Genomic DNA, 57,671 nt, shown 5'->3' on the forward strand with positions numbered 1-57,671 from the left:
GCAGAGCAAATATGGCTGGCTCTAACCCATAATTCAAGCGGGACGCCTAACGGCGCCCCTTAATTCAAACGTTAGGCCCACACAAACAACCGCTTAGCTATTCGAATACAAGCGAGTACCAGCCACACATCATGGCCCGAAACATTGAAATCAAAGCGCATATCGAAAGCGTTGAGTCGTTGTTGCCTAAGGTTGCAGCGATTGCAAACGAAGGCCCAATCGAGATAATTCAAGACGACACGTTCTTCACTTGCGAGAACGGAAGAATGAAGTTGCGCGCCTTCTCAGAAGAGAAAGGTGAGCTCATTTTCTATCGGCGAGCGAACCAACAAGGACCCAAAGAGTCGTTCTATGTTCTTTCGCCAACATCGTCTCCCGGAACACTTCGCGAAGCTCTATCGCATGCCTATGGGCAAGTGGGGCGAGTAGGGAAGGTCCGTACATTATTCATAATCGGTCGCACACGAGTGCACCTCGATCAAGTAAAGCATTTGGGCCACTTTCTTGAGCTGGAAGTTATTCTCCAAGATGATGAGTCGCCAGAAATTGGCATTCAAGAGGCTCACGATCTTATGGCCAAGCTAGGTGTCAAGCCATCCCAGCTCATCGAGGGCGCCTATGTTGATTTGCTATCGCAACGAGGTTTATAGGTTCAAAATACCGGTGAAATACATGCAAAACCCCATTCGCACACACCGCTGGCCTAACTGGTTGTTCAAGCTGACGCCAACCTTGCGGTTGGTTCCCTCCAGTCGCTGCGCTCCTTACGGCGCAGCTTAACGAGGGCGTTAGGCCTCTGGCTGGCGCATCTATCTAGGCCCATTGCGCGTAGCTCCAGGTCGGGTGTAGTGGCTCAAGCCGCAGCACAAGCAGCCCGCAGTCATGGCGTTGCCATCACTGCTTGGCTTCTGGCAAACTCTCTGGCAATGCAATAACAAGGGTGGGGTGCTTCAATGCCAAGCATCTGTCTAGCAAACATGGTTTGTGGCGGCTCCACGCTCTTCCACTGCGCGCCGCAGCCTAACTGTGCGGTCAAGCGGACGCCAACACTGGCCATGGCCAGTGTTGGTGCCCTACGCACCTTCGGTGCTCCGGCGCCGCTTACCTTGAGCGTTAGCCTATTGTCATGCTTAACAAGAATCCCCGCAAATTTGAGCGTGTATGGTATTTGTTAAACATGCTGGCTTTTATTGCATATTTTATTTTGCTTTATCTTTAGAACCTGCGGATAGAGCCACGCCTGTATCCGGTGCAAATGCGGTTTATCTCGCCACATTGGTTTTTTCTTTTTTAGGGTTATTTATTTACTCTGAGCGAATCCCAAGAAGATACAAGTCTGGATATATTACGAGAGAGGAATATCCCTACGGGTATTGGTTTTTATTAATAGTACTATTTTCGGTAGGCTTTAGTTTGCTATTACGCTATTAGTAATAGTGGGCTAACCCAGCAGTCAAGCGGGACTGGCGATAAGATTCTTTTATGAGAAAATTATTAATAACGAGGGTTGAGCCACCATTGTCGCCAGCCCCTTACTTCAAACGTTAGAGCTTATGAGAAAAATAATTACGCTAACCTTGCTATTAAGTTTTTCGCTATCAGCATTTGCAGATGATCCTAATTTTGCATCTGATAAGGGCACAATTACTGCATCCGATATTCCAAAAGATGCTCCAAAATTTGAAGATTATTTAGTTAAAGAAATCTTTCAAGGCAAACCTGCTTTACCAAAAGTGAATACAAGCCCTGAATTTAGAAATATGAGAACCAAAATCAGGGAAGGAGCAAAAGCAGGAGTAAATTTTGCGGGGCACTACAACCTGATCTTTGTTGGCTGCGGTGCTGGTGCCGTTTGTTTGTCTGCGATTGCCGACGTAAAAACAGGTGATTTATATAGCTCTGATCTATTAGGGTCTATTGAGAATTTCAATATCGCACCAGATGTTGAAGAGCATTTAATTGAATATCGAAAAGATAGTCGGTTAATAAGAGTAATTGGTTTAATTAACGAAGACCAAAACTTAAGAGGTGTGTCATATTTTGTTTGGGAAAATAACAAATTTAAGAGGGTTAAGTTTGTTCACCATCCAAGTGAACATGCTAAGCTCTAACCCATCATTCAAGCGGGACACGCTAAAGCGTGCCCCTTAATTCAAACTACAAAGGCTTCCCCATTTTAAGCAATAGCTATCTGCAATGTTTTTGTGTGTTTTAAGTTTTTCAACGCATAAGTACCTTTTGCTGTAGCCAGTGTTAAGCGAGAAGGTGAAGGACTGCGGTACTACAACCGGTCATATTGGGCATGATTGGCCCGGACCCTGGTGAAAGACGCGCGTCGGGGCCTCATTCGTTAGTCGGGAATTATCATGCTCCCCTAGAATTAATCAGGCTCCCCGGCGCGAGCTCAACCCGCTACACATCAAGGCCTGGCAGTTCAGCTGCGATTCTGAACAGCTTCCCGTTTGCTCTATTAATTAAAAATTAGTAAAGTCTCTTACAATCACTTGTGAAACCAACACAACAATTATTGAGCACCTAAATATGAATCTGCCCGTAAAAACAAAACAATATATCGCCTTTGTCTCATTTTCTTTTTGGATACTGGCAATTCCAGGTTGCACTTCCCAGTCGTGGTATGAAGGGGTAAAGCGCGGCGCTGAGAATAATTGCCGCAATCAGCCGCCGAGTGAGGTTGACCGTTGTTTAGAGAATTTGAACAAGAAAACCTATGAAGAGTATGAAAAAGAGCGCTCTAATCAAAAATAGCTGGCTTGTCGCAGCGCTCCGGTTAGGTTCTGTCTAAGGGCGCCGTGGGTACACTTTAGAGTCCAGACTTCTTTCCAAGACGTTATGCAGCTGTTCGTCAATTTGATGCGCCGTTTGGTAATGTGGCCGTTTCGGAGGAGAGATTTTTCAGCCATTGCCAATATCGGGCCTCAAGAGTTTGACTGTGTTTTGCCCCAGCTTGAGCAGACGGGCTGGAAAATTTATGCGCGTTACGGAGGCTTTGATGCGGGCATTGATTACGACTGCATCCGCTTAAAACGGGCTGGCATAAAGCTAAAATGTGAGTGGGATCCTTATGATGAATGGCGCATTGAGGGGCCGGTAGAGGTCATTGAAGCAATTGCAATTCAGTTTGATCTTCTCGCAATATCTGAGTGAGGCGGGGCAATATGAAATCGGGTTGCGGAAAAAGTCATCAACTAGTGGCTGCGGATCGCGCCAGAGTATAAGGGGCGTATGGCGGTTTCAACATTTCAAGCGATCAAGTTGGCGATTGTGAGTGTCACGGGCCTTTCAAAAGACGCATTGCATATCTACGTTGGGTTGATGGTATTTTTTGCTGCGATGTGCATTTTTCGCAGGCAGGTGCATCGTTTTATGCCCTTACTCGCTGTGTTTATCGTGGCCTGGTGTGGTGAAGTGCTAGATATGCGGGATGACCTACATAGCTTGGGATATTGGCGCTGGGACGCCAGTTTGCATGATGTGATCAATACGCTCTTTTGGCCGTTTGTAATTGCGCTGTTAATGCGCAAAGGTTGGTTATTTAAACCGCAACCTTAGTTAGAAACTTACGCGGGTTTGATCGTGAGTTCGAAAAATCCCTGCTGGACGCGTGCAAGTATAGCCTTTACCATGAGCATCAATGTATTGCGTTAAGGCAGAAAGGATACACGTGGCCATTCAGTTTTTACCCATTCTTAAAGCCGTTGCGCCTTACTTGGCACAGGTGGCAACGGCTGCCATTCCGGCGTTTACTGCCAAGCCTGAGGCGGAAAAGGTTGATCCTGTATTGACCAAGCAGATTGAGGAGTTACAGACAGCAACGGTGCAGAATGCCGAGTCTATTCACTTGCTGGCAGAAAAAATGCAGCAGGCCATCCTCGCTCTGGAAGACGCCGCTGAGGAGGCCAGAACACAGGTGGCGACATACAAGACCATGTTGTTTTTGTCGTTGGGGTTATCTGCGACAACAACGATCGCGATGATCTATTTACTGGTTAGATAGCGAAAGGGGCTGAAATGTCAACTCTCCAGGTCACTGAAATCAAGGCGTTTGTGCCTAGCAAAGACTTTGCGTTATCCAAGCAGTTTTATCTTGATTTAGGCTTCAAGATGGCTTCTGAGGGTGGCGGAGTAGCTTATTTTCACTTTGAGCATGTGAGTTTTTTGTTGCAGGATTTTTGTGCAGAAAATCTGGCAGAAAACTTTATGATGCATTTGCTGGTCCCGGATGTGGATGCCTGGTGGCAGCAGATTGAGCAAACGGGCATCGTGCAAAAATATGGCATCAAGCTCTGGCCGATACAGTTGCAGCCATGGGGGATGCGCGATTTTTGTCTGACAGATCCTTCCGGCGTGTTGTGGCGCATCGGCCAGAATGTGGATTAAGTCGCTTTAAGTTTATATAGGACGGGGAGGGCGTCAATGACGGGGGATTGGTTTTTCTGGGCAGCGCTGTCAGCCTGTTTTGCCGCCTTGACGGCGATTTTTGCCAAGGTCGGTATTCAGGGCATAGACTCAGACTTTGCAACGTTGATTCGTACCGTGCTGATTACGCTGGTGCTGGCGCCCTTTGTCTGGCTGGCCGGAAAGTGGAGTAACCCCTTGAGTTTGCCGGGCCGTGCCTGGCTATTTTTGAGCTTGTCAGCACTGGCGACGGGCGCTTCCTGGCTGTGTTACTTCCGTGCCCTGCAATTGGGTGATGCGTCGAAAGTGGCACCGGTGGATAAATTCAGTCTGGTGCTGGTTGCACTATTTGCCTGTCTGTTTTTGGGTGAGCGCTTGTCTTTGCGCGAGTGGTTGGGCTTAGCACTGGTTGCCGCAGGCGTGTTGCTGCTAGCCCTGAAGCGTTAGTTGTACCCAGGGCTGATAGCCCCAAATGGCTATTGCTTGCGCTGTGAATTTATTGATAAATGCATGCGGTGATCACGGCGAATGAAGCTTTTTATGCTTGATGACGTGATGCCTAGCCAACAAACCAGCGTTGAAAGTATTCAGCATGCCATCTTCACTGTCCTTTTACCGTGCTTTTGCCGTCACCCTGGCCTTAGGGTTGGCTGGATGTTGTACGCCTAAGCCGACCAGCATTACCCAGCCTATCCCCCTCAAATCTGCCGCGGAATCCAGTGTGGCTTTGCATGTGGTTGGTGTTTACCAAGGCACATTGCCGCCAGAGGCAGACCAGCGACCTTGGTGGGCGCAATGTCAGGCAGCCAGGGCGGCAGCGGGCAAGTTGGGGCCACTTGTGCCAGGCGAATGCGATGCGTTTTTACTGGCGGGTCGTGATCAGCGCATAGTCACTGTAAATATCACTGACGATAGCAAACCCATGATTCTGGGTCTGATGGCTTATGAGCCTGTCACCTGGCATATTCAGCTGGCGCCGGGTGTGGTGATTCAGAAAGTCATCCTGGGGGCTTATCACACGCAACGTATCGTCGGGCTGGATGAGGTGCAGGTGGACGTATACAGCTATGACAATATTGCTTGCCCGCGCTGCATTCAAAAAGGGCACGCGCTTTATTCCTACGAACATGTCCCGCTGGAAATGGAGTTAGTGGCAGGCATGCGGGCGACTTCGTTTCAGGGCAATTATATGGGCGGCACTTACCAGATTTTTAAAGGCATGCAGTAGTCTATCCGTGCAGCCCACTTTACAATGCTGGCTTTAAGTATTTGGGATTGGGTGACGCTGTGTTGCGAGGTTTAATTTACGGGTTAACCATTTTGCATTTAGGTCCAGGCTTTGCCTTTGCCGTGGTTGCATTTGGGTGCGATGCGTCTTTTGCCGCCTTGCAGGGGGTTTGCCAGCAGGACGCATTTGCCGCCTTTATTCAGCTCACCTTGATCGCTTGGGGCGTACTGATCGCCGGACTATTGCTTAAAATTTATATCACAAATTACTTTAATAAAAATAAATAACACATTGTTTAAAAGTAACTTTTAATTTTATTTTTAAACTTTTTTAGCAAAGGCTACTCGAAAAAATAAACTAATAGGGAGCCTTCATTGCATTATTCACTCAAAAGCGCGTGCCGTGCCTCGCGCGTATCTTTGATTCATTTTTTCTTTGTTTTGTTAGTGTCGGGTTGGTTGGGCCAGGTGCAGGCAGACGATGCGACAGTGCCCAAGTTATTGCTCTCTGGCAGTGATGCTGCCCAAGCAGATAAAGAGGCAAAGCAGGAGCCGGAGACACCAAAGATTGTGTCCGTGTTTGGGACGCAAGCCCTCAAAGAGTATAAATTACCGTTTGAGGATCAGTACCCGACGGGCCCGTTTGAGCGCCTGGATAAAAAACTATTCCTGTTTATCAGCAAGTGTGGCGAGGTTTATTTTGTTCGCCAGAATGAAACCATGGAGCTGGTGAAGCCGGGCAAGCCGCTGGCGAAGTTTATTCCGGGTGAAGAAACTTCTGCCGATGAAAGTAGCAGTAAATCGCTGGTGTATTGCCGTGAACTGTCGGGTGTCAAGGATTCATTACTGGTGGGTAAGACACTGTATGTGGCTTATACCGCCTGGGATCAGGCCAATAACGGCGTACGACTGGCTGTCAGCGAATTTGAGGTCGACGTAGAGAACAGCGAAGTCAGTTTTAACCGCGAAATTTATATTAGCCGGCCGGCGATGAAAGAGCCAATACTCGGGCATCAGGTGGGTGGCAAACTGGCGCTGGGCGAAAACGAGCGGACCTTGTACCTGAGCATAGGCGATTTTTCCAAACCCGACCGTGTGCAAGACAAGACCACCTCGGTTGGCAAGGTGATTCGTATAGACTTGCAGCGCTTGAATGCAGAGGTGTATGCCAGTGGTTTCCGCTCCCCCTCTGGCGGCTTGTATTTTGACCGCGACAGCAATGAGTTATGGTTGACGGATCATGGCCCCAGGGGCGGCGACGAAATCAACCTGATCAAACGCGGCAAAAATTATGGCTGGCCGATTGTCAGTTATGGCACTATTTACGAGCGCGACGGTATGAGTGGCTATTATGGCAACAAGTTTAATAGCCACGAAGGCTACGAAAAACCGGCCATGACGTTTGTGCCTTCCATAGGCATCGGCCCGCTAGTGAAGTATCCGGCCACTGGCCGCAATGATTTTTGGGACCATGATTTGTTTGTGGCTGGCATGGGTAATACTACGCTGTATCGCGTGCGCAAAGAGGGCACGACTCTGGTGTATGCCGAACCTGTGTTAAGTGGTTACCGGATTCGTGCCATCCAAATTGACCAGAATGGGACGTTTTATCTTAAAACCGACCACAATCAATTACTGATTTCCGAGCAGGAGCCGCCTGAGTCCAAATAGCACGGACCAGGGAAACCAGGAGGGGCGAAAATGATAGCGGTGACGAGCTATAAACATCGTGGGTGCTATGCAGTGGATGGTGAGGTGAGCGCATGTTCAAATCAGCGCTCATGATTACGGCCATGATAGGTGCCCTGTTGGCAGTTGGCTTTGAGCTATATGCTGCGCGCGGATTTGCTTTTTTGGAAAGCGCGAGCGGTTTGCTGATCACTTTATGGACGATAATCCCTTATCTGACGCTGCATGCAGGCTATTATTTTTTTGAGCATCCGCGCATACAAAAACAATGGTTGAGCTTTAGCGTGATTGAAGTGGCTGTCGTCGCCTGGCTATATTTCCAGACTGTGGTCATGTATCCCGATGCGCAGGGCGGCCTGATTTTCCTGTTTTTGCCCGTCTGGCAGGGGACACTAAATATGCTGGTTGGCATGCTGCTGTACTGGCGTCAATCGCGCTTAAATCGGCTGCCTTAACCCGGTATCTTTTCATTCAGTGCGCAATTTCCTGCCCTATGCCTAAATTTATCGTGGATTGTTTGCGCTATCTGTGGGCCGCACCTAATACCGTACTTGGATTGCTCTTTGCCAGCCTGCTCATGCTGACGGGCGCGCGAATGCAACAAGTGGCGGGCGTGCTGGAAGTCTCTGGCGGTTGGCTGGCCAGCCGCTTGGCCCGGTATAGCGGCTTTGCTGCGATAACATTCGGTCACGTGGTGCTTGGCTATTCCGCGCATGCTTTGCAGCAGTTGCGCGTACATGAGCATACGCATGTGCGGCAAGCTGAATGCTGGGGCCTGTTTTTTATTCCGGCCTATTTGTTGGCTGGACTGTGGCAGCTTTTACGTGGGCGCCATGTCTATCACGATCATCCGTTTGAAAAGGCAGCTGTGGCCGCTGAATGCCGTCACTTTAAGCGCTTGCCGCAGGCAGTCATCACGAATGGGCAATAAAAAAACGCCAGCAGACTGGCGTTTTTTAGGGGATGGAAGGCGCTTAATACAAGCTTTCCCAGAATTTCCACCAGACTTTTTCTTCTTCCTGAACCTTACCGGCAATCATAGGATTATCAGGATAGTTGGTTTTTAAAACACGCAGCGCTTCATTTTTCAGGTCTGTCATGTCCATGGCATCGTAAGCACTGATTTCCATGACCAGCGCATCTTCGATGGAGCTGGAATTGGGATAGGTCTCAAGCACATAGCGAGCACGGTTGAGTGCGGCCACATAGGCTTTGCGTTGCATGTAATAACGCGCGACATGCATTTCGTGCAGTGCCAGTGTGTTGACCAGGTAAATCATGCGCTGAGTGGCGTCGTTTTTATAGCGGCTGGTAGGGAACCGTTCAACCAGTTCTTTAAAAGCGTTAAACGAAATACGCAGAGTTTTGGGGTCGCGGTCGTTAATTTCTTGCTTGGTATATTTTTCAATGACGCCGCGCTCGTTAAAGGTGGCCAGGCCCTTGAGATAGTAGGCGTAATCGAGGTTGGGGTGATTAGGGTGGAGCTTGATAAAGCGGTCTATCGCAGACAGGCAAAGAATCGGTTCTGATTTTTTGTAGTAGGCATAAGCAACTTCGAGTTGGGACTGTGTCGCATACGCACCATGCGGATAACGTGCCTCCAGCTTCTGGAAGTACTCAATCGCCTTGTCATAGTTACGGTCAACCATTTTTTCCTGGCCCGTGGCATAAAGGCGTTGTTCGCTCCAGCCTTTGGTTTCGTCAGGGGGATTCGGATTGCCGAAAATGGCACAGGCACTCAAGGCCAGCGCGCCAATCAAAATAAAAGCACGCGTGAACAGGGTGTTAAGCGGTAAAATGCGAAGCATGTTGATTTATGTTGTTTTATCAAGGGAACTCAAAGCATTATAACTGATGCTGTTTGAAAATATGAAAGAAAGCACCTCCTTACAGCTGGTCGTCCCTAGCAACCTTGGCGGGCAGCGCCTGGACCTGGCCTTGCAGCAGATGTTGCCAGACCATTCTCGCAGCCGCCTGCAAGCCTGGATTAAAGAAGGTCTGGTCTTGCTCGATGGTAAGGCGCCCACGGCCAAAACCAAGGTGTGGGGGGGCGAGCGACTGGTGGTGACTCCCCCTAAAAATGCGCAGGACAATGCGTTTGAGCCAGAAGACATTGCACTGGATGTCGTATACGAAGACGATGCACTGATCATTATTAACAAGCCTGCTGGTCTGGTAGTGCATCCGGCGGCCGGCAACTGGAGTGGCACCTTGCTCAATGCCTTGCTGTTTCACTGGCCGGCGCTCAAAGAGGTGCCACGTGCCGGTATTGTGCACCGGCTGGACAAGGATACCAGCGGTTTGCTGGTGGTTGCCAAAACGCTGGAAGCACAGACCAGCCTGGTGCGTCAGTTGCAGGCGCGCACGGTTAAACGTGAGTACCGGGCCATCGTTTGGGGCCAGTTGTGGCGTAATGGTAAGGTGGATCAGCCGATAGGGCGCCATCCGCACCACAGAACCAAAATGGCGGTGGTGCGACGAGGTAAAACCGCCATCACGCATTACGAGATCCTTGAGCGGTTTGGCACCAATACCTATTTGCGCTGTAACCTGGAAACCGGTCGTACCCACCAGATCCGCGTGCATTTGCAGCATCTGAAAGCGCCTATGGTCGGTGATCCGCTGTATGGCATAGGCAATATTATTCCGCACAAGATGATGACGCCGGAATTGCGTGAGGTCATCGGCAATTTCAAGCGTCAGGCCTTGCATGCGATCAAGCTCGGCTTGATTCACCCGGTGACGAATGCGCCCATGGAATGGCAGATTGAGCTTGCGGATGACATGCGTGAACTGCTGGACGCTATGCGCACGACCGACTTGCCCGATGAGCCGCTGGCGCCTGTCGATTTCAATGTGGATGAAAACGGCTTGTTCATTGGTGAAGATGACGAAGACTGGGGCGATGAAGATTTTGACGAGGATCTCGATGCTGAGCTGGATGAGGATGCCTGGGATGAAGAAGGCGAAGAGGGCGAGGCATAATGGCTGATTTGCCTGTTATTTTGCCTGATTGGCCCGCGCCTGCTTGCGTGAAGGCTTTGCAAACCACGCGTCTTGGCGGTGTTAGTCAGGGCATTTATGCCAGCCTGAACCTGGGGGATCATGTCAAGGACTTGCCTCAGCATGTGGCGGCCAACAGACAATTACTGAGTCCCTATTTGCCGAGTGAGCCGGTGTGGCTTAACCAGGTGCATGGGGTACGTGTGATAGATGCGGCGTTATCCTCATGTCTGGAAAGCGCAGATGCCAGTTTTAGCACCCGCAAACAGGTGGTCTGCGTCACCATGACCGCCGATTGCCTGCCAGTATTACTCTGTGATCAGGCGGGGAGCATGGTGGCGGCTGTGCATGCAGGCTGGCGCAGTTTGTGTGACGGGGTGATAGAAGCGACGGTAAAAGCCATGCCGGTTGAGCCCGCCAGGCTCATGGCCTGGTTAGGTCCGGCCATTGGCCCGCAAGCGTTTGAAGTGGGGAGTGAAGTGCGCGCGCAATTTATGGCGCAAGATGCGCAGGCAGAACATGCATTTCAGGCGCAAGGCGAAAAATGGCTGGGAGACTTGTATATGATTGCGCGACAACGGCTTTCCAGGCTAGGAGTAACGCAGGTATATGGCGGTGGACGCTGTACTTATCGTGAAGCAGAGACGTTTTTCAGCTTTAGGCGTGATGGCGATACCGGGCGTATGGCCAGCTTGATTTGGCTGGAGTAGTGTATTTCGCCATAGTGGATGCAGCGTCAGGCACGAACGTATTGGATCCTCACGGGGATTGATACGCTTGAGTATGACAATACTGCGCTATTGCAAGCTGGTTTAAAGAGATCGATCTCTGAGTGCTCTCTGGCTCAACCCAATATATTATTTAAATAATGAAAAAACATCTGATTTTTGACCTCGATGGCACGCTCATCGATTCCGCACCCAGTATTCTGCATTGTTTTGAGTTGGCTTTTCGTTCAACCAATACGTCACTCAGGATGGCGTTGGGCAATGAGGTGATTGGCCCGCCGCTCATGGAGACGCTTAAACGGCTGTCTGGCAGCGAGGATGCGGCTGTGTTGACTACTTTGGCTGCAGCTTTCAAGCAGCATTATGACAGCACGGGTTATCAGCAGTCGGTGGTGTTTGATGGTGTTCCGGCCATGCTGCAGCAACTCAAGGCAGAGGGCTATACACTGTATATTGCGACCAATAAACGCTTTGATCCGACTGAAAAAATCATGGCCTATCTGGGCTGGCAGGATTTTTTTGCGGGCGTCTATGCACTGGATTATTTCAGCCCGGCATTAAAGTCTAAAGAGCAGATGATAGGGCGCGTGGTCGCCGAGCATGATTTAAAAATCCAGGATTGCCTGTATATCGGTGACCGTCTTGAAGATGGCCAGTCGGCCGAGGCCAACCTGATGGACTTCGTGCTGGTGACCTGGGGCTATGCCGGCGATGTGGCCTTGCGTCAACCGCATTGGCAGTGCTGCGACGCTGTGCCTGACTTGCCTGCCCTGGTGGCCGGGCTATGCGTGGATAGTGTCTTATGATGAAAAGATTGCGCGCCAGACGGCACCCGGCAAATACACCGGGGGAGGTGAGCGCTACGCGTAGTACATTGCGCGCCTGGCCACAAATGGTATTGTTCGCGGTGGCTTTGCTTTGCTTGTTTTTACTGGGGCAGCATTTCCATTGGGATACGCGGGTACTGGCGGCGGTCACACTGTTGTTCGGCCTGTTGTCGGGGTTGCTGGTGTGGCTGGTCGGCGTGATCGGCCTGGTGCCATTGATTGGCCCCATCATTGTCAAGGTGCTCAGCTTTGGCTTTATCTGGCTGCTCAATGCCGTAGGTTACCTGATGTCTTACATTGCCATTCGTCGTGGTTACTCACGGGATGTGTTGACCTACCGCGGATTAACCATGGCCTTGCTGATCGGCATTGTGATTGGCTACATCATTGCGCAGTTTATTTGAGCCAGGTGACCTGGCATCTGCACGCGTTAACTAATTGTTTATGCTTTGTTTTTTTGATAACTCACGTATAATGCGCGGCTTCCTTTAATCACTCGGCATGCTTGCTTTGATCCCTTTGTTGACTGATATTTCGCCTTTTACCGGCATGATGCTGGCCTGTTTGTTAGGGGGCGTGCTCAGTGTGTGTGTCGCAGCCCTGTTTGCGCTCAATGCTCAAAAGCATTGGGTGCCTTTGCTGGTGAGTTATGCGATTGGCGCCTTGCTGGCCGCGGTGTTTCTTGAGATTTTGCCGCACGCGATTGAAAGCAGCCCCAATATCGAGGCGATGACCGGTACCATGCTGTTTGGTGTGCTACTGTTTTTTACGCTGGAAAAACTGGTGCTGTGGCGGCATTGTCATGGCGAGCACTGTGAAATACATGCCATGCATGACGAGGCCCATTGCCCCGAGTTACATCCAGGCCAGCCTGTTACCAAAAAGCCGCAAGGCGCAATCAAGTTCAGATTGCCCGCGGCGCAGCCTAGCCAGATGATAGGGCATCCTCATTTACATGGTCACGCGCACGGCCATGATGGTGGCCGCAGTGGTTTGATGATCATGGTAGGCGATACCTTTCACAATTTTGTTGATGGCATCCTGATCTGCGCGGCATTTATGGTGGATATGCAGGTGGGCGTGGTGACTGCACTGGCGATTATCGCCCATGAGATTCCGCAGGAAGTCGGCGACTTTCTGATTTTGTTACATTCCGGCTACAGTAAACAAAAAGCCTTTTTGTTCAATATTGGCTCCAGCCTGGCCACCGTGCTTGGCGGTATCATTGCGTATTTTGCGCTGCATGCGGTGCAGCACTGGGTGCCCTATATCTTGAGTCTTGCCGCAGCCAGCATGCTCTATGTGGCGGTGGCGGATCTGATTCCAGGCTTGCACAAGCGTACTGCATTGCGCGATACCATGAATCAGTTATTGTTAATTGTGTTGGGGGTGGCTTCAGTTGCCCTGACCAAATGGTTGGTAGAAGGTTAAGAGGGAAGCATCATGCAAAGTTCACCTAAAGTTGGTTTCGTCTCATTGGGTTGCCCCAAAGCAGGCTCCGATTCCGAGCGTATCCTGACCCAATTGCGGGCCGAAGGCTATGAAATCAGCAACAGTTACGAGCAGTCTGACCTGGTGGTGGTGAATACCTGTGGTTTTATTGACTCTGCGGTGCAAGAGTCACTGGATGCGATTGGCGAGGCGCTCAACAAAAATGGCAAGGTGATTGTGACCGGTTGCCTGGGCGCGAAAAAAGACGTGGTCACGGACGCACACCCCAGCGTGTTGGCCGTGACTGGCCCGCATGCCCTGGAAGAGGTGATGGGGCATGTACATACACACCTGCCCAAACCGCACGATCCCTACACCGACCTGGTGCCGCCGCAAGGCATCCGTCTCACGCCCAAGCACTATGCTTACCTTAAAATTTCAGAAGGTTGTAACCACCGTTGCAGCTTCTGCATTATCCCCAGCATGCGCGGCGATTTGGTCAGCCGTCCGATTGGTGACGTGCTCAATGAGGCTGAGAGCTTGGTGAATGCCGGCGTTTCCGAAATTTTGGTCATTTCGCAGGATACCTCTGCCTATGGCGTGGACATGAAATTCCGCAAAGGCTTCTGGAACGGCAGGCCAGTTAGAACGCATATGACCGAACTCAGTAAAGCCTTGGGCGAGCTGGGCGTTTGGGTGCGCTTGCACTATGTGTATCCCTACCCACATGTTGATGACGTGATCCCATTGATGGCAGACGGGGCGATTTTGCCGTACCTGGATGTGCCGTTCCAACATGCCAGCCCGGCGGTGCTTAAAGCCATGAAGCGTCCGGCCAGCAGTGAAAACAATCTGGCCCGGATCAAGGCCTGGCGTGAGATTTGCCCGGAAATCGCTATCCGTAGTACCTTTATTGTCGGCTTCCCCGGCGAGACTGAAGATGACTTTAAAATGCTGCTCGACTTTATGGAAGAAGCGCAGCTGGACCGCGTCGGCTGCTTTGCCTATTCGGCAGTGGATGGGGCTACGGCCAACCATTTGCCTAATCCGGTGGCTGAAGAAATCAAACAGGAGCGCCTGAGCCGCTTTATGGAAGTGCAAGAGCGCATCAGTGCCGCCAAGGTGGCGGCTAAAATCGGCAGCCTGCAAACCGTGCTAGTGGATGAACTCACTGAAGATGACGATGGAAACATCATCGGTATTGCCCGCACCAAGGCAGATGCGCCCGAAATTGATGGCATTGTTTATCTGCAAGATGCAGATGGCTTGAACCCGGGTGATTTTGTGGATGTACAGATTATCGATGCGCAAGGCCATGATTTGATCGGGGCGCCACCGGAGTTTTAGGGCTGCTGGGCCAAGGCGTTGATTCAGGCCCGCTTAAATCAGGCAGGTTTTTTTAAGCAGATCGCTGTCGTAGTGTTCAATCAGTGTTGAGATAAAAGGTTGACGCGTTTCAGCTTGGGCAGGCAACGGCCTTGCCTAGCGTCTTTTTAAATGGCGAGCTGTGGCCGTTCGCTATCCGCGCGTTCAGCAAAAATATCGGTGGTAAACGGACAGCGTGTGAGCTTGGTGGCTGCATTTTTTTTACGTTTGTTGGCTTGTTGCAAGTTGACGTAGGGTGTTTGACTCAGGCGGATGTAGCCGGATTGCAGTAGCTTGCTTGCTGTGGTCTCAAACTGACTGAGCGGATTGTCCATATTTTGCAAGGTGATGCCCTGTTTGTGAACAGCCAGCACGTGATACAAGACGGCAATGTGGCCATCGGCGTCTGGCTTGCCATAGAGCTCGCCTACATGAATTTCCAAGTTTGTATCTAATGGAGAAGTTTGCATACGCGCATCTTAGCGTGATTTTAAACCAGCTTCAATGCGTCCTCTGCGCCCACGGCTTCAATCTTAACCAGACTAAACACGGTGTTGACAGGCGGCATGTTAAAATGCACGCCTGTTTTAATTTCAAGAGTCATCATGCAAGCTGTTAAAACCCGTTTTGCCCCCAGTCCTACCGGTTATCTGCATATTGGCGGTGCGCGTACCGCCTTGTTCTCATGGGCGTATGCCAAGCGCCATGGCGGCAAGTTTATTTTGCGTATTGAAGATACGGATGTTGCACGCTCCACGCCGGAAGCCGTGCAGGCCATTCTGGATGGCATGGCCTGGTTGCAGCTGGATCATGACGAAGGTCCGTTTTACCAGATGCAGCGCATGGAGACTTACAAAAAAATGATCCAGCAGATGCTGGATGCTGGCCATGCTTATTATTGCTATTGCAGCAAAGAAGAGCTGGATGCCTTGCGTGAAAGCCAGATGCAGCAGGGATTGAAGCCGCGCTACGATGGCCGCTGGCGGCCTGAGCCCGGTAAAGTGTTGCCTGAGCCGCCTAAGGATGTGCCACCGGTCGTGCGTTTCAAGAACCCGACCGAAGGCGTGGTGGCCTGGGAGGATATGGTCAAGGGTCGCATTGAGATTGCCAATGCCGAGCTGGATGACTTGATTATTGCGCGGGCTGACGGTACACCAACCTATAACTTCTGTGTGGTGGTGGATGACTGGGAAATGGGAGTCACGCAAGTAATTCGCGGCGATGACCATGTCAACAACACTCCGCGCCAGATCAACATGCTCCAGGCACTGGGTGCACAGGTGCCGCAGTATGCGCACTTGTCCATGATTTTGGGCGATGATGGTCAGAAGCTGTCCAAACGCCATGGTGCCGTGAGCGTCATGCAATACCATGAAGACGGTTATTTGCGTGAGGCGGTACTCAACTACCTGGCGCGCCTGGGCTGGTCGCATGGCGATGATGAAGTGTTCAGCATGGCGCAGTTCTGTGAGTGGTTTGATCTGGACCATATCACGCCGTCCGCCGCACAGTTCAATACTGAAAAACTCAATTGGCTCAATGCGCATTACATTAAAACCTTGCCCTTGGAGCGGATTGCCGATGAAGTCAAACCCCGTTTGGCTGCATTAGGCGTCACAGAAACACAGTCGTCAGATTTGCTGGCGGTATTGAATTTATACCGTGAGCGTGCCAATAACCTCAATCAACTGGCTAGGGAAATTGCCTTCTTCTACCAGATGCCTGAGGTCAATGAGGCGGATAAAACCAAACATGTGTTACCGGAAACCGCCGGCTATATCGAACTTTTTTTAGAAAAAACTCAAGATTCTGACTGGACTGCCGATATGCTTCACGATGCGCTAAATCAGGTGGTCACTGAGCAGCAGATCAAGTTCCCCAAGCTGGCGATGCCTTTGCGGGTGGCTTTGATCGGCATAGCACAGTCGCCTAGCATTGATCAGGTGATGTCAATTCTGGGTAAAGAGGCTTGTCTGCAGCGCATCCGCGCTTTATTTCCAAAAAAGTAAAGCGCGGGGATTGAAAAAGGAACAAATTAGTACAATCATAGTCACTATGAGGGATTGGTGTTCAAGATAATAAAACTCCAATACGATTAAAACAAACAAGGAGCAATTCCATGAATAATAAAGGCCAAATGCTGCAAGATCCGTTTTTGAATGCACTCAGAAAAGAGCACGTTCAAGTGTCCATTTACCTGGTAAACGGCATTAAATTGCAAGGGCAGGTCGATTCTTTTGATCAATATGTCATTTTGTTAAAAAACACCGTGACACAAATGGTGTACAAGCACGCCATTTCCACCATCGTTCCTGCACGTCCAGTCAGCCTCGGATCGCACGACGCCGCTCAAGAATCTTAATGCATGTTTGATAGACCAAGCGGCGGAGATGCCGTCGTTCTGGTCAGCGTCAACTTTGGTGATGCTGACTACGCAGAAAGTTTGCAAGAACTCCGCCACCTGGCCGGGACTGCTGGCCTCAATATCTCAGCGACGCTGGAAGGCAAGCGTCATGCGCCTGATCCCAAATACTTTATCGGTTCTGGCAAGGCAGATGAGTTAAAGGCCTTGATGTCCGCCTATGACAGCAAAGTCGCGGCTTTCAATCACGACTTGAGCCCTTCGCAACAGCGCAACCTTGAAAAGTTGCTTGAAGCACGTGTGGTAGACCGCACCGGCCTGATTCTGGATATCTTTGCCCAACGTGCGCAATCGCACGAAGGTAAGCTGCAAGTCGAGCTTGCCCAACTGGAGCATTTGTCTACGCGGTTGGTGCGTGGCTGGACCCACCTTGAACGACAAAAGGGCGGGATTGGCGTGCGAGGCGGCCCTGGTGAAACCCAGCTCGAGCTGGACCGACGCATGCTGCGCGTGCGCGTCAAGCAGTTGCGTGAAAAACTGGATAAACTCAAGCAGCAACGTGGCATGCAACGCCGTGCGCGCAAACGCTCCAACCTGATGACCGTTTCTCTGGTCGGCTATACCAACGCGGGTAAATCCACCTTGTTTAATCGCCTGACACACTCGGGTGTCTATGCGGCGGATCAGCTGTTTGCCACACTGGATACCACCTCTCGTAAAATGCACCTGCCGGAAGGTTATCCGGTGGTGTTGTCAGATACGGTCGGCTTTATCAAGCATTTGCCTACGACTTTGATTGAAGCCTTTGGTGCGACGCTTGAAGAGGCCGCGCAGGCCGATTTATTACTGCATGTGGTTGATGTGGCCAGTCCGAACCGCGATGCGCAAATCGAACAAGTCAATATCGTATTGAACGAGATTGGTGCTGCCAGGGTCCCACAGATTCTGGTGCTCAACCAGATTGACCGCATGGGCATGCCGCCCGGAATCGACCGCGACGAGTATGGTAATATCCGAACTGTTCGTGTGTCAGCCAGGGATGGCATAGGCATAGAGGATTTACGCCAGGCGCTGTTAGAGCATCAGCAATACCTGAAAAAACTCAGCACCGAAGAAAGTGCTTACGTTTAAAAAGATCAAAACATACGGAGTACACGCATGAAAAAATTTCCAGGCTTTTGGAATAAAAACAATGAAGGCCCGCCCGATCTGGACGAGGTGTTCAAGGATTTGAATCAAAAGCTGAACCGGTTATTTGGCAACAATAAAGGCGGGCAGGGTGGTCCGCGTGGATCAGCACCTGCGCCACAGTCCTTGCCAGTGGCCCCGATTTTAGGGTTGGTGGCGCTGATCTGGCTGGGCTCTGGCTTTTATATTGTTGACCAGGGCTCTCGCGGTGTGGTGTTACGTTTTGGCAAGCATGTGGAAACCACCATGCCTGGCCCGCGCTGGCATTTGCCATTTCCGATTGAGACCGTGGAAAACGTGAACCTCGAGCAGGTGCGTACCATTGAAATGGGCTACCGCTCTTATGAGGGCGAATCTGGCCGTAGCAAAGAGCTGAAAGAGTCTTTAATGTTGACCGATGATGAAAACATTATTGATTTGCAGGTGGCTGTGCAATACAACTTGAAGTCGGTGGAAGATTATCAGTTTAGCAACCGCTCCACCGAAGAAAGTGTGCGTGGTGTGGCAGAAACAGCCATCCGCGAAGTGGTAGGCAAGAGCAAGATGGACTTCGTGCTGTATGAAGGCCGGGATGATGTGGCTGCCAAAGCGAAAAAACTCATGCAGGACATGCTGGACAGATATCAATCCGGCGTCAATATTGTTAACGTCACCATGCAGAATGCACAGCCCCCAGAACAGGTACAGGCGGCATTTGATGATGCAGTCAAGGCCAAGCAGGATCTGGAACGCCAGAAAAATGAAGGTCAGGCCTATGCCAATGATGTGATTCCTAAAGCACGCGGTACGGCGTCGCGGTTGGCAGAAGAGGCTGCGGGTTACAAGCTGCGGGTGGAGAACGAAGCCAAGGGTAATGCAGACCGTTTCGAGCAGATTCTGGCGCAGTACAACAAGGCGCCTGAAGTGACCCGCCAGCGTTTGTATCTAGATACGCAGGAACATATTCTGGCCAATACCAGCAAAGTGCTGGTTGATCAGAAAAATGGCAACAGCATGCTGTATTTGCCACTGGATAAACTCATGAGCATGAGTGGTGCAGGCAGTAATGCCGCAGCTGGGTCTGCCGTCTCGGCGGATAAGCCAGCCATAGAGCCACCGGCTGACGCGAGTGTGCTAGACCGCTCCAGGGATGCCATGCGTAGTCGTGATCGCGAATATCGCTAGTCTGCCCCTCAAGGAAAATACATGATGAGAAATATTGGAAGTTTGTTAATTGGGGTGTTTGTCTTGCTGGTCTTGGTGACATCATCAGCATATACGGTCGATCAGCGTGAATATGCGCTGGTCTTCCGTCTGGGCGAAATTGTCTCGGTGAAAAAAGACCCTGGTCTTTATTTCAAGATGCCTATGGTGGAGAACATCCGCTATTACGACAAGCGTATTCTGACGCTGAACTGGGAAGAGCCAGACCGCTTTATCACCAGTGAAAAGAAAAACGTACTGGTGGATTCGTTTGTGAAATGGCGGATTATCGACCCGGCCAAATACTACGTTTCTGTGCGTGGCGATGAAGTGCAGGCCGAGCGTCGTTTGTCGCAGATGGTCAATGACGGCTTGCGCGCGGAATTTGGTAAACACACCATCCACGATGTCGTCTCTGGCGAGCGTTCGCAGATCATGGAAATCCTGCGTCAGCGTGCAGACAAGGAAAGCCGTCAAATGGGCATCCAGATTATGGACGTGCGCTTGCGCCGCGTAGACTTGCCGAAAGAAGTCAGCGAATCCGTGTATCAACGCATGGAGGCCGAGCGTAAATCGGTGGCCAATGAGTTGCGCTCACAAGGTGCAGCGGCGGCAGAAAAAATTCGTGCCGATGCTGACAAGCAGCGTGAAGTGATTATTGCTGAAGCCTATCGCGATGCGCAGAAAATTAAAGGCGAGGGCGATGCCAAGGCCTCAGAAGTCTATGCCCAGGCGTTTGGTAAAAATCCTGAGTTTTATGCCTTCTACCGCAGCCAGGAAGCTTACAAAAACAGCTTCAAGAGCAAGTCTGACGTGATGGTGATTGACCAAAGTTCAGACTTCTTTAAATACATGCGTAGCAGCGGTAAAAAGTAATACTTGCGCCATGAACTGGTGGTGGAGTGTGCTGGGCGGCGTGTTGCTGATTGAAGGCTTGATGCCGCTGTTATTAACCAAAGCCTGGCGCAATACTTTTGAGCGAATGCTACAACTGCGGGATGGTCAAATCCGTTTCATTGGTTTTATGTCCATGCTGTTTGGTTTGTTCATTCTCTGGTTAAATCGTTAACGGGTGAATGCCACCAAGCTGATATGGTTAAGCGTTTTAAAAAAAGCACACCTTGCGTGTGCTTTTTTGTTTGGATTTTAACGGAGTGCAAGGCTGACGCGACTTGCTGGCAGGTTGCTAAAGCCGTGCTTTCGGCAGGGGTTTGCAGGTATAATGGCGGGATGCATAATTGGTTACTCCCTGAATATATTGAAGATGTGCTGCCTGCTGAAGCAGCACGGCTTGAGTCCTACCGTCGGCAACTGCTGGATTTGTTCCGTGTCCATGGCTACCAGTATGTCATGCCGCCGATGATGGAATATGTTGAATCCCTGCTCACCGGGACCGGTCACGATCTGGATATCGCCACCTTTAAAGTGGTGGATCAACTGACCGGGCGCTTGATGGGCTTGCGCGCTGATACGACGCCACAGGCTGCGCGCATTGATGCGCATATGCTCAATCATGCCGGTGTCTCGCGCTTGTGTTATGCCGGGACCGTTTTGAGAACCAAGCCGGATGGCCTGGCGCGCACTCGTGAGCCTTTGCAACTCGGGGCAGAATTGTATGGTCATGCCGGTATTGCCAGCGATATTGAAGTGCAGCGGCTGATGGTCAAAGCCTTGCAGTTGTTAGGCATGCAAACCTTGTTTGTGGACCTGAGTCATGCAGCGATTTTCGCCAGCCTGTCGCATACCGCGCAATTAGGCCTGCCGCAAGAACAAGCCCTGCAAGCGGCTTTGCAAGCTAAAGACATTTCATTGGTAGAGCAACTGGTGGTGAATTTGCCCGAAAAATCCAGGCAAGCTTTTATTGCCCTGGCCCAACTCAATGGTGGCATTGAGGTGTTGGATCAGGCGCGTGAAGTATTGCCTGACTCAGAAGGGATTGAACAGGCTTTGCTTGAGTTGGAGGCAGTCGCGAAAGCGCTGGGTGATCGTAATGTGACGGTGACCATTGATTTAAGTGAGTTGCGTGGATATCACTACCATAGCGGCATCGTCTTCGCCGCCTATGCCAAAGGCTATGCTGGCCCCATTGCACTGGGTGGCCGCTATGATGAGGTGGGGGCTGCCTTTGGTCGGGCACGTCCGGCGACAGGCTTTAGCCTGGATCTGCGTGGTGCCTTACTCGCCTTGGGCCCTGCGACCATGGACAAAGGGATTTTGGCGCCTGCAACGCAGGATGCTGACTTGTTAGCCCTGATAGAGACCTTACGCGCGCAAGGTCAGGTGGTGGTTGAAGCCTTGCCTGATGCGCAGGTGGATTATTCTGAATTGGCCTGTGACCGTCTGTTGCAAAAGGTGGATGGTCGCTGGCAAGTGGTGGCTGTGTAATACGCCGCCTCTTTAAATTTGTATAGACAAGATATTGATTGAACATGACACAATTTAAGCAAGCAAAGAACGTCGTTGTGATTGGCACCCAATGGGGCGACGAAGGTAAAGGTAAAATTGTTGACTGGCTGACCGACCATGCGCAAGGCGTGGTGCGTTTTCAGGGTGGTCACAATGCGGGTCACACCCTGGTCGTCGGCCAAGGGGATGCGCAAAAAGTCTACAAGTTAAACCTGGTGCCTTCTGGTATTGTGCGCGATGGCGTCAATTGCTATATCGGCAATGGCGTGGTGCTGGATACCACTCATTTGCTGCATGAGATTTCCACGCTGGAACAAGGCGGGCTGGATGTTAAAAACCGTCTCAAAGTCAGTCCTGGCTGTCCATTGATTTTGTCTCATCACGTTGCGGTTGATTTGGCACGTGAAGCCAAGCGCAGCGCCGAGAAAAAAATTGGTACTACAGGCAAGGGCATTGGCCCTGCCTATGAAGACAAGGTCGCACGCCGCGCCTTGCGTGTCTATGATTTGTTCCACCCTGAGCGCTTCGCCGAAAAGCTGCGCGAAGTCATGGATTATCACAATTTTGTATTGACCAATTATCTGGGTTCTGCTGCGGTAGATTTCCAGCAGCAATACGATGCCAGCATGCAGCACGCTGTGGCGTTGAAGCCGATGGTGGCTGATATTTCTGCGGCGTTATATGAAGCCAATGCCCGTGGCGAACACTTGCTGTTTGAAGGCGCACAAGGCACCTTGCTGGATGTGGACCATGGGACTTACCCCTATGTGACTTCCAGCAACTGTATCGCTGGCCAAGCCTCAGCAGGGACCGGTGTTGGTGCCAACATGCTGCACTATGTGCTTGGTATTACCAAAGCCTACACGACGCGTGTGGGTGGCGGCCCCTTCCCAAGCGAGCTGGATATTGAAACAGAAGGCGCACCAGGTTACCAGATGTCTCACAAGGGACAGGAAATCGGGACTGTGACCAAACGTAAACGCCGCTGTGGCTGGTTTGATGCTGCAGCCTTGCGTCGCTCTGCGCGAATCAACGGCTTGACTGGCTTGTGTATTACCAAGCTGGATGTGCTGGATGGCATTGAGTCACTGGATATTTGCACGGGTTACAAGCTGGATGGCAAAGTGGTTGATATGCTGCCGGTCGGTGCGGATGACGTCGCCCGTTGTGAGCCGATTTATGAAACCGTGCCAGGCTGGAGCGAAACCACCTTCGGTGTCAAAACCTGGGATGCATTACCCAAAAATGCGCAGCATTACCTCAAGCGTCTGGAAGCGGTCTGTGGCGTGCCGATTGCCATTGTCTCGACTGGCCCGGAGCGGGATGAAACCATCGTGCTGCAACATCCTTTCGCCTGAGTAAGGTGACTTGACATGCGTGCACAACGATTGGCATGGGCAATTACCGGTTCCGGCCATTATCTGCGAGAGTCATTGGCCATTCTGCAAACCTTGCAGGAGGTCGATATTTACCTGAGCCGTGCAGCGGCCGAAATTATCCAGCAATATGGCTTTCAGGCTGCACTGGAAGCCACTGGCCACAAGGTCTATCAGGACAAAACAGCCAGCAGCGTCCCGGTCGAGCGTTTTTATGAGGGCGTATATCACACGCTTGTGATTTCACCTGCGACGTCTAATACTATCGCCAAAATGGCATATGGCTTTTCGGATAGCCTGGTCACCAACCTGTTTGCGCAAGCAGGTAAAACGCGGATCCAAAGCATTGTGTTTGCATGTGATACGGCGCCAGAGTTGGAGTCGGAAGCACCCAGAGACAACGTGGTCAAGGTCTATCCACGCCAGATCGATCTGGATAATGTGGCCCAGTTAAAACGCTTTGCGGATACCACGGTCGTTGAAGACATGGCTGGTTTGCAGCATGCGATCATGGCGCGTCTGGCAGCCGTGCATGAGTTGCATTTGCATCAGGGCGTACAGGTAGAGCACACTCACGACTAACACCATGAATCGACTGCTGTTTCTTACCGGAAAACTGGCAGAACACAGTCTGCATCAGGTATTACAAGCGATACAGGCCGACAGTAAACAGTCTCCGTTTGAATATGAAGTGAAACAGATCGGGGTGTCTGTTGCGGCATTGATGACGCCGCCCCTGATCGCCCGCCGCTTACCCAAAGTCGAGAATATTGATAAAGTCATTTTACCTGGGCTCTGTCAGGGCGATCTCGGCCTGCTGGAGTCGCAGTGGGGTGTGCCGGTAGAGCGAGGACCTAAAGACTTGAAGGATTTGCCACAATATTTTGGTCAGCAAGGAAAAGTGCCCGATTTAAGCCAGCATAGTGTGCTGATTTTTGCTGAAATCGTCGATGCACCAGATCTGACGGTTGAGCAAATCATCGCCAAAGCGCAGCATTTCAAACAGCAGGGGGCGGATGTCATCGACCTCGGCTGCCTGCCGGGAAAAGCATTTGCGCATATGACAGAGAGCGTGCGTGCGCTCAAGTCAGCAGGTTTTCAGGTAAGTGTAGATTCCATGCGTGAAGACGATCTGCTGGCAGCGGGTAAAGCCGGTGCCGATTACCTGTTAAGTCTGCATGAAAACAGTCTCTGGATTGCAGAAGAAGTCGCTTCTACCCCGGTGTTGATTCCAGCCAAGCCCGGCAGCATGCCCAGCTTGCAACGTGCCATCGAGTACTGCCTTAAACGAGATATCGCGTTTATTGCCGATCCTATTTTGGATCCCATCCATTTTGGTTTCACCGAATCGATTGTACGTTATCACAAGCTACGCAAAAAATATCCGGATATCGCGATCATGATGGGCGTGGGCAATCTGACCGAATTGACAGATGCCGACACCACCGGGATTAACGCTATGCTGTTTGGGATGATCAGTGAGCTGAATGTCAACGCTGTCCTTGCGACCTCGGTCAGCGCACATGCCTGTGAAGCTGTGGCTGAGGCTGATATCGCCCGCCGTGTCATGTACCGCGCCAAACAGGACAAACGGTTGCCCCGTGGCTATGATGCCGGCTTGCTTGGCCTGCATGATCGCAAGCCGTTTCCTTACAGTGCGGCGGAAATTGCTGAGATGGCCAGGCAAATCAAGGACCCCAGTTTTCGCATCATGGTGAGCGAAGCGGGTGTACATGTCTACAATCGGGATGGTCTGCAGCAGGCAACGGATCCCTATGTTTTTTATCCAGAACTGCAGGTGCAAGACGATGCTTCGCATGCGTTTTATTTGGGTGTAGAGCTGGCCCGCGCGCAAATTGCCTGGCAACTGAAAAAACGCTATGTGCAGGATGAAATGCTGGAGTGGGGCGTTGCCTCAGTCGCCCAAAACAAGCAGGCCAAAGTTGCACATCGTGAGGCTTCCATCAAAGAGCGTCAGGAAGCGACTAAACCTGATCAAGCCAGTGGTGCCACGGTTCACGCATCAGCGAAAAAGCCCGTTGGTAATTCAACCAGCCCGGAAAACAAAGAATGATTTACGAAACCATCATCACCACGTGCTCTCCTGAAGGTGAGGTGCACATTGCGCCGTTTGGGATCCAATGGCAGGCAGGGCGCGTGCTCATCATGCCTTACCAGCCCTCAACTACCTTGCAGAATATTTTAAAGACCCGGTCGGCCGTCTTAAATCTGACCGATGATGTTCGTGTTTTTGCTGCCGCTATTGCCAGAAAAAAAATGTTTTCCACCTTGCCAGTCGGGCATGGCCACAGCGTGCGGCTAACTGACTGTCTGGCGCATCATGTATTAAGCCTCGATACAGTCGAGCCGGATGAAAATCGACCAAAATTATGGATGCAAGTGGTTGAAAGTCAGACACATGCGCCATTTATGGGCTTTAACCGTGCCCAGGCGGCAGTGGTTGAATTGGCCGTACTTGTCAGCAGGCTGCATCTGTTGCCTGCTGAGAAAATTACGCAAGAAATGCAGTATTTACAAATTGCGATTGATAAAACAGCCGGCCCCAACGAGCTTGAAGCCTGGCAATGGCTGGTGGATTGCGTTAACAACCACCAGGCACAGCAAACAGGCATGCAGCAGGCATAAGGATATCCATGCGCATATTAGTCAGTGTAAATTCGGTTGCCGAGGCGCAGTTGGTGCTGGCTGCTGGAGTCAGCTTAATTGATTTGAAAGACACCAGTCATGGTGCGCTCTCTGCATTAAGTCTGGGGGATTCGGTTGCCATCATGCAGGCAGTGAATGGTTACAAAAAGCAACATGCTCATACGGATATTCTGGTCAGTGCCACCGTGGGCGATACTGCTGAATCCGTGGCTGCATTGCTGGAGTTGATCCAATCCCGTCTAGAGATTGGCGTGGACATTATTAAGCTGCCGGAAGCCATTTGGGATCATCCTTTGTTTACAGCGGCGATTAGCCAAGTGCTTGCGGCAGGCACGCGGATGGTTGCGGTGTTTTGCCCCGATAGTTTATTGCAAACATCTACGCTTGAGTTGCGCTTGAACAAGCTCGCCATGCAAGGGTATGTTGGGGTTATGGTCGACACGATAGACAAGTCTAGCTCAGTCTTGGACTGCGTTTCTATATCGCATATTCAGAAATTTACCGAGATAGCCAGACGCTTGCAGTTAATGGTCGGGGTGGCCGGCGGACTCAGACCGGCATATTTGGCGCAATTGCGTTCGCTAGAGGCGGACTTTTTGGGTTTTCGTAGTGGTTTGTGTGAAAAAGGGTTAAGGCAATCAAACCTGTTGGCTGAACCGATTGTGAGCGTTGTCAGGCAGCTGTCAGGAAACTGTTGCAAAATGAGCGCCTAAACCAATAAATACTTGGGCTTGTAGCTCTCTAGGCTTGCGCCTCTTGCACTGTTTGCGTATAGTTGGGTTTGTAAGTATTTTCAAAGATGTGGCGAAAATGCCCAATAACAAAGGAGTCAATGAATGAAAAAAAGTTTTTTAGGCTTGGCAATTGCTTCTGCATTTGTTTTTGCATCGCAAGCTGCGCAAGCTGAAGACATGTACCGTGGTGCTTGGTATGTTGTGCCAGGTGCCAGCTACATGCACACTGACAGTGATCTGGACGCAGATAATGCACGTGGTGGTTTCTTGTCCATTGGTAAAGAGTTGAGCGAGCACTGGGACATTCAAGGCCGTTTGGGTTACAACCGTGCTGATGAAGATACTGGCATTGCTGGGGCAAGCGGCAAGTACAAACAAACCACTTTGGGCTTGGACGCGTTGTACATGTTCAGCCGTGATAAGTTCCGTCCTTTCTTGCTGGCAGGAATTGGTGCTGCGCGTAACGACTTGGATTACAACATTCCTAATGTCGATTTGGATGGTAAAAAGACATCTTGGATGGCTAATGTAGGTTTGGGTGCTCAATATTTGTTCAATGACAAATTTGGTATTCAGGCTGACCTTCGCCATCAGTGGAGCCGAGCAAGATTGGTTGCTACTGGTCCTGGTGGAACTGCAAGTGATTCTGGCCGTGTTGATAACACTTTGTTTAACATCGGTGGTATTTTCCGCTTTGGTGCACCAGCACCAGTGGTTGAAGAGCCAACGCCAGAGCCAGCACCAGCACCAGTTGCCGCTGCTGAACCAGCACCTGCGCCAGCACCAGCTCCTGCGCCAGCACCTGTTTGCAAGCCAGTCAACGAAACAGTGACTGTATCTGCTGAAGAGTTGTTTGGTTTTGACAAGGCAAATCTGAAAGAAAAAGGCCGCGTTACACTGGATGCAGTTGCTGCCAAGATCAAAGAAAATCCTGAAATCAAAGCTGTGATCGTCACTGGTCACACAGACCGTATCGGTTCTGAAGCTTACAACCAGAAATTGTCTGAGCGTCGTGCGAAACAAGTGGCTGATTACTTGGTTGCTCAAGGTGTAAACAGCAGCCTGATCACTGCTGAAGGTAAAGGTAAATCTGAGCCAGTGGTACAGTGCGAAGGTAAAAAAGTAAGCAAGAAACTGATCTCTTGCCTGCAACCTAACCGTCGCGTTGAAATCCGCGCTGAAGGTACAAAACAAGAAGGTTGCCAATAAGCACTGACTTGTGAGTTTAAAAAGCCACGCAATTGCGTGGCTTTTTTGTTGCTGTACGCTGGCTGACTTTCAATTTGCCAGCCTGCCTCAGTTATAATCCAAGCATGAGTGAATCCCAATTTATCATCAAACCACGCTGGCTCCTTACCATGGATGAAGGGCCACAAGTGCGGGAGCAGCATGCAATTCTTGTGGATGCTGCAAAAATCAAGGCGATTGTACCCAAATCCGATATCCCGGATTGGGCGGTTGACTGGCCCGTCGTTGATTGTTCACAACATGTCGTGATGCCCGGGCTGATCAATTTGCATACTCATAGCAGTATGAGCCTGTTAAAGGGGTATGCTGATGATTATGCGTTGATGCCGTGGTTGAATGAGCATATCTGGCCAGCAGAAAAGAGATGGGTCTCACCCGCTTTCGTACAGGATGGCAGCTTGCTGGCTTGTGCGGAAATGCTGGCAGGCGGAATCACCACATTTAACGATATGTATTTTTTTCCGCAAGCGACCATAGAGGCTGCCAAACGCACAGGGATACGCGCACATATTGGCTTAACTATTATGGAGTTTCCCAGTAATTATGCGGCAACTGCCAGTGAATATATCCGCTTGGGCACAGAAGTGCGCGATCAGTATAAATCCGAGTCCTCTATCAGTTTTTCTTTTGCGCCGCATGCCCCCTATACGGTGAGTGATCAAACCTTTACCGACGTTGTCACACTTGCCGAACAGTTGAATCTGGGGATTCATACGCATTTGCATGAAACCCAGGCGGAAATCGCTCAAAGTCAGGAGCAATTTGGTGTACGGCCGTTGCAGCGTTTGCAAGCGCTGGGGGTAATTGGTCCCAGCACCGTATTGGCGCATGGAGTACACCTTGAAAAGTATGAACAGGAGACCCTAGCAACGTTAGGCGCGCATATCGCGCATTGTCCAAGTTCTAATCTGAAATTGGCGAGTGGGATTGCGCCGGTGGCATCTGCGTTGCGTTCGGGGATCAATATTGGTTTAGGCACTGACGGTGCCGCCAGCAATAACCGGCTCGACTTATGGCAGGAAATGCGCACAGCAGCCTTGCTTGCCAAGGTGGCAGCGCAACAGGCAGAGGCTGTACCAGCTTATCAGGCGCTACAGATGGCAACCATTAATGGAGCCACGGCACTGGGGTTGCAAGCACAGATTGGCAGCATTAGCGTCGGTAAGCAGGCTGATCTGATTGCGGTTCGTCTGGATGAGCTGAATAGCTTGCCTTGTTTTGACCCGATTTCTCATCTGGTGTATGTGGCTAGCCGCGAGCAGGTCACCCATACCTGGGTCAATGGTCAATTACGGTATCAGCGCTTACCAGATGGCCAGCCACAATTTGCAGGCATTGAGACCGAGGCATTACGGTCTATCGCTTTGCAGTGGCAGCTCAAGATGCAACAGCCCGCAGATTAATTTTGTTTAGGAAAACATCATGGCCAATGTCGAAATTGCAGAAGTAAACAAATTTGCTGAACTGGCACACCAGTGGTGGGACCAGCAAGGTGTCTTCAAACCTTTGCATCAGTTGAACCCAATACGTTTAAATTATATTGACAGTCGCGCGTTGCTTAAGGGCAAACAGGTACTCGATGTCGGCTGTGGTGGCGGTATTCTGAGTGAGTCCATTGCACAACGTGGTGCCCACGTGATGGGGATTGATATGGCAGACAAGTCGCTGCAGGTGGCGCAATTACATGCGCTTGAAGCAGGGGCCCAGGTTTCGTATCGCTGTATTGCCGTGGAAGCGCTCGCTGCAGAAATGCCGGAGCAGTTTGATGTGGTGACCTGCATGGAAATGCTAGAGCATGTTCCCGACCCATCCAGCGTGGTGCGTGCTTGCGCTGCACTGGTCAAGCCGGGGGGGCAATTGTTTTTTTCCACGCTTAATCGCAATGCCAAGGCATACCTGATGGCGGTGGTCGGGGCTGAGTATGTCCTCAATCTGCTTCCCAAAGGCACACATGATTACAGCAAGTTTATCAAGCCGTCTGAGTTAGCGAGCTGGTTACGTCAATCTGGACTGGAGTTACAGCATCAGACTGGCGTCACTTATGACCCTTTCAGTAAACAATATAAATTGACAACAGATACCAGCGTCAACTACATGCTACATGCAGTAAAAGAGGGTTGAGCACATGCAAGCCGTATTATTTGATCTGGATGGGACGTTGGTAGATACCGCTCCAGATTTGGCATATGCACTTAATTTGCAGCGTGAACGGCATGGATTGCCCTTTTTACCAGAAGCGACGATTCGCCCCTATGCCTCGCATGGGTCTCGAGGGCTGCTGGAAATTGGATTTGGTCTGTTACCGGATCATGCTGAGTTTGAACAGATGCGCACTGAATATCTGGAGTTATACACGCAAGTCATGACCCGTCAGCCACAATTGTTTGACGGCATGGCAGAGGTGTTACAGGAGATTGAGCAGCGGGGGCTGCGCTGGGGCATCGTCACCAATAAGCCACGCCGGTTTACCTTGCCTATGATTACACACATGGCGCTGGATAGCCGCGCGGGTGCGGTCATCAGCGGGGATGATGCGCCCCAGCCCAAGCCGGCGCCCCAAACACTGTTATTGGCCTGTGAACGTATGCAGCTTGATCCTGAACAGGTGGTGTATGTTGGCGATGCCGAGCGAGATGTGCAGGCCGGTAATGCAGCGGGCATGACAACGCTGGTGGCTTTGTTTGGCTACCTGTCAGACGTGGATCGGCCTGAGGCATGGGGTGCGGATGGCTGTATCCAGCAGCCCCAGGACTTGCTGGCGTATTTATAACTGAGCAGATTCCGCGCCAATTTATCATTGCGCTTGCCGCTCAGCTAATTGCGCTTGCTGCTGAGTACCGCCATCGCCGCAATATTAATATCTGCGACTAAAATACTAGCCAGCTGGCCGTCCTCACCCAAAATTGGCAAAGAGACCGTGAGGCAGAAGTCTTCGGTTGCGGTAGACAGATAAATGCTTGAAATATAAGGCGCCTGAGTTTCTGCCACGCGACGATAATAGGCTTGTTGGCTCCGGTCTATGCCTGCACCGCCAGCCTTGATTTTTCCATACATGTTGGGATTTATCCAGTTGGCATAGCGTTGTACACCGTTTGGCTCCAACTCAAAGATCACCTCAAAGAAGGGGAATTCGGCAAAGCAGCTATCCAAATCATGGGCGCCTGTCGAACGTTGCGTGTGTAGCAGCGACTGTAAGGCGGACAGTGCTTTTTGCTGCCAGTCTGAATAAAATTCTTTTTTCGGCAGGATGGTTTGTGGCGGCGTATCTTCTACAACCACAATGCTGCCGATATTGGCCTTGCCTATCTTTTTAAGCAGCGCTGCACGTTCCGCGGCAATGACGCTGTTTTCGAGCTTGCCTTGTTTGCCATTCACCACCGCAATCGAGACACTGGCGACCGGGTGATCCTTACCGTCTTCAGTGGTAAAAAATCCTCGTTCCAGATCTGTCGCGTCATACAGATGCACGGCCAGGGCCTGAAACTGGCTAATGATATGCAATAAGGTGTCATTAAGGGTAGGCGCCTTATGATCATAGATCAGCACAAAGTCATCGCCACCAATATGGCCCACCATCACGCCCGCTTTATCCTGAAACTCCTGTCGGATGATTTCGGAGAGGAGTCGTATCATGGCATCGCCACGGATAAAACCGTAGCGGTCGTTATAGGCCTTGAAATGATCCAGATCTATGTAGATCAGTTGCGTATTGGGATTGTTACGCAAGCTGTTATCCAGGGTTTGCCGGAGTGTCGGGCCCGTGGTCAGATGGCTTAAGGGATGCAGATTGCCGGTAGCAGTTTTGCGGCTGATCAACTGAGCCATGATTTCCATCGGCTGCAAGATACCGACATAGCCGCCTTCGTCATTGACGGTGATCCAGATGTCGATATTGCCACGCTCCAGATAAAAAATGCGCGCCAACACCGAAGAGGGCAGTTTATGGTTGATGACCTTGGGCAAGGGGTCGCAACAAGCGCCCAGGCCTGTGGGTTTCTTGGAGAATACTTTGCCCCGCCGCAATACCCCCAGCGGTTTTTGCCCGTCCAGCACCACTGCCGTTGCAATATCGGCATGCGCGTTAAACAAGCGTCTGGCTTCAGCCAGCGTGCTGCTGACATCAATTGTCAAGCCGTGACTAATATATTCACCAATATGAAAATCATCAGGAATATGCGAACGGTGGGCTTCATCCCGTACGGGCAGTGCAGCCACCTTGTCGCTCGGCGTGCTTTGTGGCTGGGCAAAATAATGGCCCTGGGCATAATGCAGGCCTAAATCCTGGCAATAGGTAATATCCTCTACCCGCTCCAGCCCTTCAGCGATAATGGTGCATCCCAGTCGTTGCGCCATCGAAATAATCGCCTCAAGTAACACTGTCCTCACACGGCTGCCTTGTGCTTCATGCACAATGGCACGGTCTATCTTGATAAAGTCAGCCCGTACCTCAGCCAGGATGCGCAAACCGTTAAAGCCGGAACCCATATCATCCAGTGCGATGCGCAGACCATGCATACGGATTTCATCGCAGTAACGCGCCAGTACTTCGGGATTGGTTTTTTCACTCTCAACAATTTCGATGACGATATCCCGTCGATCAATCTGCTGCTGGTTCAATAGATTTAAAATAAAATTGAGCCAGCCCGGACTCATGATTGTTTGTGGCAGCACATTAATAAAGAGGGGCTTGTCGACAGAAATTGATTGTGACTTGCCCATCAGCGCCAACTGTTGGCAGGCCAGGTCTAACTCGTGGCTGCGTTTAACCTCGGCGGCAAGGGCGAAAGCCTCCATGCCGTTGAGCCACTTACCTTCTGGTGTTTTCAGTCTGCACAAGGCTTCAAAGCCAAACACTTTGCCACTCTGGCCAAAGTCGACAATCGGTTGATAATGCATTTGCACATGTGGCGTCAGCTCAGACAGCAGCCACGGGTATTTATGCCTAGCATAAAAGGTATTGAATGGCATGGTGGCCTGCAAGGCTTCCATTGGATGCATGGCCTGCTTGTCCTGTGACACCAGCACCCAGGTATCTCTGAGTGTATGTGCAGGCTCCTCGGCAATGACACGGTCTAAAATCTGCAGTAGTTCTGCTTCAGTCTCATAACTGAAAGATGCGGTGTTGATGCCTGAAAAATGCGGACTTTCAGAGTTGGTATGACTATTGGCGTCAAAAGTATGCAGAAATAATTCCATGGAATACGACCTTGCTTTTATTTTTATTAGCTCACGATAATGACGACTCGCCTGATTAAAAACCGGGAGGCTGTCATTTGTATAACGACAGGACAGAGTGTTTATGAAGAGAAAAAACGAAGATAAAAGACAAGTGTGCTTAAAAACTTGTTAAGGTCTTGGCACAAGGGCATCAAATACAGCAGTTATCTTGACTGCTTGACGATTGCTTTGCTGTTAAGTGACGGCTTTTCTTTCCAGCAACGCGGTAGACAGCGTGCCACTGTCCACATACTCAATCTCACCACCCATCGGCAACCCACGCGCAATCCGGCTGACGCGAATGCCACGCGATTTGAGCATCTGCCCAATATAGTGTGCAGTGGCTTCACCCTCGGAGGTAAAGTTGGTGGCAATAATCACTTCGTTTATCGCGCTGTCCTGTGCACGTTTGAGCAGTTTATCCAGGTGAATGTCTTTGGGCCCAATGCCATCCATGGGCGAGAGTTTTCCCATTAATACAAAATATTGGCCCTGATAGCTACGCGTATTCTCCAGCATCATGAGGTCGGTCGGCATCTCCACCACACATAGCGTGGATTTGTCTCTGTGGGTATCCTGGCACACGCTGCATACGCGATGCTCGCTGAAGTTGTTGCAATAATCGCAATGCGCCAGCTTATCCAGCGCCTGTTGTAGACTGGCTGCCAGCTTTTGTGCACCTTCACGGTCACGTTGCAGCAAGTGATAGGCCATCCGCGTGGAGGATTTAGGCCCCACGCCCGGCAGACAGCGCAGGGCACTGATCAGCTGATCCAGAACTGCCGGGTGATTCACGCCTGGTCTCCGCGTCGACGATAATATGGGTGGGCGTCAGGCACTAGAACGGCAACTTGAAGCCTGGTGGCATCAGGCCACTCATTTTCGCTGAACTGGTCGCTTCGGCTTTCGCTTTCGCATCTTTCAACGCAATCATAAGCAAGTCTTCCAGTGTTTCTTTGTCATCCATGGCCGCGTCATCAATCTGTACGCGTTTCACATCATTGCTACAGGTCATGGTCACTTTGACCATGCCATTGCTGGCAATACCTTCCACCTCAGTGTTTGCCAGTTCTGCCTGGGCTTTTTGCATATTGGCTTGCATCATTTGGGCCTGTTTCATCATATTGCCCATGCCACCTTTCATCATTGTCTGCTCCTGGAGTTACGTGTGGTTAATGTAAGGGTTTAATGGAATTTGGCACTATCGTTGCGCCCATTTCCTGCATCAGGCCTTGCACAAAGCGGTCACTCATAATCGCTTGTGTAGCCTGATCCTGTAATTCTGCTTTTTCGACGGCCAGCTGTCTGGCGGGCGTATTGGCTTCCTGGCTGGTGGTGATGATCAGTTGCAAGCGGCGGCCAAAATGGCTGTTTAAAGCAGCATTGAGTTTTTCGAGATAATTGGCACTGGCCAGGTGTTTATGTGACTCGCTAATCCGCAATGTCATGGCATCGTCCTCAAACTGGACCAGCTCGCAATTTTGTGCCAGTGCGCGTACCAGGCCCAATTTGCTCAAATGGTTCTCTACCAGTGCACGCCAGTTGCCATCCCAGTCCAATGCAGCGCTTGTTTCTTGCGCCTCAGGCATCGCAACATGCACTGCCTCACTGGCAACGGGTATCGGTGCTGGGGCCGAAAGCGCTGGCTGCGACATTTCTGCCAGGGGGGCAGTGGTGAAAGATGCGCCTGGTTCAGTAGCACTTTCGGGAGCCTGTTCCACCGCACGCTTGCGCATCGCATGATCCGCTGTTGCAGGGTTGGTTGCGCTGCTGGCTTGATAACTTTGCGCCAAGGCGGCGCGCGCGCTGCCAACACTCGGAGCGCTGCCACGGCCATGACCTTCTGTGCTTGACGGGGGCGCGGGTGTGGTGGCCGTTGCATCGGCTTTAAATGCCAGCATACGCAACAGCGTCATGGTAAAGCCTGCATAAGCATCCGGGGCCAGGCCAATATCGCGGTGGCCTAAAATAGCAATCTGATAATACAGCTGCAGGGTTTCTGCGGGCAAGGCTGCGGCAAGTTCCAGCAAGTTCTGCCGCTCGGGGTGATCGTCCGCAATCGATTGCGGCGCGTATTGCGCGACAGCTAGCACATGCAACAAAGCTGCAAGATCGTTCAGGGCACTTTCAAAGCCGATGCTGCGCGACTCCATTTGCTGTGCGATATTGAGCAGGCTGGCTGCATCTTGTGCGATCAACGCCCGCAACAAATCATACACATAGCTTTGGTCAATCGCCCCCAGCATGCTGCGCACATCGCTTTCGCGGACGGACTGGTTGCCATAAGCAATTGCCTGGTCGGTCAGTGAGAGCGCGTCACGCATGCTGCCATTGGCCGCACGCGCTATCAGCTGTAATGCGGGCGCCTCAAATGGAATTTGCTCCTGGCCCAGAATGTCTTGCAAGTGGGCGGTAATGGTACTGCTGGCCATTTGGCGCAGGTTGAATTGCAGGCAGCGCGACAAAATGGTGACCGGGACTTTTTGTGGATCTGTGGTCGCCAGAATGAATTTGACGTGGGCAGGCGGCTCCTCCAGCGTTTTCAGCATGGCATTAAACGCCTCTTTGGTCAGCATATGCACTTCGTCTATCATGTAGACCTTGAAGCGGCCGGAGGACGGCGCGTAGATCGCCTGCTCAAGCAAGCTCACCATGTCTGCAATACCGCGGTTAGAGGCCGCATCCATTTCCACGTAATCTACATACCGGCCGATATCAATCGCACGGCATGCTTCGCACTCGCCGCAAGGCGTTGCGGTGATGCCGGTCGCACAGTTCAGCGATTTTGCCAGAATACGGGAGAGGGTGGTCTTGCCGACGCCACGGGTGCCGGTAAACAGGTAAGCATGATGCAGGCGCTGTTGGCTCAGAGCATTGCTCAGGGCCTGGACCACATGGTCCTGGCCCACCAGACTGGCAAAAGATTTGGGGCGCCATTTACGCGCCAACACTTGGTAAGACATCGCGCACTCTACTGATTAAAAGCAATAAGGCAAACCTGTACTTTAGCCTAATTTGCCGACTCATGCTTGCCACAAACCATAACATTGAGATCAACGCTGGCATGACAAACAGAAGGGCTGGAGAGAAGGGGCGAGCCCAACCCCCGGCACTTGCTTGATAGTTGTGGCTGCTTGCTTCCGCACCTGACCAGGTTGGCTATCTTACAATGCGGGGAGGCCCGCGGACACTATTGTAACGCAAAAACGTTTTTTTACCGCCTTATTTTCGCCGTGCCCCATTTCACCTGCAGAGGTAAAGCTTCTGAAATAAACAATCATTTACCTTCTTATACACCAATAAATTCCAATCATCGCCCTGCATAATAGTTGCATCCTATTCATTTTAGTGTGATTTGGCAGAAAACGATGGCAGCAAACGGATCATCCATGACAGCTTCAGAAGTTGCACGCGAAACCATCAAGCAAATGGCTGTCAGGCGTGTCGAACCGACACCGGACAATTACATGCAGATTTATTATGAGATTGCAGGTAAACCGGTAAAGGAGGATGCCGCCAGCGCGCTGCGCAAGGCACTGAAGCAGTTGCCTCATGACACGCTGGAACAAACCAACTGGATTAACCGCTGGGAAAAAGTGCTTAAACAGGATAACTGGCAAGGACTGGGGGAATTGCTGACTGAGGCCATGCAACAGCAGCTTAGTCATTCCACCAAATGGCCCAAGGCGATTCGTGTCTTATTGCAAGCCTGGGACGACAAGCGCAGCGGCATAGATACTGCCAGAAAACGTGAGACGCTGGAACGCGTGCTCATTAATTTTGGTGATGACGAGAGCCTGTCCGACAAGCTGATCGGCATGGCGAATATGTGGTTGCCTTCTGAAGCCCGGGTTGAAGGGATTGCCTTGACGGATCCGGCTGAGGCGTCCACTGCTTCGACGTCGCAACCTATCTTGGATATGTCCAGCAAGCAAGGTTTGCCCTCAGAAGTACAGCAATTCCATGGCGCTTTTACCATTTTGCAGACCTTGTTGAAGCAAACCCTTTACCTGGGCTTGATTCCCCGTTTGCAAGGGTATCCAGACTTGCAGGCGGAGGCGGTGGCCCTGCAGGAATCTGCCGAGCGCGCCAAAAAGCTGAAAGAGTGGGAGGCTTTGGCCAAGTCACTCAAAGCGTTATTGATGCGGGTCGAGGTGATGGGCGCGCAAGAAGATGACGTGCGCGGCGACATTATCGACTTGTTGCATTTGCTACTGGAAAATATCGGCGAACTGGTGGCTGAAGATAGCTGGCTGAGTGGCCAGGTTTATGCTGTACAGTCGATTATTACCGGTCCACTGGATAGAACCAAGCTTAAACAAGCCGAAAAAAGCCTCAAAGAAGTTATTTACAAGCAAGGACTGGTCAAGCACAGTCTGATTGAGGCGAGGAATTCGTTTAAAACCTTAATCAGCACCTTTATTGATAAGCTTAAATACATGGGAGAAGCCAGCGAGCTCTACAGCGGCAAAATCGAGACCTATGCCAAAGAGCTCTCTCAAACTGATGATTTGATTAAAATTAATGAGCTGGTCAATCTGTTGATGCGCGATACTTCTGTCATGCAGACGGATATCCTGCGTTCGCGCGATGATTTGCTTAGCCAGCAGCGCAGGGCAACGGATACACAAGATCGTATTGATCAATTGCAACTGGAGTTGCAGCAGTTGAGTGAAGTCGTCAGGATTGACCAACTCACCGGCGTGCTTAACCGCCGCGGTATGGATGATGCCTTCCAGACCGAGATTGCGCGTTTTGAGCGTAGCGGTGAGTCGTTTAGTGTGGCTTTGCTCGACATCGATAATTTTAAATCGCTCAATGACCAGCATGGGCATGCCGCCGGGGATGCTGCGCTCAAACATCTGGCTTCAGTGGTTAAACGCGCTGTGAGGCCGACGGATATTGTGACCAGAATGGGCGGCGAAGAGTTTGTTGTCATTTTGCCCAAGACCGACTTGCAAGAGGCGGTGATTATCATGACGCGCTTGCAGCGCGCGCTGACCAAAGAGTACTTCATGGGTAATAACCAAAAGCTGCTCATCACCTTTAGTGCAGGCGTCGCCTTGTTCCAGAAAGAGGACGATGTCAGTGCCATCTTGTTGCGCGCAGATCAGGCCATGTACCTGGCCAAAAAAAGCGGTAAAAACCGGGTGATGACTGAAACTGATCTAGTTGGCACCGTCAATCCCTAGCTTGTGCGCTTGGTCAGCACTTCGTTGATCGACAGCGGTTTTATCCGGGATCACTGACTGTCATATCCAGCCGTGGGTTGGCATGATATGCTAGCTGGCATCTTGATTGAGGTGCCATGTGTCTACGCCAGCCAGCCATTTTCCTATTGATAGTGTCCAACATGCCTTGCATGAAAGCGAGCGCAGATTCTCCGCCATTGTTTCCAGCATTCCTGGACTCGTGTTCCAGATGCATATGACTGCAGATGCTCAAGTGGTTTTTACTTATGTGAGTGAGGGCTGCGAAGCCTTGCTGGGTATCCCGGCCGCAGCATTGCTCAAGGATGCCAACACCCTGTTTGATGCCATGGATCAACCTTCCGCCCATCTGTTCAAGCAAAACTTGCAAAAATCCGCCCGGCAACACAAGCGCCTGGATTGGGAAGGACAAATCTGGATTGCCGACTGGCAAGACATGAAATGGGTCAATATCCGGGCTACCGTGCAAGACTTGGGGCAGGGCGCGGTGCAGTGGGATGGCATTATGCTCAATATTAGCCAGAGTAAGCATGAAAAACAGGAGATCGAGCAAGCCAGGCAAGATCTGCAGGCACTGACGGCGCACTTGAACCAGGTCAAAGAGCAGGAGCGCGTGTCGATTGCGCGTGAAATTCATGATGACCTCGGCGGCAACCTGACTGCGATGAAGCTGGGCTTGTCGACCATCATCCAGCAAATTGAGGCCGGTGAGCCGGTCAACCTCGAGCAAGCGCATTTGTTGCAAGGGATCATCAACCAGACGTTTGATTCCGTACATCGTATTTCTGGCAATTTGCGACCCAACATTCTCGATCTGGGGCTGGTGGATGCGCTGGAGTGGCAGGTGAGCCAGTTCAAAAAGCAATTAGGCATCTCGGCAAAATTTATCACCAATTGTCATGATTTGGAGTGTGATCCCGATCAATCCATGGCGTTGTTCCGGATTTGTCAGGAGGCGCTCTCGAACATCGCCAAATATGCGCAGGCCAATGCGGTCGAAGTGGAGCTCAGCCTCAAGGATCAGCTGTTATTCATGAACATCACGGATAATGGCATCGGCATTGCCCCTGCCGACAAGATCAAATCGAACGCATTTGGCCTGAGAGGTATGCAGGAAAGAGCGGCGGCACTGGGGGGCGAGTGCCAGATTGAATCTTCCAGCGCCGCATCTGGCACTTGTATCCGGGTGCAAGCGCCGTACAAGCCCGCAGAGTCGTGACAGAATGGCTGATCCGATTTACAATCAACAGCGCAGTTTCTGGATTAGCCATGGTGCAACCAGCAAAACAGAGGGATCAGGTTGGATATACAAAAAATAAAAGTCATTATAGTAGATGACCATGCCATCTTACGTTCTGGCATCAAGCAAATATTGCTTGCGAGTGGGGATATTGATGTCGTCGGTGAGGCGGAGAATGTTGCGCAGGCGATTAAATGTGTACGTGAAGTGGCTGCCGATGTCATGCTACTGGACATTTCGTTGCCGGATAAAACCGGCATAGAAGCCTTAAAGCTCATCAAGCGAGAAAATGCTGCGCTCAACATCTTGATGCTTTCCATGTACATGGAAGAGCAGTATGCCGTGCGCTCCATTCGTTCCGGCGCTTCTGGCTACCTGTGCAAGCATACGGCGTCAGAAGAATTGCTCACCGCCATACACACGCTGGCCAAAGGCAAAAAATACATTACCCCCAACGTGGCAGAGATTCTGGCCGAGCAGGTGGGGAATGATTATGCGGTGGCATTGCACGAAACCCTTTCAGATCGCGAGTTTCAGGTCATGCGCATGATTGCTTCCGGGCAGTCAGTGAGTGAGATTGCAGATAAACTCGCATTGTCGGTGAAAACGGTCAGCATGTACCGGACGCGGCTGCTCGAAAAAATGCATCTTAAACATAATGCGGATATCACCCATTACGCCATTAAAAACCAATTGGTTTAAGGGTGCTTGACGTAGCACCGCACAATAAAAAAAGGCCTCAATAGAGGCCTTTTTTAATATTAATCAATATGCTATGAAATTTTCTTCGCGTAATTGATTAAGCCGTTGGTTGAGCTATCAAAGCTGTTTACCGGCTCGTTGGTATTCAGCTGTGGCAGAATTTGGCTCGCAATCTGCTTACCATATTCCACACCCCACTGGTCATAGCTGTTAATGTCCCAGATCATGCCTTGCACAAAAATCTTGTGCTCATAAAGCGCAATCAGTTTACCCAAGGTAAAGGGTGTGAGCTGTTTAAACAGGATAGACGTGGTTGGGCGGTTGCCTTCAAACACTTTATGCGGCAGCAGATCTTCCAGTGCCTGGCCGCTCATGCCTTGTGCTTCCAGTTCGGCGCGTGCTTCTTCACGGGTTTTGCCCAACATCAAGGCTTGGGTTTGGGCCAGGAAGTTAGCCAGCAGGATTTTATGGTGCTGATCGTCTGGGCTACCCACTTTGTAATGGCTGTTGGCTGGCATCAAAAAGTCTGCCGGAACCATTTGTGTGCCCTGGTGAATCAACTGGTAAAACGCATGCTGGCCGTTGGTGCCAGCTTCGCCCCAGATGACCGGGCCCGTTTTGTAGCTGACGCGGCTACCGTCACGGCAAATAAATTTGCCATTACTTTCCATGTCTGCTTGTTGCAGATAGGCCGCAAAGCGAGACATGCCCTGGTCATAAGGCAAAATCGCGTGCGTATCAACATGGAAGAAATTGTTGTACCAGACACCCAGCAAGGCCATGATGACAGGCATGTTCTGTTCCAGTGGCGCCGACAAGAAGTGCTGATCCATGGCGTGACCGCCTGCCAGCAACTGTTCAAAGTTGTCCATGCCAACATAGAGCGCAATGGACAGACCGATGGCTGACCACAGGGAGTAACGACCACCGACCCAGTCCCAGAAAGCAAACATGTTGTTGGTGTCTATGCCGAATGCCTGCACGGCCTTGGCATTGGTGGACAGCGCGACAAAATGCTTGGCCACATGTTGGTCTTGTTTAGCTGCTTGCAGGAACCAGCGGCGCGCTGAGTGCGCGTTGGTCATGGTTTCCTGGGTGGTAAAGGTTTTGGAGGCAACGATGAACAGGGTGGTTTCAGGGTCACAGACTTCCAGCACACGCATCAAGTGCGCGCCATCAATGTTGGAAACAAAGTGGGCTTTCAAGTTGGGGCTGGCGTAGGGTTTTAACGCATCACATGCCATGACTGGACCCAGGTCTGAGCCACCAATACCGATATTTACGATATCGGTAATCCGTTTGCCGGTAAATCCTGTCCATTGGCCGTTGCGTACTTGCTCGGTAAAGGCCCGCATTTGCGCCAGTACGGCATTCACTTCTGGCATCACGTCCTTGCCATCCACATACACCGGTGTATTACTGCGGTTACGCAGGGCGGTGTGCAGCACTGCACGCTTTTCGGTAATGTTGATTTTTTCGCCGCTGAACATGCGGCTGCGCCATTGCTCAATATTTGAGTCGCGCGCTAACTGGAATAACTGGGACAGGGTTTCTTTAGTGATGCGGTGCTTGGAGTAGTCCAGCAGGATGTCGTCCACCGTTAAACTGAATTCTTCGAAGCGTTTGGGGTTTTGGTTAAACAGATCGCGCATTTGAACATCGCGCATTTCAATTTGATGCTGGTTCAGCGCATGCCAGCTCGGATGTGTGGTTAGTTTTGCCATGTCGTGTTGTTACTATCGTTTTTCAAGTCAATTAAATTTACGGGGCCAGACAAGGCAATCTCTGAATTTTCTTGTCTGGCCAAAAATCTTTACTGCCAGGCTACATCATATAGTCAGTGTAACCAGTTATTGTAACTGAAGTATGACACCCCCAAGTGGCGGCAAGTTTAGGCTGATGGAGGCTGGCTGGTTCATCCATGGCACGGGGTCACTAGGACAGCCGGAACCATTACCAACATTGCTGCCACCATAACAAGCGGCGTCACTGTTAAACAATTCCTGATAGTAACCCGATTGTGGTACGCCCAAACGGTATTGATGGCGCGGTACCGGTGTGAAATTAAGTAGGATTATAACAAAACTATGGTCTTTGCCGCGTCTGACGTAGCTTAATATTGATTGCGCGGCATCTTCGCAGTCTATCCATTGAAAGCCCTGTGCATCAAAGTCATGGGCATGGAGTGCGCTTTGTTGGCGATAGAGCCAGTTGAGGTCCTTGCAAACGCGCTGTATGCCGCGATGCATGTCATGTTCAGCGGCGGTGTCTTCAAGCAAATGCCAGTCCAGGCTTTGGTTGACGCGCCACTCACGGCGCTGGGCAATTTCATTGCCCATAAAGTTGAGCTTTTTGCCTGGCATGGTCATTTGCAAGGTCATCAACAGACGCAAGTTGGCGAATTTTTGCCAATCGTCTCCAGGCATTTTTTCGAGTAAGGACTTTTTGCCGTGGACCACTTCGTCGTGCGAGAAAGGCAGGACAAAGTTCTCGGAATAAGCGTACATCTGACCAAAGGTCAGGCGATTATGGTGGTATTGGCGGTAGACCGGATCCAGTTGCATGTAGGTCAGGACATCATTCATCCAACCCATATTCCATTTCATGCTGAATCCCAGGCCCCCGGCATAGACCGGACGCGAAACGGCGGGCCAGGCCGTTGACTCCTCGGCTATCGTCAATGCGCCGGGGAAGCGTTCGCCTACCATCATGTTCAATTGCTTGAGAAACTCGATCACGTCCAGGTTTTCACGTCCGCCATAGACATTAGGCAACCATTCTCCATCTTTACGCGAGTAATCCAGGTAAAGCATGGACGCCACGGCATCCACACGCAAGCCGTCAATGTGAAACTCTTGCAACCAGTAATAAGCATTGCTGAGTAAAAAGCTGCGCACTTCATTGCGGCCATAATTGAAAATATAGGTGCCCCAGTCCATATGTTCACCCAGGCGGGGGTCGGCATGTTCATACAGCGCCGTGCCGTCAAAACGCGCCAGCGCCCAGTCATCTTTGGGGAAGTGACCAGGGACCCAGTCCAGAATGACGCCGATATTGGCGGCATGACAGCGGTCAATAAAATACTTAAGATCATCCGGACTGCCATAGCGCTGGGTGGGGGCAAAGTAGCCCGTCACCTGATAACCCCAGGATTCATTCAGCGGATGTTCGGCAATTGGTAACAGCTCGATATGGGTATAGCCCATCTCTAACAAATGTGGAATCAGTGCCTCTGCCATGGCGCGATAGCCCATAAAGTGGCCGTTTGGGTCTCGTTGCCAACTGCCTAAATGCACTTCATAACAGTTAAAGGGTGCATGCAGCCAGTCATGCTGCTGGCGTTGCTGCAACCAGCCATCATCTTGCCAGGTGTACTCGCTATGGCAGATGCGATTGGCCGTGCCGGGTCTAGGCTCAAAGGCTCTGCCATAGGGATCGGCCTTGAGCATGACGTAGCCATGCTCGCGGTTGCGGATTTCGAATTTATATAGATCATGTTCGCTCAGGTGGGGAATAAATAACTCCCAAACGCCGGTGCTACCAATGACACGCATGGCATGGATACGGCCATCCCACTGGTTAAAGTTGCCGACCACACTGACCCTTGACGCATTGGGCGCCCAGACAGCAAACCGGACGCCCGCCACCCCATTCACCTGCATGGGGACCGCGCCCAGGGTATTGTAGGCCTGGTAAAAACGACCTTCAGCAAACAGATACAGGTCATCGGCAGACACGGTGCTGTCAAAACCATAGACATCCAGGGTTTCGTAACGACTAGTTTGCCCCTTGGGCTGAACTTGCAGTGGGGCAGGGGTTGAAATCGGATTATCTGACTCGTAAATAAACAAGCCCTCGGCATGCGCCTGCTGCATGGGCTGCCAATTTTTGCCATTGTTGAGCCATACTTGTTCTGCCGTTGGTATGAACACACGCAACTGCCAGCGTTTGGTTTTCGCATCCTGATGCGACCCCAAATATTCAAAGGGATTATGATGGGTGGCGTCTAAAATCCGTTGCAAATGATGATTGTCGGTGGCAATTTGATGAGAAGCTTTGGCAGTCATGCTGTCGGTATCCGGTTAAGCAGATTCCATGCTATCAAAAAAAGTTAAGATTTACGTCATTCGCCCCCGGAATTTCGTTGTCTTTACCCCAATTATCATGCAGACTGTGGATGTCAGACCTGCAGATGCAAAGCCTTGTGTCGTCTCTGCTGAAACGCGCAACGCTGACAATAATGACTGTAGGCTGGTTCCCAGGATCAGGAAAAACAGGAATAGCATCATGTCTCAAGTAGCAGAGTTTGTTGAACGTCGTAAAGCCAACCGGCGGCAAGAACGTCCCTCCGACCGGTTTATCAGTAACCTGACGAAAAATACCGTTGCCATTATCCTGGCGGGTGGTCGTGGCAGCCGGTTAAAAAACCTCACCGACTGGCGGGCCAAACCTGCTGTACAGTTTGGTGGCAAATTCCGCATTATCGACTTCCCCTTGTCCAATTGCATTAACTCTGGCATCCGCCGCATTAATGTGGCGACCCAATACAAAGCGCAAAGCCTGATTCAGCATGTTCAGCGCGGCTGGGGCTTTTTGCGTGGGGAATTTAACGAATACGTCAATATTATTCCTGCCCAGCAGCGTCTGGGCGAGGAGTGGTACAAAGGCACGGCTGATGCGGTCTATCAGAATATTGATTTGCTGCGAGAGAATGGCGGCGAATATATTCTGGTCCTGGCCGGCGACCATATCTATAAAATGGACTACGGCAAAATGCTGGCGACGCATGCGCGCAGCAATGCCGATATGACCATTGCCTGCATCAATGTGCCGCTCGAAGACGCCAAAGGGTTTGGGGTATTAGAGGTGGACGCCACCGACCGCGTGATCGCCTTTGATGAAAAGCCAGCGCATCCCAAGCCTAGCCCGAACAATCCCGAGGTGGCTTTTGCCAGCATGGGTATTTATATCTTCAATGCCAAGTTTTTGTACGAACAATTGATCCGGGATGCTTATGACCGCAAGTCACACCACGACTTTGGGCAGGACATTATTCCTTACATCATCAAAAAATACCGGGTACAGGCGCACCGATTTACCGATAGTTGCGTCGGTGCACAAGGCAACAACTTTTACTGGCGGGATGTGGGAACCATAGATGCCTACTGGGAAGCCAATATGGAGCTGACCAAGGTGATTCCAGAGCTCAATCTGTATGACAGTGAATGGCCGATCTGGACTTATCAGGAACAACTGCCGCCGGCCAAATTTGTATTCAAGGATGAAGGCCGTACGGGCAAGGCGACAGACTCGCTGGTGTCAGGGGGCTGCCTGATCAGTGGTTCTTGCGTGTCTAACTCAGTGCTTTTTTCCGGCGTGCATGTAGCGGATTATTCCGATCTGGATGGCGCTGTAGTGCTGCCCAAGGTCAAAATTAACGAGGGGGTCATCATGCGCAACGCAGTGATAGACCGCGGCTGCGAGATTCCTGCTGGCATGCAGATCGGTGTCGATCTGGAGCGAGATAGAAAGCGCTTTCATGTCTCTGAAAAAGGCATCGTACTGGTCACACCCGACATGCTGGGCCAAGATTTATATCGTGTGAAGTAGTTTAAAAGTCATTGAGTGAGTGAAAGAGGTTGAAGGATGTCCGATAAAAAATTGCTCTTAAATTTATATTGGCACATGCACCAACCGGATTACCGTGATCTGGTGACAGGCGAGTTTGTGCTGCCATGGACGTATTTGCATGCGCTCAAGGATTACAGTGATATGGCCTTTCACCTGGAGCAAAATCCAAGCGCCAGGGTAACGTTCAATTTTGTACCTATTCTGGTGGAGCAGCTCGAAGATTATGCTGAGCAGTCACGGTCCGGACAGTGGCGCGACCCATTACTGCGTTTGCTGGCAAATCCCAATCTGGAAAACATCACGGATGAAGAGTGTCGCCTGATTGTGGACAGCTGTTTCAAGGCACACCATGAAAAAATGTTGAGTCCTTTTCCGCATTATCAGCGCTTGCTCAAGCTATATGAACTGGTGGCGCCTATCATGCAAAACGGCCAGTTTCATTATCTCTCGGCACAATATAAAGCGGACTTGCTGGTCTGGTATCACCTGGCATGGACGGGGGAGAGCTTGCGCCGCAAAAACAAAACTGTGCAAACCCTGATGCAAAAAGGCGTGCTGTTTACCCTGGAAGACAGGCAAGCGCTATTAGACGTGATCAGCGAGACCTTGCAAGGCATTTTGCCGCGCTATCAGGCCTTGCTGAAAAAAGGCCGCATTGAAATGACCACCACGCCTTACTACCATCCCATCTTGCCATTGCTCATTGATTTGGAAAGTGCGCGTGACGCCATGCCCGATGCGCCGTTGCCGCAGTCAGCCACCTATCCAGACGGTTATCCGCGTGCGATTGCTCATGTGCAGGCGGCACAGCGCTATCATGAAAAAATATTTGGTCAGCCCGCCAATGGCATGTGGCCTGCTGAAGGCGCGGTCTCACATCCTGCACTATCGTTGCTGGCAGAGCAGGGCGTGGCCTGGGCGGCCACTGGCCAGGGTGTGCTGGCTAACAGCTTGCGTAAACTCGGTCTGCCGCACGACACGCCATCGCAATACCTGTATCAGCCTTATAAAATCACCAATGGTCAGCAGGATATTGTGTGCTTTTTCCGTGACGATCATCTGTCTGACAAAATCGGCTTTGAGTATTCCAAGCAATACGCAAGCGAAGCGGTGCATGACTTTATTCAGTCGCTGGAGCATATCCTGGCCAACAGTGAAGAGACGCCGGTGGTTAGCGTGATTCTGGATGGCGAGAATGCCTGGGAATACTATCCATACAACGGTTATTATTTCTTGCACGAGCTCTATCAGGCGCTGGCGCAGCATCCGGATATCCAGATGACGACTTTTAGCGATATTCTCGCCTTGCAGCAGAAACACACATTGCCAGCGCCACGCTTGCTGGATGATATTTGCGCCGGGAGTTGGGTCTATGGCACCTTTAGTACCTGGATTGGGGAACCGGCCAAAAACCGTGCCTGGGATCTGTTGTGCGAAGCCAAGCGGCATTATGATCAACAGATACACCAACTTTCAGCCGAACAGAAACAAAAATGCCAGCAGCAATTGGCCTTGTGCGAAGGCTCGGACTGGTTCTGGTGGTTTGGCGATTACAACAGCGCCCAAAGTGTACAAAGTTTTGACCAGCTCTATCGCCGTAATTTGAGTAATCTGTACAAATTACTTGGCCTGACAGCCCCTGCACATTTGTTACAACCCATCAGTCTGGGCGGTGGCGATGCCGAAAATGCAGGCACCATGCGCCGGGGCAACGCCTGATTCTTTCAACTGATTTGAATGCCAATCCATGACGCAACATAGACAAGCGGGTGTGCTGATGCACATCACTTCATTGCCTGAGGGCAATCTTGGCCCAGAGGCCTATCGTTTTGTAGACACCCTGGTCAAAATGGGCGTATCGGTGTGGCAGACCTTGCCGGTCAACCAGCCACATGGAGACCAGTCGCCCTATCAAAGTGTCTCCGCGCATGCAGGACATAGCGGCATGATCAGCGGGCAGCAATTGCAGCTTGATGGCTGGTGTCTGCCCAATGAGCTGACGCTGAGTTTGCCTGCATTGATGGCCAAAGTCATGGCGCGCGTGCAGTCCGGCAGCGCCCCCACACATGGTGAAGGCCATGGTCTGTCGTGGTCCGGGTTTGCGAGATTCTGTCAGACGCAGCAATACTGGCTGGAAGATTTTGCCTTGTTTGGCTGCTTGCGTGAGCAGCACCATAATCAAAGCTGGCAGCAATGGCCACAAGCTTACCGCAAGCATGATCCACAAGCCTTGCAAGCTTATCGGGTCACGCACCAGGAGCCGTTGACGCTGATTAAATTTACGCAGTATGTGTTTTTTCAGCAATGGGCGCAGCTCAAGCGTTACGCCAACCAGCGCGGCATTCGCTTGTTTGGCGATATCCCGATTTTTGTCGCTTACGACAGTGCCGATGTCTGGGCGCATCCTGCATGGTTCAAGCTGGATGACACCCTCAACATGACCGTCGTAGCGGGTGTGCCGCCAGACTATTTCTCTGAAACCGGACAACGCTGGGGGAATCCGCATTACGACTGGCTGGCCATGCAAAAAGATGGGTTTTCATGGTGGCTGGGGCGTATCGATACGCAGGCACAGCTGTTTGATATGCTACGGATTGATCACTTCAGGGGCTTGCAGGCCGCTTGGGAAATCCCCGCAGAAGAGCCCACTGCCATTAACGGGACTTGGCAAGAGGCGCCAGGTGAAGCGCTGTTAAACGCCATCACCGAGACCTTCCCAGAGCTGAGTCTGGTGGCTGAGGACTTGGGCATTATCACCGCAGAGGTGGATGCCTTGCGCCATGGATTCGACTTGCCTGGCATGAAAATTTTACAGTTTGCGTTTGGTGGCGGTGAGGATAATCCTTACTTGCCAGAAAACATAGAACAAAACAGCGTCGCTTATACCGGCACGCATGATAACGATACCACCCTGGGCTGGTACCTTACCGCGCCAGAGCATGTGCGTAATCATTTACATGATTACCTGAATCAACATCCTCCGCAAATGCCCGCAGCCCTGATTAAACTGACCCTGGAGAGCCAGGCCAAGCTGGCAATTATCCCCATGCAAGACATTCTCGCGCTGGATAGCCAGGCGCGCATGAACACGCCAGGCACTATAGAAGGTAACTGGTGTTGGCGCATGCAATGGTCGCAACTGAGTGAAGAGAAGTTATTGTCTTTTAGACACAGTGTTGAAGAAAGTGGCCGCTTCCATGCGTGATGTGACTCCGGTTTATCGTTTGGGTCTGGATGTGGGCGGGACCAATCTGCGTTTAGGTGTGTTTTCTGATCTGCGCCTGATTGAAGAAACGCGTTTTGAGGCAAACTATTCTGCCATTTGCAAGCAGCACTCGCCAGCACAGGCCTGGCAAAAGATTATTGCGGTTACGGCAGAAGCCATCCAGCCCTTGCTTGAAAAATATCCGACGATTCAGAGTATCGGCATTGGTTTTCCCGGCTTTATTGATCCGCACACGGGCATCCTGGCGCAATCGCCCAATTTACCGGGCTTGTTAAACGTGAATCTGGGCCACGATCTGGGTGCCCGGCTTGGTTTCAATATCCGGGTCGAGAACGATGCCAATGCTGCAGCCTTTGGGGAATTTAGCCTGCTTGGTCAGCCTGCTGGTGGCTTGCTGTATCTGGGCCTGGGCACCGGAGTGGGTGCCGGATTGGTCGTGAATGGTTATGTTTGGGCCGGGCAGCATGGTTATGCGCTAGAGGCCGGGCATATTATTGTCGAGCATCAAGGCCGCTTGTGTGGCTGTGGTAACCGAGGTTGCGTCGAGCAATATGCTTCTGCCACCGGCATCAGCAAAGGCTATGCCGAGTTGACTGGCCAGACAAGGAGTGCTTTGGAGATTGCGCTGGCTGCGGAGCAGGGCGATGAACATGCGCGCGCAGTCTACGCGGATGCTGGTCGCAAACTGGCGCAAATGCTGGCGAGTGTACTCAAGGTGGTTGATGTCGGCACCGTTTTGATTGGCGGTGGCGTGGTTGCCGCATGGTCGCTGATGTCTGAGGCGTTTTATCAACGGCTGGAGGCAGATTTGATCCCGGTACTCAGAGGCCAGGTCGTGGTTCATCTATCTCGTTCTGGCGATATTGCGGGCATGTTGGGTGCCGCCTTGCTGGCCGAGTCCACCACCCGTTCAGCATAACCCTTCATGCGCGTGCGCCTGGTGTTGCGCCAGTGCCCAGGCCACATGCTCCCGCACCAAGGCATTTTCATCCTGTGCCCGTGAATTCAGTGCTGCAATCACCGCCATCGACGTCGGCGCATTACCCAAGCCGACGGCAATATTGCGCAACCACTGCGTGTAGCCTATGCGGTAGATCGCGCTCCCCGCCATTTTTTGCTGAAACTGAGCTTCGGTCCAGCCAAAACAGGTCACCAGGCTCAAGCTGTCCAGTCCATGCCGTACCGCAAAGTCGGGCTCTGAGGTCCTGACAGCAAATTTGTTCCACGGGCAGGTGAGCTGGCAATCGTCACAGCCATACACCCGGTTGCCCATCAGTGGCCTTAACTCCTCGGGAATGCTGCCTTGATGTTCTATGGTCAGGTAAGAGATACAGCGGCGAGCGTCTAGTTCGTAAGGTGCAACGATGGCAGCGGTCGGGCAGACATCAATACACGCAGTGCAACTGCCACAATGTGCTGAGGTGGGCGGGTCCACCGGCAAAGGCAGGTTGGTATAAATTTCCCCCAGGAAAAACCATGATCCCTGCTGGCGATTGAGTAGCAGCGTATGTTTGCCGCGCCAGCCCACCCCCGCTTTGGTGGCCAGTGCTACCTCCATCACCGGCGCACTGTCGGCAAATACACGGTATTCAAAACTGCCAAAGGTCTCGGTGATGCGGGTACACAATTGCTGCAATTTTTGCCGCATCACTTTATGGTAATCGCGTCCCATGGCATAGCGGGCGACATAAGCCTGCTCAGGGCTCTCCAGCACCTGCCAGCCGTCGGCTGCATCTGCGGGTAAATAATTGAGGTTGACCGAGATCACGCGCAAGGTGCCAGGCACCAATTCTGCCGGACGGGTTCGCTTGGTCCCATGTTTTGCCATATAATCCATGTCGCCGTGGTATTGTTTGTCCAGCCACTTTAAAAATTCAGGCTCTGCGGCAGACAAGTCGGTATCGGTAATGCCGATATTGCCAAACCCCAGTTCTCGCGCCCAGCCCTTGATGGTCGCTGCCATTTGCGCAGCGACATGAACATCAGGCAGTTGAATCGGGACGGGATGTGATTGATGTGACATGACAGAAACGTATTCTACACAGATTTTAAAAGACGAAGCAGCGACCGTGCATGCCGCAAGCGTGCTGGCAAAGCAATTGCAGCCTGGGCAGGTCATTTACCTGCACGGTGATCTGGGGGCCGGTAAAACCACGCTGGTGCGCGGCATGCTGCATGCCTTGGGGCATGTCGGCAAAGTGAAAAGCCCCACCTATACGCTGGTGGAACCCTATATGCTGCCATTCGCCACGTGCTATCACTTTGATCTTTACCGCTTTCAGGATGCAGAAGAGTGGGAAGCTGCCGGCTTCCGCGATTATTTCAACCCTGCCAGTGTTTGCATGGTCGAGTGGCCTGAGCGTGCAGCCGAGCTATTGCCTGTCGCAGACATCGAGATTCGCTTTGATATCCTGCCGCACGGCCGCGTGCTGCACATCACAAGTCAGCAGGCGCTGGCCTTGGAAACACTATGCCAGTAAATCGTAAGCATTGCCTGGGCTGGCTATTGCCAGTCCTGTTCTTCATCCTGAGTCAGGCCGCACATGCCGCTGAAGTCATCCTGGCCAATTTGCAGCAGCAAGGCGGTCAGGCACATGTCGAGCTTTTGCTCGACCAGCAAGTCAAATACCGTGTCTTCACGCTGGATAATCCATTTCGCGTGGTGATTGATATGGACGGTGTTGCCATCAGCCCGACCCTGAAAGCGCTCGCGCTGCAGTTGGATGCCCAACATCCTTACCTGTCTAAAATCCGCATTGCGCCGTTTACCGAGAAAACGGCGCGTATCGTTTTTGACATCAAATCTGATATCAAACCGCAGGTCACCGATATGAATGCGGGCAGCTCGCAACAGCGCTTGGCCATCAGCATAGGCCCTGCGAGTGGTACTGTCGAGTCAGCCATGGCGAGCCCGGTACTGACACCTTCCCGGCAATTGCAAGAAGTGCCACGTCAAGACGACAAACCTGCTGAAAAAGCAGCCGAGCCCACACCAGACAATGCCAATGCAACGGTGGAAAAATCTGCCGAAAAACCGGTGGACAAAGTGGCCGACAAGCCGGTTGAAAAACCACTCAAACAGGCAAAACCTGGCCAAAAACTCATTACAATTGCTGTCGACGCCGGTCACGGCGGTGAAGATCCTGGTGCACGCGGTTCCAATGGCAGCCACGAAAAGAACATTACTCTGGCCATTGCGCGCAAGCTCAAGCAACAGATCGATGCCGAAGAAAACATGCAAGCGATCCTGATCCGCGATGGCGATTATTTCGTGCCACTGGGGGACCGTGTCAAAAAAGCACGGGCGGCCAAGGCCGACTTGTTTATTTCCATCCATGCCGACTCGTTTGTGAACAGCACCGCCAAAGGGTCTTCTGTGTTTGCCCTGTCTGAGCGTGGCGCCACCAGTGCCGGCGCCCGCTACCTGGCGAAAAAGGAAAATGCGGTAGACTTGATTGGTGGTGTGGCGATTGATACCCGCGATATGGACCTGGCAAGAACCTTACTCGATTTATCGCAAACGGCCACTATTCACGACAGTATCCGCATGGGTAAAGCCGTGCTGGGCCGCATCGCTAAAATCAATACGCTCCATTCCAAGTATGTTGAACAAGCGGCGTTTGCGGTGCTTAAATCACCGGATATCCCTTCGATTCTGGTCGAGACGGCGTTTATCAGCAATCCTGAAGAAGAAGCCAGGTTGAATGATGATGCTTATCAGGATAAGTTGGTCAATGCGATTTTGTCTGGCGTGAAGTCTTATATTGCGACCAATCCTTCCTTCGCTAAAAAATAAGTGTTATTGATTTGGTTCAAAAGTCATTCGATGATTGGGCTTATTTTTGCCTACAGGCGAAAAGGACGCTGTAAGCGTTCTTGGTAGAAGTGCTATTAAAAGTATTGCCCTAATTCTGCTTCCCTTTGCGTCTTGCCATAGCCCGCCTGAACTCTCAACGCCCGACCAATAAAACCATTGAGCTTTTTCCTGGCATCATCAATCAATGCGCTATCCACAAAGATGCGTGGATATTGATACGATAACCAGCTATACAAGCTCAAATGCTGGCATATGAGTTCAGCCTGCTCCAGATATTGCGCCTGTTGGCCATTCAGCCATTCTGGCATTTGCGGCAATGACCTGGCTTGTTGCGTAGCGACGGCTTGTACGCATTGCAAAAAATAGTCCCGTGCAATCGGCACCTGGATCGCGAGCGGGGCGCACATCAAGCGGTATTTGTCCCGCATGGGGAGTTGCGGTGCGGTTTGGTCTATCAGCATGGCTTGCTGGTGTTGCAGGCTTGTCACTTGCCACTGCAAGACATGCTGGCCGGGTGACCTGGCATATTGCTTGTGCAGGTACTCCATGCATTCGGCCAGTCGCCAGGTAGGGATATGTAAACTCAGCGCTTCAATATCCCCGCCACCAAACGCAATCGGCAAGGCAAATGGTGGCACCGTGTCATCGGCGTCTAACATGGCCTGTAAATGCCATTGCTCGTCGTCTTCCAGGACGGTGACATATCCCGTGTCATATAAGCCATGGCGTCCGGCCCGACCGGCAATCTGGCGCATTTCGGTGGCATTGAGCGGCCGCGAGGCGATGCCGTCAAATTTATGGATATTGGCAAAAATCACGCGGCGAATCGGCAGGTTGAGCCCCATGCCTATGGCATCTGTGGCGACCAGGATGTGTGCCTCGCCGCTGGCAAAACGCGCAGACTCGACGCGGCGGACTTCAGGCGAGAGGGCGCCATAGATGGTGGCGACAGACAGCCCCCATTGGCGGATACGCGCACCCAGTGTCAGCACATCTTTGCGGCTAAAGGCGATGATGGCATCACCGGTTTGTAGTGCTTTGCGTAGTTTGGCGGCGTGGTAGCGTGCACCGCAAATACTATGTTCTTCGATCAGCAACGGTGTCATGCGCTGTAAATGAGTGAGAGTGTAGGGCTCGTTGAGCGTATCCAGCACGCGGGTACAGCTGCTGGTGACACTGTTCGCCCCGCAGATAAATACTTGTTTTGCCGGGACCCCGACCAGCGCCGCCGTCCATGCACTGCCACGGTCCGGGTCCATCAGCATCTGGATTTCATCAATCACTGCGACGTCTACGGCGTGGTCTGGCCGCAGCATTTCGATGGTGGAGGCGGTGTGTCTGGCACCGGGCACCATGACACGTTCTTCGCCAGTCACCAGATTGCAAGGGACGCCGGCCTGCATCAGCCGGTCGCGGACCTCCATTGCCAGCAGACGTAACGGCGCGAGATAAACACCAGACTCAGCCTGGCGCAGGGTTTCGAGTGCCTGATAGGTTTTGCCTGAGTTGGTGGGCCCGACATAAAAATGATGTTGGCGACCCAGCTGGCGGGCGAGGGTAAAGCGAGATAAATACGCCTGAAATTCTTGTGAGAACATACAGTCATTCTACCAAACGGTTTAAAATGCCAAGATGCAAATTAAACTTCTCCCCGATCAACTGATTTCTCAAATTGCCGCCGGTGAGGTGGTCGAGCGCCCAGCCTCCGCTCTGAAAGAGCTGCTTGAAAACAGTGTGGATGCAGGCAGCACGCAGATTCAGGTAGCCTTGCAACAAGGCGGTATCAAGCTGTTGAAAGTCACCGACAATGGTCACGGGATTGCCAAGGATGAATTGGCCCTGGCGCTGACACGGCATGCCACCAGCAAGATTGAGAGCCTTGAAGATCTCGAACAAGTTGGCAGCCTGGGCTTCAGGGGCGAGGCATTGGCCAGTATTGCCTCTATCTCGCGTACTATGCTCACCAGCCGTCAGCAAAGCGCCAGTCATGCCTGGCAAATCGCCGCAGAAGGCACGCAAGCGCCACAGCTGAGCCCGGCCGCACTGGATGCAGGCACCATTGTTGAGGTGCATGATTTGTACTTTAATACCCCGGCGCGGCGCAAGTTTCTCAAAACCGAAAATACCGAGTTTGGTCATTGTGAAGATGCCTTTACCCGTGTCGCCCTGTCGCGTCCGAATATCGGTTTTTTGTTGCAACACAATGGCAAAGCCATTAGCCGCTTGGCGGCCAATACCCCGCAGCAACGCATCACAGATGTGTTAGGGAGCGAATTTGCTGCACAAAGTCTCTGGATAGAAGAGGATAGCGGTGGCTTGCGCCTATGGGGGATGACCGCTTCGCCCACTTACCAGCGCCACAGCCGCGATAGCCAATATGTGTTTGTGAATGGCCGGTTTGTGCGCGACAAGCTGATTGCGCACGCCATCAAGCAAGCCTATCAGGATGTGTTGCACGGCGATAAACATCCGGCCTTTGTGCTGTTTCTTGAGCTGGATCCCTCCCTGGTCGATGTCAACGTGCATCCCGCCAAAACCGAAGTCCGCTTCCGCGAATCGCAAGCGGTACATCGTTTTATTTTTCATAGCCTGCACAAGGCCCTTGGCAAAACATCCGCCGAGATACAAGCCAGTCAGCCTGTGCAAGCGCCGTTTAATCCCTTCCGCCCAGGCACGGATGCCTCTGTGTTTAGCATGCCACGCGAACAAGTGGAAATGCCACTGCACAATCGCCCGGCCTTTGGCGGCAGCTATCCCCCCAATATCAGCAATGCTGGCGAGATGGCGCAGCAGTTTTATGGTCAACTCTACGGCGACTTAAAACCGGCCGCGATGGATCAAGCGACCATCCTTGAAAGTAATTCTTTAGAAGTATTTGCTACGGTGGCGGCCTTGGATCAGCCGATACAACCCACGCCAGATCTGCCGCAACAATACCCGTTGGGGTTTGCACTGGGGCAGTTGCATGGGATTTATATCCTTGCCCAAAACGCGCAAGGTATGGTGGTGGTCGATATGCACGCCGCGCATGAGCGCATCATGTACGAGCGCCTGAAAAGTGCCCTGAGCGAGCATGCCATCGCAACTCAGCCGTTGCTGATTCCTATCAGTTTTTATGCCGAAAAAGTTGAAGTTGCCACGCTGCAATCCTTGCAAGGCAGCGACACATTACAGCAACTGGGCTTTGAGTTGGCTACCTTGTCACCCACCACGATTGCCATTCGTGCCATCCCCACCATGCTGCAAGATGCCGATGCCGTCGCGCTGGCCCGTGCTGTATTACGCGACTTACACGAATATGGCGCCAGCCGCGTGCTGCTAGAACGCCAAAACGAAGTACTGGGTACCATGGCCTGCCACGCTGCCGTTCGTGCTAACCGGCAACTGACCATTACTGAAATGAACGCCTTGTTGCGTGATATGGAAGCGACTGAAAGAAGCGGGCAGTGCAATCACGGCAGACCCACCTGGTTTCAGGTGAGTTTGGCCGATTTGGACAAGATGTTTATGCGGGGGCAGTAGCCGTCTAGCCCCGAGTTTAAACGCGTGTGCGTCTTACTCGTCAAAGTCTAGGGTAAATTGCGCTGAATCTGTTTGGTCTATACGATCAGCACGCTGCAGACCGCTGACTTTAACGCCTAACAATCGTATTTTCTTATCTAAATCTATCCTTTTCAGGCATTTTCCAGCAAAAAGCCGTAACGATTTCGCATCGCTGATCGCCGTGGACAAGGTGAGGTCACGCGTAACCGTTTTAAAGTCCTCAAAACGCAGCTTGATCCCGACCTTGCAGCAGGTATAGCCTTTCTTCTGCAGATCGTTGGCGACACGTTCACATAAGCGGGTAAATGCCTCGCTCAGCGCTGGTTTGTCTCTCACCGGATGCAAGTTGCGTTCGAAAGTGGTCTCCCTGCTCATGGAGACCGGAACGCTTTCTGTCACGACCGGTCTGTCGTCCTGCCCGCGAGAAACACGGTATAACCACCTGCCATAGCGATTGCCAAAATGTTGAACAAGCCAGGCTTCGTTCATAGCTGCGATTTGGCCTATGGTCTTAATCTGCAACGATTCGAGTTTTGCACTGGCTTTGGGACCAATGCCATTGATCTTTTTTGCCGCCATCGGCCAGATGCGGCTGGGGACATCTGACATCCTGATGACCGTGATGCCATCAGGCTTTTGCATTTCAGAGCATAACTTTGCCAATAGTTTATTGGGGGCGATCCCGACTGAACAGGTCAGGCCGGTGGCAGCGAATACGGCCGATTTCAGCTGTTGTGCAATCTCGGTGGCGTCTCCTGGCAGCGTTGAAACATCGGCGTAGACTTCATCGATCCCAATATTCTCCACCTGCGGGCTGATGCTACGAATCGCTGCTTTGAACAACTGCGAGTAATGGCGATAGAGTTCGAAGTTGACCGGTAGCAAGACCGCATCGGGCGCGAGTTTGGCTGCCTGCATGGTGGGCATGGCCGAGTTCAAGCCTAGCGCCCGCGCTTCGTAGGTGGCTGTGGTCAACACGCCGCGCCCTGCGTAATCACGCAAGCGCGAGAATTCGCGTGTACCATCTTCTCTGATCCTCGGCACATGTGAGGAGCCACCGGCCACCACCATGGGCAAGCCTTTCAACTCCGGGTAGCGTGACAATTCGCAAGATGCAAAAAAAGCATCCATATCAATATGTGCGATGCGTCTGTGCTCTTGGTCTGACATGTCCGGCACTCACTAATTGATCAGCAGATTAACAATCAGAGATTTACGCATAAAATGAAGTATCAA

57 protein-coding genes and 1 other RNA gene are annotated in these 57,671 nt (G+C 51.6%); 45 read left to right on the forward strand and 13 right to left on the reverse strand.

Annotation, left to right across the window (positions count from 1 at the left end; all coding sequences use genetic code 11):
* The first annotated feature begins 131 nt into the window (after positions 1–131).
* Positions 132–650: a class IV adenylate cyclase gene (locus tag ACT53C_RS11805; RefSeq protein ID WP_476146373.1), complete on the forward strand. Its 519-nt coding sequence runs from the start codon at positions 132–134 to the stop codon at positions 648–650.
* Positions 651–880: 230 nt separating this feature from the next.
* On the opposite strand, the gene ACT53C_RS11810 is transcribed toward ACT53C_RS11805, so the two are convergent.
* A complete protein-coding gene (locus ACT53C_RS11810) occupies positions 881–1,081 on the reverse strand; it encodes a hypothetical protein (protein ID WP_476146375.1) in 201 nt (66 codons plus the stop codon).
* A gap of 472 nt (positions 1,082–1,553) precedes the next feature.
* Between ACT53C_RS11810 and ACT53C_RS11815 the strand changes: the two genes are divergently transcribed.
* From ACT53C_RS11815 to ACT53C_RS11870, 12 genes are all read left to right on the forward strand, one after another.
* The gene (locus ACT53C_RS11815) at positions 1,554–2,111 is read left to right on the forward strand and encodes a hypothetical protein (RefSeq protein ID WP_476146377.1); all 558 of its coding nucleotides are present in this window, start codon (positions 1,554–1,556) and stop codon (positions 2,109–2,111) included.
* Positions 2,112–2,541: 430 nt separating this feature from the next.
* Complete coding sequence (locus ACT53C_RS11820) at positions 2,542–2,766, forward strand: hypothetical protein (RefSeq protein ID WP_476146379.1); 225 nt, start codon at positions 2,542–2,544, stop codon at positions 2,764–2,766.
* An 84-nt stretch (positions 2,767–2,850) separates the two neighbouring features.
* On the forward strand, positions 2,851–3,165 hold the full coding sequence (locus ACT53C_RS11825; RefSeq protein WP_476146380.1) for a hypothetical protein: 315 nt from the start codon (positions 2,851–2,853) through the stop codon (positions 3,163–3,165).
* 78 nt (positions 3,166–3,243) lie between these two features.
* The gene (locus tag ACT53C_RS11830) at positions 3,244–3,570 is read left to right on the forward strand and encodes a hypothetical protein (protein ID WP_476146382.1); all 327 of its coding nucleotides are present in this window, start codon (positions 3,244–3,246) and stop codon (positions 3,568–3,570) included.
* Positions 3,571–3,682: 112 nt separating this feature from the next.
* A complete protein-coding gene (locus tag ACT53C_RS11835) occupies positions 3,683–4,015 on the forward strand; it encodes a hypothetical protein (RefSeq protein WP_313987814.1) in 333 nt (110 codons plus the stop codon).
* 14 nt (positions 4,016–4,029) lie between these two features.
* A complete protein-coding gene (locus ACT53C_RS11840; protein ID WP_194747767.1) occupies positions 4,030–4,398 on the forward strand; it encodes a VOC family protein in 369 nt (122 codons plus the stop codon).
* 36 nt (positions 4,399–4,434) lie between these two features.
* Positions 4,435–4,863, forward strand: a complete 429-nt coding sequence (locus ACT53C_RS11845; RefSeq protein ID WP_194747765.1) for an EamA family transporter — start codon at positions 4,435–4,437, stop codon at positions 4,861–4,863.
* Between the two features lie 145 nt (positions 4,864–5,008).
* Entirely contained in the window at positions 5,009–5,644 is a 636-nt protein-coding gene (locus tag ACT53C_RS11850) for a hypothetical protein (RefSeq protein WP_476146385.1), read from the forward strand.
* A gap of 59 nt (positions 5,645–5,703) precedes the next feature.
* A complete protein-coding gene (locus tag ACT53C_RS11855) occupies positions 5,704–5,931 on the forward strand; it encodes a hypothetical protein (protein WP_275355444.1) in 228 nt (75 codons plus the stop codon).
* 159 nt (positions 5,932–6,090) lie between these two features.
* On the forward strand, positions 6,091–7,314 hold the full coding sequence (locus tag ACT53C_RS11860) for a PQQ-dependent sugar dehydrogenase (protein WP_275355443.1): 1,224 nt from the start codon (positions 6,091–6,093) through the stop codon (positions 7,312–7,314).
* 92 nt (positions 7,315–7,406) lie between these two features.
* The gene (locus ACT53C_RS11865; RefSeq protein WP_379076006.1) at positions 7,407–7,787 is read left to right on the forward strand and encodes a hypothetical protein; all 381 of its coding nucleotides are present in this window, start codon (positions 7,407–7,409) and stop codon (positions 7,785–7,787) included.
* Between the two features lie 38 nt (positions 7,788–7,825).
* Entirely contained in the window at positions 7,826–8,263 is a 438-nt protein-coding gene (locus ACT53C_RS11870; RefSeq protein ID WP_476146388.1) for a hypothetical protein, read from the forward strand.
* A gap of 43 nt (positions 8,264–8,306) precedes the next feature.
* Here the strand turns inward: ACT53C_RS11870 and ACT53C_RS11875 are convergent, their stop codons facing one another.
* A complete protein-coding gene (locus tag ACT53C_RS11875) occupies positions 8,307–9,140 on the reverse strand; it encodes an outer membrane protein assembly factor BamD (RefSeq protein WP_194747762.1) in 834 nt (277 codons plus the stop codon).
* Positions 9,141–9,186: 46 nt separating this feature from the next.
* Here ACT53C_RS11875 and rluD point away from each other — a divergent pair, with 46 nt between their 5' ends.
* The 6 genes from rluD (at position 9,187) to rimO (ending at position 14,668) form a co-directional block, all read left to right on the forward strand.
* On the forward strand, positions 9,187–10,317 hold the full coding sequence (rluD, locus tag ACT53C_RS11880) for a 23S rRNA pseudouridine(1911/1915/1917) synthase RluD (RefSeq protein WP_476146390.1): 1,131 nt from the start codon (positions 9,187–9,189) through the stop codon (positions 10,315–10,317).
* On the forward strand, positions 10,317–11,045 hold the full coding sequence (pgeF, locus tag ACT53C_RS11885) for a peptidoglycan editing factor PgeF (protein WP_476146392.1): 729 nt from the start codon (positions 10,317–10,319) through the stop codon (positions 11,043–11,045). Before rluD ends, pgeF begins: the two co-directional genes overlap by 1 nt.
* Before the next feature lie 158 nt (positions 11,046–11,203).
* On the forward strand, positions 11,204–11,869 hold the full coding sequence (locus ACT53C_RS11890; RefSeq protein ID WP_476146394.1) for an HAD family hydrolase: 666 nt from the start codon (positions 11,204–11,206) through the stop codon (positions 11,867–11,869).
* The gene (locus ACT53C_RS11895) at positions 11,866–12,294 is read left to right on the forward strand and encodes a hypothetical protein (protein ID WP_313987786.1); all 429 of its coding nucleotides are present in this window, start codon (positions 11,866–11,868) and stop codon (positions 12,292–12,294) included. Before ACT53C_RS11890 ends, ACT53C_RS11895 begins: the two co-directional genes overlap by 4 nt.
* Positions 12,295–12,391: 97 nt before the next feature.
* Complete coding sequence (locus tag ACT53C_RS11900) at positions 12,392–13,321, forward strand: ZIP family metal transporter (protein ID WP_476146396.1); 930 nt, start codon at positions 12,392–12,394, stop codon at positions 13,319–13,321.
* Positions 13,322–13,333: 12 nt separating this feature from the next.
* Positions 13,334–14,668 carry a 30S ribosomal protein S12 methylthiotransferase RimO gene (rimO, locus tag ACT53C_RS11905; RefSeq protein ID WP_379076028.1) on the forward strand — a complete coding sequence of 445 codons (1,335 nt, stop codon included), beginning with the start codon at positions 13,334–13,336 and terminating at the stop codon, positions 14,666–14,668.
* Positions 14,669–14,814: 146 nt separating this feature from the next.
* Here rimO and ACT53C_RS11910 read toward each other — a convergent pair whose 3' ends face one another.
* Positions 14,815–15,156, reverse strand: coding sequence for a hypothetical protein (locus ACT53C_RS11910; protein WP_476146398.1), 342 nt, complete (start codon positions 15,154–15,156; stop codon positions 14,815–14,817).
* 135 nt (positions 15,157–15,291) lie between these two features.
* Between ACT53C_RS11910 and gltX the strand changes: the two genes are divergently transcribed.
* From gltX to ACT53C_RS11990, 16 genes are all read left to right on the forward strand, one after another.
* Positions 15,292–16,695: a glutamate--tRNA ligase gene (gene gltX, locus ACT53C_RS11915; RefSeq protein ID WP_476146400.1), complete on the forward strand. Its 1,404-nt coding sequence runs from the start codon at positions 15,292–15,294 to the stop codon at positions 16,693–16,695.
* 110 nt (positions 16,696–16,805) lie between these two features.
* On the forward strand, positions 16,806–17,048 hold the full coding sequence (gene hfq, locus ACT53C_RS11920; protein WP_194747747.1) for an RNA chaperone Hfq: 243 nt from the start codon (positions 16,806–16,808) through the stop codon (positions 17,046–17,048).
* 3 nt (positions 17,049–17,051) lie between these two features.
* Positions 17,052–18,179, forward strand: coding sequence for a GTPase HflX (gene hflX / locus ACT53C_RS11925; RefSeq protein ID WP_476146402.1), 1,128 nt, complete (start codon positions 17,052–17,054; stop codon positions 18,177–18,179).
* Positions 18,180–18,206: 27 nt separating this feature from the next.
* Positions 18,207–19,400 (forward strand): FtsH protease activity modulator HflK, encoded by a 1,194-nt coding sequence (hflK, locus tag ACT53C_RS11930; RefSeq protein WP_476146404.1) that lies wholly within the window; start codon positions 18,207–18,209, stop codon positions 19,398–19,400.
* 24 nt (positions 19,401–19,424) lie between these two features.
* On the forward strand, positions 19,425–20,294 hold the full coding sequence (hflC, locus tag ACT53C_RS11935; RefSeq protein WP_194748434.1) for a protease modulator HflC: 870 nt from the start codon (positions 19,425–19,427) through the stop codon (positions 20,292–20,294).
* A gap of 10 nt (positions 20,295–20,304) precedes the next feature.
* Positions 20,305–20,487 (forward strand): DUF2065 domain-containing protein, encoded by a 183-nt coding sequence (locus ACT53C_RS11940; RefSeq protein WP_476146406.1) that lies wholly within the window; start codon positions 20,305–20,307, stop codon positions 20,485–20,487.
* Between the two features lie 161 nt (positions 20,488–20,648).
* Positions 20,649–21,803 carry an ATP phosphoribosyltransferase regulatory subunit gene (locus ACT53C_RS11945; protein ID WP_338654320.1) on the forward strand — a complete coding sequence of 385 codons (1,155 nt, stop codon included), beginning with the start codon at positions 20,649–20,651 and terminating at the stop codon, positions 21,801–21,803.
* 44 nt (positions 21,804–21,847) lie between these two features.
* A complete protein-coding gene (locus ACT53C_RS11950) occupies positions 21,848–23,182 on the forward strand; it encodes an adenylosuccinate synthase (protein ID WP_313987762.1) in 1,335 nt (444 codons plus the stop codon).
* A gap of 15 nt (positions 23,183–23,197) precedes the next feature.
* On the forward strand, positions 23,198–23,782 hold the full coding sequence (locus ACT53C_RS11955) for a flavoprotein (RefSeq protein WP_379076041.1): 585 nt from the start codon (positions 23,198–23,200) through the stop codon (positions 23,780–23,782).
* A 4-nt stretch (positions 23,783–23,786) separates the two neighbouring features.
* Positions 23,787–25,274 (forward strand): DUF6513 domain-containing protein, encoded by a 1,488-nt coding sequence (locus ACT53C_RS11960; protein WP_476146409.1) that lies wholly within the window; start codon positions 23,787–23,789, stop codon positions 25,272–25,274.
* Positions 25,271–25,846, forward strand: coding sequence for a DUF447 domain-containing protein (locus ACT53C_RS11965; RefSeq protein ID WP_476146411.1), 576 nt, complete (start codon positions 25,271–25,273; stop codon positions 25,844–25,846). Before ACT53C_RS11960 ends, ACT53C_RS11965 begins: the two co-directional genes overlap by 4 nt.
* An 8-nt stretch (positions 25,847–25,854) precedes the next feature.
* On the forward strand, positions 25,855–26,580 hold the full coding sequence (locus ACT53C_RS11970; RefSeq protein WP_476146413.1) for a (5-formylfuran-3-yl)methyl phosphate synthase: 726 nt from the start codon (positions 25,855–25,857) through the stop codon (positions 26,578–26,580).
* Positions 26,581–26,703: 123 nt separating this feature from the next.
* Complete coding sequence (locus ACT53C_RS11975) at positions 26,704–27,810, forward strand: OmpA family protein (protein WP_476146415.1); 1,107 nt, start codon at positions 26,704–26,706, stop codon at positions 27,808–27,810.
* A 104-nt stretch (positions 27,811–27,914) separates the two neighbouring features.
* Entirely contained in the window at positions 27,915–29,252 is a 1,338-nt protein-coding gene (locus ACT53C_RS11980; protein WP_476146417.1) for a TRZ/ATZ family hydrolase, read from the forward strand.
* A 19-nt stretch (positions 29,253–29,271) separates the two neighbouring features.
* Positions 29,272–29,970: a bifunctional 2-polyprenyl-6-hydroxyphenol methylase/3-demethylubiquinol 3-O-methyltransferase UbiG gene (gene ubiG, locus ACT53C_RS11985; protein ID WP_476146419.1), complete on the forward strand. Its 699-nt coding sequence runs from the start codon at positions 29,272–29,274 to the stop codon at positions 29,968–29,970.
* 4 nt (positions 29,971–29,974) lie between these two features.
* On the forward strand, positions 29,975–30,619 hold the full coding sequence (locus ACT53C_RS11990) for an HAD family hydrolase (RefSeq protein ID WP_313987741.1): 645 nt from the start codon (positions 29,975–29,977) through the stop codon (positions 30,617–30,619).
* 44 nt (positions 30,620–30,663) lie between these two features.
* On the opposite strand, the gene ACT53C_RS11995 is transcribed toward ACT53C_RS11990, so the two are convergent.
* The 5 genes from ACT53C_RS11995 to ffs form a co-directional block, all read right to left on the reverse strand.
* On the reverse strand, positions 30,664–33,045 hold the full coding sequence (locus tag ACT53C_RS11995) for an EAL domain-containing protein (RefSeq protein ID WP_194747729.1): 2,382 nt from the start codon (positions 33,043–33,045) through the stop codon (positions 30,664–30,666).
* A 216-nt stretch (positions 33,046–33,261) separates the two neighbouring features.
* Entirely contained in the window at positions 33,262–33,861 is a 600-nt protein-coding gene (recR, locus tag ACT53C_RS12000) for a recombination mediator RecR (protein ID WP_194747727.1), read from the reverse strand.
* A 43-nt stretch (positions 33,862–33,904) separates the two neighbouring features.
* A complete protein-coding gene (locus ACT53C_RS12005) occupies positions 33,905–34,213 on the reverse strand; it encodes a YbaB/EbfC family nucleoid-associated protein (protein ID WP_194747725.1) in 309 nt (102 codons plus the stop codon).
* Between the two features lie 25 nt (positions 34,214–34,238).
* A complete protein-coding gene (gene dnaX, locus ACT53C_RS12010) occupies positions 34,239–36,029 on the reverse strand; it encodes a DNA polymerase III subunit gamma/tau (RefSeq protein ID WP_476146423.1) in 1,791 nt (596 codons plus the stop codon).
* Positions 36,030–36,155: 126 nt separating this feature from the next.
* Positions 36,156–36,252, reverse strand: an RNA gene (gene ffs, locus ACT53C_RS12015) — signal recognition particle sRNA small type.
* Positions 36,253–36,455: 203 nt separating this feature from the next.
* Between ffs and ACT53C_RS12020 the strand changes: the two genes are divergently transcribed.
* The 3 genes from ACT53C_RS12020 to ACT53C_RS12030 all read left to right on the forward strand — a co-directional run bounded on the left by ACT53C_RS12020 (position 36,456) and on the right by ACT53C_RS12030 (position 40,218).
* Positions 36,456–38,258: a GGDEF domain-containing protein gene (locus tag ACT53C_RS12020; protein WP_476146425.1), complete on the forward strand. Its 1,803-nt coding sequence runs from the start codon at positions 36,456–36,458 to the stop codon at positions 38,256–38,258.
* A 118-nt stretch (positions 38,259–38,376) separates the two neighbouring features.
* A complete protein-coding gene (locus tag ACT53C_RS12025) occupies positions 38,377–39,495 on the forward strand; it encodes a PAS domain-containing sensor histidine kinase (RefSeq protein ID WP_476146427.1) in 1,119 nt (372 codons plus the stop codon).
* An 81-nt stretch (positions 39,496–39,576) separates the two neighbouring features.
* The gene (locus ACT53C_RS12030; RefSeq protein ID WP_275355394.1) at positions 39,577–40,218 is read left to right on the forward strand and encodes a response regulator; all 642 of its coding nucleotides are present in this window, start codon (positions 39,577–39,579) and stop codon (positions 40,216–40,218) included.
* A gap of 71 nt (positions 40,219–40,289) precedes the next feature.
* On the opposite strand, the gene pgi is transcribed toward ACT53C_RS12030, so the two are convergent.
* Both pgi and glgB read right to left on the reverse strand, forming a co-directional pair.
* Complete coding sequence (pgi, locus tag ACT53C_RS12035) at positions 40,290–41,942, reverse strand: glucose-6-phosphate isomerase (protein WP_275355392.1); 1,653 nt, start codon at positions 41,940–41,942, stop codon at positions 40,290–40,292.
* A 126-nt stretch (positions 41,943–42,068) separates the two neighbouring features.
* Positions 42,069–44,285: a 1,4-alpha-glucan branching protein GlgB gene (gene glgB / locus ACT53C_RS12040; protein WP_476146430.1), complete on the reverse strand. Its 2,217-nt coding sequence runs from the start codon at positions 44,283–44,285 to the stop codon at positions 42,069–42,071.
* Between the two features lie 220 nt (positions 44,286–44,505).
* Here glgB and glgC point away from each other — a divergent pair, with 220 nt between their 5' ends.
* From glgC to ACT53C_RS12060, 4 genes are read left to right on the forward strand one after another with little or no spacing between them, the layout of a single operon-like run.
* The gene (gene glgC / locus ACT53C_RS12045; RefSeq protein WP_194747711.1) at positions 44,506–45,828 is read left to right on the forward strand and encodes a glucose-1-phosphate adenylyltransferase; all 1,323 of its coding nucleotides are present in this window, start codon (positions 44,506–44,508) and stop codon (positions 45,826–45,828) included.
* Between the two features lie 36 nt (positions 45,829–45,864).
* Positions 45,865–47,568 (forward strand): glycoside hydrolase family 57 protein, encoded by a 1,704-nt coding sequence (locus ACT53C_RS12050; RefSeq protein ID WP_476146432.1) that lies wholly within the window; start codon positions 45,865–45,867, stop codon positions 47,566–47,568.
* A gap of 28 nt (positions 47,569–47,596) precedes the next feature.
* Positions 47,597–49,054: a 4-alpha-glucanotransferase gene (malQ, locus tag ACT53C_RS12055; protein WP_476146434.1), complete on the forward strand. Its 1,458-nt coding sequence runs from the start codon at positions 47,597–47,599 to the stop codon at positions 49,052–49,054.
* Entirely contained in the window at positions 49,047–49,994 is a 948-nt protein-coding gene (locus ACT53C_RS12060; protein ID WP_476146436.1) for an ROK family protein, read from the forward strand. The genes malQ and ACT53C_RS12060 overlap by 8 nt, the downstream gene beginning before the upstream one ends.
* Here ACT53C_RS12060 and queG read toward each other — a convergent pair.
* A complete protein-coding gene (queG, locus tag ACT53C_RS12065; RefSeq protein ID WP_476146438.1) occupies positions 49,986–51,098 on the reverse strand; it encodes a tRNA epoxyqueuosine(34) reductase QueG in 1,113 nt (370 codons plus the stop codon). The two genes, ACT53C_RS12060 and queG, sit on opposite strands and share 9 nt — an antisense overlap.
* On the opposite strand from queG, the gene tsaE reads away from it, so the two are divergent.
* Together tsaE and ACT53C_RS12075 are read left to right on the forward strand one after the other, a co-directional pair.
* Positions 51,097–51,555 carry a tRNA (adenosine(37)-N6)-threonylcarbamoyltransferase complex ATPase subunit type 1 TsaE gene (tsaE, locus tag ACT53C_RS12070; RefSeq protein WP_476146440.1) on the forward strand — a complete coding sequence of 153 codons (459 nt, stop codon included), beginning with the start codon at positions 51,097–51,099 and terminating at the stop codon, positions 51,553–51,555. The genes queG and tsaE overlap by 2 nt on opposite strands.
* Positions 51,546–52,871: an N-acetylmuramoyl-L-alanine amidase gene (locus tag ACT53C_RS12075; RefSeq protein ID WP_476146442.1), complete on the forward strand. Its 1,326-nt coding sequence runs from the start codon at positions 51,546–51,548 to the stop codon at positions 52,869–52,871. Before tsaE ends, ACT53C_RS12075 begins: the two co-directional genes overlap by 10 nt.
* 95 nt (positions 52,872–52,966) lie before the next feature.
* Here the strand turns inward: ACT53C_RS12075 and ACT53C_RS12080 are convergent, their stop codons facing one another.
* A complete protein-coding gene (locus ACT53C_RS12080; RefSeq protein WP_476146444.1) occupies positions 52,967–54,490 on the reverse strand; it encodes a helicase-related protein in 1,524 nt (507 codons plus the stop codon).
* 34 nt (positions 54,491–54,524) lie between these two features.
* On the opposite strand from ACT53C_RS12080, the gene mutL reads away from it, so the two are divergent.
* Entirely contained in the window at positions 54,525–56,414 is a 1,890-nt protein-coding gene (mutL, locus tag ACT53C_RS12085) for a DNA mismatch repair endonuclease MutL (RefSeq protein ID WP_476146446.1), read from the forward strand.
* A gap of 33 nt (positions 56,415–56,447) precedes the next feature.
* Here the strand turns inward: mutL and dinB are convergent, their stop codons facing one another.
* Positions 56,448–57,605: a DNA polymerase IV gene (dinB, locus tag ACT53C_RS12090; protein WP_476146448.1), complete on the reverse strand. Its 1,158-nt coding sequence runs from the start codon at positions 57,603–57,605 to the stop codon at positions 56,448–56,450.
* Positions 57,606–57,671: the final 66 nt, after the last annotated feature.

Source organism: Methylophilus sp. DMC14, assembly GCF_056314085.1.

Bases quoted from the DNA above. Each gene is read 5' to 3' on its own strand.
- ACT53C_RS11820 (WP_476146379.1), top strand. From the start codon at position 2,542: ATGAATCTGCCCGTAAAAACAAAACAATATATCGCCTTTGTCTCATTT.
- ACT53C_RS11965 (WP_476146411.1), top strand. From the start codon at position 25,271: ATGATTTACGAAACCATCATCACCACGTGCTCTCCTGAAGGTGAGGTG.
- pgi (WP_275355392.1), bottom strand. From the start codon at position 41,942: ATGGCAAAACTAACCACACATCCGAGCTGGCATGCGCTGAACCAGCAT.
- mutL (WP_476146446.1), top strand. From the start codon at position 54,525: ATGCAAATTAAACTTCTCCCCGATCAACTGATTTCTCAAATTGCCGCC.
- ACT53C_RS11870 (WP_476146388.1), top strand. From the start codon at position 7,826: ATGCCTAAATTTATCGTGGATTGTTTGCGCTATCTGTGGGCCGCACCT.
- ACT53C_RS12020 (WP_476146425.1), top strand. From the start codon at position 36,456: ATGACAGCTTCAGAAGTTGCACGCGAAACCATCAAGCAAATGGCTGTC.
- ACT53C_RS11840 (WP_194747767.1), top strand. From the start codon at position 4,030: ATGTCAACTCTCCAGGTCACTGAAATCAAGGCGTTTGTGCCTAGCAAA.
- rluD (WP_476146390.1), top strand. From the start codon at position 9,187: ATGCTGTTTGAAAATATGAAAGAAAGCACCTCCTTACAGCTGGTCGTC.
- ACT53C_RS11895 (WP_313987786.1), top strand. From the start codon at position 11,866: ATGATGAAAAGATTGCGCGCCAGACGGCACCCGGCAAATACACCGGGG.
- ACT53C_RS11940 (WP_476146406.1), top strand. From the start codon at position 20,305: ATGAACTGGTGGTGGAGTGTGCTGGGCGGCGTGTTGCTGATTGAAGGC.
- ACT53C_RS11890 (WP_476146394.1), top strand. From the start codon at position 11,204: ATGAAAAAACATCTGATTTTTGACCTCGATGGCACGCTCATCGATTCC.
- ACT53C_RS11950 (WP_313987762.1), top strand. From the start codon at position 21,848: ATGACACAATTTAAGCAAGCAAAGAACGTCGTTGTGATTGGCACCCAA.
- ACT53C_RS11900 (WP_476146396.1), top strand. From the start codon at position 12,392: ATGCTTGCTTTGATCCCTTTGTTGACTGATATTTCGCCTTTTACCGGC.
- ACT53C_RS12080 (WP_476146444.1), bottom strand. From the start codon at position 54,490: ATGTTCTCACAAGAATTTCAGGCGTATTTATCTCGCTTTACCCTCGCC.
- ACT53C_RS11980 (WP_476146417.1), top strand. From the start codon at position 27,915: ATGAGTGAATCCCAATTTATCATCAAACCACGCTGGCTCCTTACCATG.
- ACT53C_RS12060 (WP_476146436.1), top strand. From the start codon at position 49,047: ATGCGTGATGTGACTCCGGTTTATCGTTTGGGTCTGGATGTGGGCGGG.
- ACT53C_RS11825 (WP_476146380.1), top strand. From the start codon at position 2,851: ATGCAGCTGTTCGTCAATTTGATGCGCCGTTTGGTAATGTGGCCGTTT.
- ACT53C_RS11970 (WP_476146413.1), top strand. From the start codon at position 25,855: ATGCGCATATTAGTCAGTGTAAATTCGGTTGCCGAGGCGCAGTTGGTG.
- ACT53C_RS11960 (WP_476146409.1), top strand. From the start codon at position 23,787: ATGAATCGACTGCTGTTTCTTACCGGAAAACTGGCAGAACACAGTCTG.
- malQ (WP_476146434.1), top strand. From the start codon at position 47,597: ATGACGCAACATAGACAAGCGGGTGTGCTGATGCACATCACTTCATTG.
- gltX (WP_476146400.1), top strand. From the start codon at position 15,292: ATGCAAGCTGTTAAAACCCGTTTTGCCCCCAGTCCTACCGGTTATCTG.
- ACT53C_RS11845 (WP_194747765.1), top strand. From the start codon at position 4,435: ATGACGGGGGATTGGTTTTTCTGGGCAGCGCTGTCAGCCTGTTTTGCC.
- rimO (WP_379076028.1), top strand. From the start codon at position 13,334: ATGCAAAGTTCACCTAAAGTTGGTTTCGTCTCATTGGGTTGCCCCAAA.
- glgB (WP_476146430.1), bottom strand. From the start codon at position 44,285: ATGACTGCCAAAGCTTCTCATCAAATTGCCACCGACAATCATCATTTG.
- ACT53C_RS12075 (WP_476146442.1), top strand. From the start codon at position 51,546: ATGCCAGTAAATCGTAAGCATTGCCTGGGCTGGCTATTGCCAGTCCTG.
- ACT53C_RS12005 (WP_194747725.1), bottom strand. From the start codon at position 34,213: ATGATGAAAGGTGGCATGGGCAATATGATGAAACAGGCCCAAATGATG.
- ACT53C_RS11865 (WP_379076006.1), top strand. From the start codon at position 7,407: ATGTTCAAATCAGCGCTCATGATTACGGCCATGATAGGTGCCCTGTTG.
- ACT53C_RS11990 (WP_313987741.1), top strand. From the start codon at position 29,975: ATGCAAGCCGTATTATTTGATCTGGATGGGACGTTGGTAGATACCGCT.
- ubiG (WP_476146419.1), top strand. From the start codon at position 29,272: ATGGCCAATGTCGAAATTGCAGAAGTAAACAAATTTGCTGAACTGGCA.
- ACT53C_RS11815 (WP_476146377.1), top strand. From the start codon at position 1,554: ATGAGAAAAATAATTACGCTAACCTTGCTATTAAGTTTTTCGCTATCA.
- dinB (WP_476146448.1), bottom strand. From the start codon at position 57,605: ATGTCAGACCAAGAGCACAGACGCATCGCACATATTGATATGGATGCT.
- ACT53C_RS11850 (WP_476146385.1), top strand. From the start codon at position 5,009: ATGCCATCTTCACTGTCCTTTTACCGTGCTTTTGCCGTCACCCTGGCC.
- ACT53C_RS11830 (WP_476146382.1), top strand. From the start codon at position 3,244: ATGGCGGTTTCAACATTTCAAGCGATCAAGTTGGCGATTGTGAGTGTC.
- hfq (WP_194747747.1), top strand. From the start codon at position 16,806: ATGAATAATAAAGGCCAAATGCTGCAAGATCCGTTTTTGAATGCACTC.
- dnaX (WP_476146423.1), bottom strand. From the start codon at position 36,029: ATGTCTTACCAAGTGTTGGCGCGTAAATGGCGCCCCAAATCTTTTGCC.
- hflC (WP_194748434.1), top strand. From the start codon at position 19,425: ATGAGAAATATTGGAAGTTTGTTAATTGGGGTGTTTGTCTTGCTGGTC.
- glgC (WP_194747711.1), top strand. From the start codon at position 44,506: ATGTCTCAAGTAGCAGAGTTTGTTGAACGTCGTAAAGCCAACCGGCGG.
- hflX (WP_476146402.1), top strand. From the start codon at position 17,052: ATGTTTGATAGACCAAGCGGCGGAGATGCCGTCGTTCTGGTCAGCGTC.
- ACT53C_RS11955 (WP_379076041.1), top strand. From the start codon at position 23,198: ATGCGTGCACAACGATTGGCATGGGCAATTACCGGTTCCGGCCATTAT.
- ACT53C_RS11910 (WP_476146398.1), bottom strand. From the start codon at position 15,156: ATGCAAACTTCTCCATTAGATACAAACTTGGAAATTCATGTAGGCGAG.
- hflK (WP_476146404.1), top strand. From the start codon at position 18,207: ATGAAAAAATTTCCAGGCTTTTGGAATAAAAACAATGAAGGCCCGCCC.
- ACT53C_RS11805 (WP_476146373.1), top strand. From the start codon at position 132: ATGGCCCGAAACATTGAAATCAAAGCGCATATCGAAAGCGTTGAGTCG.
- ACT53C_RS11995 (WP_194747729.1), bottom strand. From the start codon at position 33,045: ATGGAATTATTTCTGCATACTTTTGACGCCAATAGTCATACCAACTCT.
- ACT53C_RS11975 (WP_476146415.1), top strand. From the start codon at position 26,704: ATGAAAAAAAGTTTTTTAGGCTTGGCAATTGCTTCTGCATTTGTTTTT.
- tsaE (WP_476146440.1), top strand. From the start codon at position 51,097: ATGACAGAAACGTATTCTACACAGATTTTAAAAGACGAAGCAGCGACC.
- ACT53C_RS11875 (WP_194747762.1), bottom strand. From the start codon at position 9,140: ATGCTTCGCATTTTACCGCTTAACACCCTGTTCACGCGTGCTTTTATT.
- ACT53C_RS12050 (WP_476146432.1), top strand. From the start codon at position 45,865: ATGTCCGATAAAAAATTGCTCTTAAATTTATATTGGCACATGCACCAA.
- ACT53C_RS11945 (WP_338654320.1), top strand. From the start codon at position 20,649: ATGCATAATTGGTTACTCCCTGAATATATTGAAGATGTGCTGCCTGCT.
- queG (WP_476146438.1), bottom strand. From the start codon at position 51,098: ATGTCACATCAATCACATCCCGTCCCGATTCAACTGCCTGATGTTCAT.
- pgeF (WP_476146392.1), top strand. From the start codon at position 10,317: ATGGCTGATTTGCCTGTTATTTTGCCTGATTGGCCCGCGCCTGCTTGC.